We start from the raw sequence: 43708 nt of genomic DNA on the forward strand, positions 1-43708 counted from the left end.
CCTCGCCGTCCTGTTCGACGACGCCCTCGGCGAGCGGCCTGCGCTCGGCCGGGGCCTGCGCGGAGCCGGAGCCGCCGCGTCCGCGACCGCCGAGCAGTCCGCGCAGCCGCGGCCGGCTCGCCGAGCGGGCGCGCAGCACCCGGTCGACCTCGCGCCAGGTGACATCGCTCGCGTACGAGATGGTCCGGGCCGACTCGTAGACCTGGCGCAGCAGGGCGTCGGCGTCCAGCAGGTCGAGCGCGCCCGCGATCTGGTCCTGTTCCTGGAGGGAGAGCCGGTCGGTGGCCCGGCCGGTGGCCAGGTGGAGCGCGTCGCGGGTGTCCAGCAGCCGGCGCCGGGCCTCGGCCAGGCCCTCGCGGGGGGCGTCGGCGAGCCAGGAGGCGGCGATGGCGCGCAGCGCGGTGGCGTCGCGCAGTCCGCCGCGGGCCTCCTTCAGGTCGGGTTCGAGCAGGAACTGGAGCTCGCCGTGGCGCTCGCCGCGCTCCTGGCACAGCTCGCGCAGCTCGGGCAGGCGCTTCGGGGCCTGGGCGCGCCAGTCGGCGAGGACGGTGGTGCGCAGGCCCGCGGTGAGGTCGGCATCGCCCGCGAGATGGCGGGCGTCCAGCAGGCCGAGCTGGACCTTCAGGTCTTCGGCGGCGGTCTTGCGGGCCTCGTCGGGGGTGCGTACGGAGTGGTCGAGGGCCAGCCCCATGTCCCAGACGGGGTACCAGACGTGGTCGGCGAGCTTGGCGAGGGCGGAGGAGTCGGCGGAGCCGTCGTGCAGCAGGACGACGTCGAGGTCGCTGCGCGGGGACAGCTCGCCGCGGCCATAGCCGCCGACCGCCACCAGCGCCACGCCGCCGCCGATCCCGGAGGTCTCGGCGCCGCCGCCGAGCAGGGCGGCCAGCCACTGGTCGGTGAGTCCGGCCAGCGCGCTACGGCGCGGCGGCCCGGACCGCGACTCCTCCTGGAGGAGTCGCAGCCGGGCCGCCGCGTAGCCGCCGGGGCCCGAGTCGGTGGTCTCTGTCGTTGCCTCGACGTGTTCCGTCAACTCGGCTGCTCCCTGTCAGCTGGGGGTACGGGCTCTGGATGCCGTCACAAGGCGTCCGGGCCCCGTTCGCCGGTCCGGACCCGGACCGCGGTGTCGACGGGGACGCTCCACACCTTGCCGTCCCCGATCTTTCCGGTGCGGGCGGCCTTGACGACGACGTCGACGAGGTCGTCGGCGTCCTCGTCCTCGGCCAGCACCTCGATGCGGACCTTGGGCACCAGGTCGACGGTGTACTCCGCGCCCCGGTAGACCTCGGTGTGGCCGCGCTGGCGCCCGTAGCCGCTGGCCTCGGTGACGGTCAGGCCCTGCACGCCGAACGCCTGGAGGGCTTCCTTGATCTCGTCGAGCCGGTGCGGCTTCACAACTGCCGTGATGAGCTTCACGCGTCCACCTTCTTCGGGTCCTTCTTGGCGTCCTTCTTCTTCGCCTCGCCGCCCGGGTGGGCCGACTGGAGGCTGCCGAGGGAGGTGCCGCCGCCCGCGCCCGCGAAGTCGTACGCCGTCTCGGCGTGCTCGACCTGGTCGATCCCGGCGACCTCGTCGTCCTCGTCCACCCGGAAGCCCATCACCAGGTCGACGACCTTGGCCAGGATCGCGGAGACGATCAGGGAGTAGGCGAGGACCGCGAAGGCACCGGCGGCCTGCTTGCCGAGCTGTTCGAGGCCGCCGCCGTAGAAGAGGCCCTTGGCGTCGCTCTGCACCTTGCCGGTGGCGAAGAGGCCGATGAGCAGCGAGCCGATGAGGCCGCCGACCATGTGGACGCCGACGACGTCGAGCGAGTCGTCGTAGCCGAACCTGTACTTCAGGCCGACCGCCATGGCGCACAGGACACCGGAGATGATGCCGATCGCGATCGCGCCGAGCGGGCTGACCGCACCACAGGCGGGGGTGATCGCGACGAGTCCGGAGACGGCACCGGAGGCGGCGCCCAGGGTGGTGAAGGAGCCGTGCCGGATCTTCTCGTACGCGAGCCAGCCGAGCATCGCGGCGGCGGTGGCGACCTGGGTGTTGGTGAAAGCGGCCGCGGTGACGCCGTCGGCGCCGAGCCAGGAGCCGCCGTTGAAGCCGAACCAGCCGAACCACAGCAGACCGGCGCCGAGCATGACCAGCGGCAGGCTGTGCGGCCGCATCGGGTCCTTCTTGAAGCCGACCCGCTTGCCGATGACGAGGATCACGCCGAGCGCTGCGGCGCCGGCATTGATGTGGACGGCGGTACCACCGGCGAAGTCGATCACGCCGAGCTTGAACGCCCAGCCGTCGGCGGCCCACACCCAGTGCGCGACCGGGAAGTAGACGACCGTCGCCCACAGGGCGATGAACAGCGCCCAGGCGGTGAACTTGACGCGGTCCGCGAGGGCACCGCTGATCAGCGCCGGGGTGATGATCGCGAACATCATCTGAAACAGGGCGAAGACATAGATGGGGATGGTGTAGCCGGGCCACAGCTCGGTCAGCCCGATGTTGTGCATGCCCATCCAGTCGAAGCCGCCGAACAGGTCATTGCCCTTGTCGAAGGCGACGCTGAAGCCGTAAAGGACCCACAGAACGGTGACGATGCCGATGCTGATGAAGCTCATCATCAGCATGTTCAGCACGCTTTTGACGCGGACCATGCCGCCGTAGAAGAAGGCAAGGCCGGGCGTCATGATCAGGACCAGCGCGGCGCACAGCAACATGAACCCGGTGTTGGCCGCGCTGAGTGCGTCATCGGGCGTGATCTTGTCCGCGGCAAGCATCGTGATGCCCACTGGCATCGGCGTCTCCTCGCTGTCGAAACGGCCCGGGCTGGCAATAAACAAAAGGGCCGGTATTCGCCACGAGATTGGCGCAGTGCCGTTTCAGTCGATGCCGCTCGATGTTTCGCGGCAGTGACGAAGGGCGCGGGCGTGTTACGTGCGGATGAATTGCCGGTACGGGGTCCTTCCCTCCGTTACCGTGCCGCAACCCGCTCCGGGCCGCCTCAGACGGCCCGCGGGGCGCCCCCCTCGTCCGGGGAGTCGGGCAGCATGGCGACGAGCTTGTCGCTGAGCTCGGCGACCTCGGGCACGTCCCCGAAGTGCCGCACCGCGGTGTCCACGGTCTTGCGGAGGCGGTTGTTCACCCGCTCCGAGCGGATCCGCTGGGCGAGCGGCAGCGCCTTCCCGGCGACCTCCGCGCACTGCTCGGGCTCCTTCTGGAGGAGGTGGACGGTGGCCATGCCGATCAGGTTGAGCGCATACGAACGCTGGTGCCCGCCCTCACCCCCGGCGGTCTCCTCGCCGAAGAGGCGCACGGCGTTGCGCATCACCGGGTCGGCGAGCTGGGCGTAGGTGGGGCTGCGGCCCGCGACATAGGCGAGGTCTCGGTAGGAGTGGGCGTTCTCCCGTTCAGCTCGGCCTCGGAGAAGAAGCCGATCCAGTTCGGTTCGCCGTCGCCCGCGGCGCAGTCGGCGAAGGTGTCCTCGGCCATCTTGACGGCGCGGTGGCACTTACCGGGCTGGCCCATATTGGCGTACGCCCGGCCCTCCATCGCATACAGCATGGCCTGGGTGCGCGGGGTGGCGCTCTCCCGGCTGCCGTACTGCGCGAGGTGGATCAGCTCCAGCGCGTCGTCGGGCCGCCCGACGTGGATCATCTGGCGGCTCATGCTGGAGAGGATGTACGAGCCGAGGGGCCGGTCGCCGGACTCCTTGGCTGCGTGCAGCGCGAGGACGAAGTACTTCTGGGCGGTGGGCTGGAGCCCGATGTCGTAGCTCATCCACCCGGCCAGCTCGGCCAGCTCCCCCGCGACCTTGAACAGCCGCTTGGACACGGCCTCGGTGTGCGACTCCTGGAGCAGGTCGGTGACCTCGTGGAGCTGGCCGACCACCGCCTTGCGGCGCAGCCCGCCACCGCACTGGGCGTCCCAGGCGCGGAACATCGTGATGGTGGACTCCAGCAGCTCCAGCTCCGGCTCGGAGAGCCGGGAGATGCGCCGTGAGCGGCCGCTGTCCGCCGCGCGCACGCCGCCGGGCGCCCCGCTGGGCGAGGGCACCAGCCAGCGCTGCATGGGCTCGATGAGGGCGGGGCCCGCGGAGAGGGCGAGCGAGGTGCCGAGGAAGCCGCGCCGGGCGAGCATGAGATCGCTGCGCGAGAACTCGCCGATCAGCGCGACGGTCTCGGGTCCGGCCCAGGGAAGATCCACTCCAGATACGGACGGTGACCGGTGGGCGGGGCGCAGTCCCAGGTCCTCGATGCCGACCACACAGCCGAAGCGCTCGGAGAACAGCTCGGAGAGGATCTGCGGGATCGGCTCGCGCGGCTGCTCCCCGTCCAGCCAGCGGCGCACCCGCGAGGTGTCCGTACTGATGTGATGGGCGCCTAACTGGCGCGCCCTGCGGTTGACTTGGCGGGCCAGCTCCCCCTTCGACCAGCCGCTGCGCACAAACCACGATCCCAGCTGTGCGTTGGGTCGCTTGTCAGCACCGCCGCCGCTGTCGCCCACCGGAATGCCCCCATCCCACGATTCTTCCCGGACCGCCACCAGAATGCCTTCTGTCACGGTCAGTTGTCCCCGCGATACGGCGCATCAACCGTCTGCCGCGGGAACCGGCCCTTGCCAGTGGCAAGTACCGGGCCGCGATCGGGCGAGTGCTCGCAACCGGGGATCGTGCACCGAAAGTAATCCTACGATCACGCTCCTTGCGAGGTGGATCGGGAAAACGCCACCATTCGCCACCCCTTCGAATGAACCCCATCGCCGATTCACACGATTCACTTGACACGGAGCGACCGGAAGAACGCGAAGAGGTGCGCAGCGGGGCGCATGCGCCGTTCCGCGCCACCCGTTACACCGCGACACACCACCTGCCGCACCACATCGGCGACGGAGCGTCATCGGCGCGCTCCGGCTCGTAACCATCGAGAGCGCGACCCGTTGGAGGGGGCATGGGCTTCACGATCGGCGGCATCCGGGAGATGCGGTCCGGCTCACGGCGCCGCGGCCGCACGTCCGAGTCCACCACGGTGGCGGAGTACACCGGGCTGTGGGGCTGGGACGTGGTGCCGGGCGCCCGGGCCACGCGCGGCACGAGCGGTAGCAGAAACGAATGCTCCTGCGGCGCAGCCGACTGCCCCGCCCCCGGCGCGCATCCGCTCGGCTTCTCCCCCGGCGTGCCAGCGGGCGCCACGCTCGTGGCCGCCGCGGCGGCGTGGGAGGAGGTCCCGGGCGCGGCCGTGCTGCTGCCCGTGGGCCGGTCGTTCGACGTCCTGGAGGTGGCCGAGTACGCGGGGCGGCACGCCCTGGTGCGGCTGGAGCGGATGGGCCTGCCGCTCGGCCCGGTGGCCGTCACCCCGCACGGGCGCGCCCAGTTCTTCGTCGCGCCGGGGGCCTGCGCCGAACTCCCCGAACTGCTCTACCGCATGGGCTGGGACGACGCGGACCTCGATCTGCGCTGCCTCGGCAAGGGCGACCACATCACCGCGCCGCCCTCCGACCTCGGGGGCTTGGGGCCGGTGCGCTGGCTGCGCCCGCCGACCCTCGACACCGCGGGCCAGCCGCCGCACGCCCGGCTGGTGCTGGGCACCCTCGCCTACGCGAGCCACCGGGCCGGGGCCTGACGCTCCGCGACGGGTTCACCGAAACGCCGGACGGGCTTGAATCGTCCATCGATTCAAGCCCGTCCGGCGATGAATCCAAAGACTGACCGGATCAGTCGCCGATCAGCGCGTCGACGAACGCCTCCGGCTCGAACGGCGCCAGATCGTCCGCGCCCTCGCCCAGCCCGATCAGCTTGACCGGTACGCCCAGTTCGCGCTGGACCGCGACCACGATGCCGCCCTTGGCGGTGCCGTCCAGCTTGGTGAGCACGATGCCGGTGATGTCCACCACCTCGCGGAAGACCCGCGCCTGCACCAGGCCGTTCTGCCCGGTGGTGGCGTCGAGCACGAGCAGCACCTCGTCCACCGTGCCGTGCTTCTCCACGACCCGCTTGACCTTGCCCAGCTCGTCCATCAGACCGGTCTTGGTGTGCAGCCGCCCGGCGGTGTCGATGAGCACGACGTCCGCGGACTCGGCGATGCCCTCCTTCACCGCGTCGAAGCCGACCGACGCCGGGTCGCCGCCCTCGGGGCCGCGGACTGTACGGGCGCCGACCCGCTCGCCCCAGGTCTGGAGCTGATCGGCGGCGGCCGCCCGGAAGGTGTCCGCCGCGCCCAGCACGACCGACTTGCCGTCGGCCACCAGGACCCGGGCGAGCTTGCCGGTGGTGGTGGTCTTGCCGGTGCCGTTGACCCCGACGACCATGACGACGCCCGGCTTCTCCTCGCCGTTCGTCCCCACCCCGCCCTCGGTGTGCACGGTGCGGTCGGCCTCGGTGCCGACGAGGTGCAGCAGCTCCTCGCGCAGCAGCCCCCGCAGCTCGTCGGGGGTGCGGGTGCCGAGCACCTTGACCCGCTCGCGCAGCCGCTCGACCAGCTCCTGGGTCGGCGCGACGCCGACGTCGGCGGTCAGCAGCGTATCCTCGATCTCCTCCCAGGTGTCGTCGTCGAGGTGCTCACGGGACAGCAGCGTCAGCAGCCCCTTGCCCAGAGTGGTCTGGGACCGGGACAGCCGGGCGCGCAGCCGGACCAGCCGGCCGGCGGTCGGCTCGGGGACCTCGACCGGCGGGGCCTCCGGCGCGGCGGCCTCCGCGGGCGCGGCCGGTGCCTCGGTGCCGGGCAGGTCCACCTCTTCGATGGTTCTGCGCGGCTCCTCGCGCGGGGTTTCGGCCTCCTCGCCGACATGCGGTTCGGCGGGCGGCGCGGTGACGGACGGGCTGCTCGGCGGTGTCGGGGGCAGCTGCTTCTTCTTGCGGCTGCTGATCACAAGCCCGCTGATCGCGCCGAGCGCGACCACAGCGATGACTACAGCAAGGATGACGAATTCCATAACCCACCCAGTATCAGACACATGGCGGAGGGAGTCATTCGCCTCGTCATTCGCCTCCGAGCCCGGCCTCGCGGGCCCGGACGATCGCCTGGGCCCGGTCGTGCACCTGGAGCTTGGCGAAGATCGAGCCGACGTGGTTGCGCACGGTCTTGTCGGTGACCACCAGCCGCTGGGCGATCTGCCGGTAACCGAGCCCGCCCGCGAGCAGGTCCAGCACCTCCCGTTCGCGCGCGGTGAGGGTCGGGAACGCCTCCTTGGCCGACGCCGCGCCGGAGGCGCCCAGCAGCACCCCGAGCCGCTCCGCCATGCGCGGACTGAAGACGGCGCCGCCGCGCGCCACGGTGTGCAGGGCGCGCAGGATCTCGTCCCGGCCCGCGCCCTTGAGGAGATAGCCGCGGGCCCCGGCGCGCACGGCGGCCAGCAGGCTGTCGTCGTCCTCGGACATCGTCATGACCATCACCCGCGCCCCGGGGCGGGCGCACAGGATCCGCCGGGTGGCCTCCAGACCGGACCGGCCGGGCAGCCCGAGGTCCATGACCACCAGATCGGGTGCGGCGCGCCCGGCCTCGGCGACCGCCTCGTCCGCGCAGGCCGCCTGGCCGACGACGGTGAAGGCGTCGTCCAGGTTGAGGGCGGCGGCCAGACCTTCGCGGAAGAGGGGATGGTCGTCGACGAGCAGCACGCGCCACTGCGCGGCGCCCGCCGGCGCCGTCACGGGGAGGGCGTCCTCTCCCTGGGCGCGTCCCTGGATCTGTCCCTGGATCGGTCCTTGGATCTGTCCCTGGGCTTGGCTTCGGTGATGAGTGTCGTACAGGACCGGCATCCGGTGTGCTCCAGGTGTTCTTCGGGGTCCTCGTTCTCCCCGGGTCCGGTGAGCGGCAGCACCGCGTGCACCACGGTGCCGGTCGCGGAGCCGGTGACCGAGCAGGAGCCGCCGATCTCCTCGGCCCGCTCCCGGACCGAGGCCAGCCCGATGCCGCGCACCGCGGTCTCCGGCAGTCCGCTGCCGTCGTCGGTGATCGTTATGTCGAGGGTGCCGAGGGTGTCGGGGTCGGTGGCCAGTTCGACCCGGACCTGGCGGGCCCGGGCGTGTCGTACGGCGTTGGTGAGCGACTCGGCCGCGATCCGGTACGCCGCGGTCTCCACGCCCGGCGACAGCGGGGGGAGGACGGCGGGGCGGCTGGCCACGCTCACCCGCAGCCCGTCCACGCCCAGCCGCCGCGCCAGGTCCCGCACCGCACCGGCGAGACCGCGCTCGGCGAGGGCGGCCGGGGCGAGCCCGGCGGTGATGCGGCGCACCTCGACAGGGCCCTCAGCGAGCGTTCGGCTGCCTCGGAGAGCTGGGGCGCAGGCCGGGTGGCCGGGCGGACAGGAGGTCTGGGCGATGTCCAGGCGCAGCCGCACGGCGGCGAGTTGGGGCCCGAGGCCGTCGTGGATCTCCCGGCGCAGCCTGCGCCGTTCCTGTTCGCGGGCGAGCACCAGCCGCTCGCGGGCGGCCTGCGCCTCCTCGGCCAGCCGCAGCGCGGCGAGCGCGGGGGCGGCCTGGTCGGCGAGGAGGGACAGCAGCCCGCTGTCGCGCTCGGCGGGGGTGCCGGAGCCGTCGCGGGAGACTTCGAGGCGGCCGACGGTGCGGCCGTGGTGGCGCAGCGGGTAGGTCTGGACGCGGCCGGTGAGCGGTGCCCCGGCGTCGGCCAGCCGCCGGGGCCCGGCGCGGGTGTCGACGCTGACGGCGGCGCCGGACACGCCGAGGTCCTCCACGGCGCTGCGGCAGATCTGCTGGGGCACCTCGCCCGGGTGCGGGGCCTGCTGGAGGCGTACGGCCAGGGCGCTGACGGCTTCGTGCGGCCGGGCCCTGGGCCCGTAGAAGGCGCGCTCGACGCGGAGGGTGAGCCAGCGGGCGGACGGCCGCAGGGCCCAGCCCAGCAGCAGGGCGCCGCCGACGGCGGTGACGGTGGTCCCGTTGCGTACGGAGGGGAGCCCGGCCTGCACGGCGACGGCGGCGCAGACGACGACGGCCGCGAGCGAGGTGAGGACGAAGGCGCGGGCGAGCCGGTGGCTGGTGGAGCGGTCGAGCCGCCAGATCCCGGTGCGGGCGACGCCCAGGCAGATGGCGGCCGCCCAGACCGCGCTGCCGAGGGTGCGGGCCGCGATGGTGGGCATGCCCTCGCCCCACTCCGACAGCAGGAGGGAGACGCAGGCCGGGTAGGCCCCGGCCAGCAGGGCCCAGTCGCGCCGCTCGGCGCCGCCGGAGACGGCGGCGCGGCAGCACAGGGAGGCCGTGACGGCGAGCGCCACGGTGCGCAGCACCCAGGGCTCCGCCTCGCCGTAGGTGGCGAGGTGGTCGAAGGCCCATTGGCCGCCGGTGGTGTGGAAGGCGGGGTTGGTGACGGCGCCGACGCGCGGCTCGCTGATCAGCCACAGCGCGGCGTAGCCGAGCCAGTAGGCGGAGGCGGCGGCGCTCATGGCCCACCAGTGCCAGCGCCGTTTGGCGCCGCGGGGGAAGAGCCACAGCGGCAGCAGCAGGACGGTCAGGGGGCGGCAGACCATGCCGGCCACCGACAGCAGCAGGGACACGGCAGCGCCCGCCGGTCCGAGCCCGGCGGGCCCCAGCAGGTCGGCGACGGCGGAGGGCAGCAGCCACAGGGCGCCCGCCACCAGCAGCACTCCGCCGTAGCGCCGGGCGGACCGCTCGGCGAGCAGCAGGACGCCGACGCCGAGCACCGGGACGCCCACGGCCACCGAGGTGAGGGCCGCGGTGCCGCGCAGGCGGGTGGAGGACAGGGCGAGCCACTCGTCGTCGACCCGCAGCAGACCGGCGAGCCAGCCGGCCAGCACCACGACGAACAGCGCCGACACCCCGCCCGCGGCCTGCACGGCACGGTCTTTCGGAAGGGCGTGCCGCATATCAGCCGGCGGTCGGCCCGGCGAGCCGGGCGCCGCCCCGGACCCACAGCGTGACGTAGTTGGCGCTGCGGCCGGGGCGGCACTTGTACTCGTCCCACTTGCTCTTCTCCACCCCGGCCTCCCCTGCCTTCCGGCAGGCGCCTTGGGTGTCGAAGTGTCCTTCCTCGCGCCAGCCGCCTCCGGAGGCGGTGGCGGGCGAGGCTCCGGCGGTCCACATGACGGTTCCCGCGAGCAGGCCGAGCGCCGTGGTGGCGCGGATTCGGGAAAGTCGCATCTTCAACCTCCTGGTACTCGCCCGTGCCTTACCCCGCCTCACGGCTCTGAAGTGCGCGGACGCCATGCCCCACCCGAACCGGTGACCCGCCCGCACCCGCGTTCCGGTGGGGCATTCACCCTTTCCGGTTCACCACACCTGAAAGAGGATCGCGACGGCGATCGACTCGGCCTCGTCGTAGGGGATTCCGAACCGCATCAGGGTGAGCATGACGGGCTGCGCGGCCCAGATGTCCAGCGTGTCCAGGTAGTTGGCGAGCCGGTGGGCGTAGCGGCGCACCATGGCGGTCTCGCGCGGGGTGAGCCGCCCGAGCACCTTGGCGAGGAGGTCGCCGCCGTGGCGCAGCGCGGTGACCATCAGCCGCTGACGGATGCGCTGCGCCTCGGCGGGGGTGAGCCGGCCCGTGAAGAGCGCGTCCTTCGCGGCCTCCAGTTCCCGGGTGTCGCCCGCGCTGAGCCGGACCCGGCCGACCAGGTCGTCGATGTCGGATGTGGTGATGAGCGTTTCCCCCGTGCTGATCATCATGCGCCCCTCCTCGGGTGATGGTGCGTTTCCCGGGCCCTTGCCGGACGGATCGCCTCCGGGCCCAGGATGACGATCCCCCGCCCCGCGTCCCAGGCGCATGAGTCATCCGTCCCGGCTCCGCCCGGTACCGCACGGTGGCGATTTGACGCACCGTCAGCTACGGTCCGGTGGCCCGCTCACGCCCGCCCGCGACGAAGGGGGACCCTCCGCCATGGCCGTCACGGTCGTACGCCTCAACCTCGTCGATCCCGCCGCCACTCCGAGTTCGCTGGCCGAGCGGTACCGCGCCGCCGTCGAGATGGCCGCCTACGCCGACGAACGGGGCATCTCCACCGTCCAGACCGAGGAGCACCACAGTGCCGCGAACAACTGGCTGCCCGCGCCGCTGGTCTTCGCGGGCACGGTGCTCGGCGCCACCCGCCGGATCACGGTGACCGTCTCCGCGCTGATCACGCCGCTGTACGACCCGCTGCGGCTGGCCGAGGACATCGCGGTGCTCGACCTGGCCAGTGGCGGGCGGCTGGTCACGGTGGCCGGGATCGGCTACCGGCCGGAGGAGTACGCGGCGCTCGGCAAGGACTGGCAGGGGCGCGGCGCGCTCCAGGACGAGGCGCTGGAGACGCTGCTCGCGGCGTGGACGGGCGAGCCGTTCGCGTACCGGGGCCGTACGGTGCGGGTCACCCCGCGCCCGTACACCCAGCCGCATCCGCTGCTGCTGGTCGGCGGCAGCTCGAAGGCCGCGGCCCGCCGCGCGGCCCGGCTGGGCCTGCCGTTCTTCCCCAGCGCTCATCTGCCGGAGCTGGAGGGCTACTACCACGCGCGGCGGCTGGAGTACGGCACCGAGGGCTGGTGCCTGATGCCCCCCGCGGTCACCCCGCTGCTGCACATCGCCGAGGACCCGGACCGGGCCTGGGCGCTGTACGGGACGCATCTGCTGCACGAGGCGCGCACCTACGCGTCCTGGCAGTCGGGCGCGATGCGCTCGGCGGTCCGCTCGCACGCAGCGGACGCCGGGGCGCTGCGCCGCGAGGGCGTCTACCGGATCGTCACGCCCGAGGAGTGCGTGGCGTACGCGCACCAGGGCGGCGAGCAGGCGAGCCTGGTGCTGCATCCGCTGTGCGGCGGGATGCCGGTCGAGGAGGGCTGGAGCAGTCTGCGGCTGTTCGCGGAACGAGTGCTGCCCCGCCTCAAGGAATGAGGCGGGGCAGTTCTCTTGGAGTGAGGAGTGGGCGGCGGGGGGTTTAGCCCATCTCCTCCAACGCCTTGCCCTTGGTCTCCGGCACCCACTTGAGGATGAACGGGATCGAGAGCAGGGCGAAGGCCGTGTACAGGATGTAGGTCCCGGACAGGTTCCAGTCCGACAGGCTCGGGAAGCTGGCGGTGATGGCCCAGTTGGCGATCCACTGGGCGGAGGCGGCGACGCCCAGACCGGCGGCGCGGATCTTGTTCGGGAACATCTCGCCGAGCAACACCCAGACCACCACGCCCCAGGAGAGCGCGAAGAAGAGCACGAAGGCGTGGGCCGCGACCAGCGCCACGACGCCCTCGGTGTGCGGCAGCTTGCCGTCCACCAGGTTCGCGGAGAACGCCCAGGCCACCAGCGCGAGCGAGACCGCCATGCCGATGGAGCCGATGAGCGCGAGCGGCTTACGGCCGATCTTGTCGACGAAGACCATCGCGATCACGGTGCCGAGGATGTTGATGATCGACGTGGTGAAGGAGTAGAAGAACGAGCTGCTCGGGTCGACGCCGACGGACTGCCACAGCGTCGAGGAGTAGTAGAAGGCCACGTTGATGCCGACCAGCTGCTGGAAGACCGAGAGCCCGACACCGATCCAGACGACCGGCAGCAGCCCGAACCGGCCGCCGAGCAGGTCCTTGAAGGTGGACTTGTGCTCGCTGCGCATCGCCTGCTCGATCTCGTCCGCCCGGACGTCCAGGTCGACGGTCTTGCCCTCGACCTCCCTCAGGACCTCCTTGGCGCGGTCGATCCGGCCGACCGAGATCAGGAAGCGGGGCGACTCGGGGATGGCGAAGGACAGCAGCCCGTACACGACGGCCGGGATGACCATGACCCCGAGCATCCACTGCCAGGCCTCGAGACCGGCGATCTTGCCGCGCTGGTCACCGTCGGCGAGGTTGAGGATGGCGTAGTTGACGAGCTGGGAGACGGCGATGCCGATGACGATCGCGGCCTGCTGGAAGGACGCGAGCCGGCCGCGGTACGCGGGCGGGGCGACCTCGGCGATGTAGGCCGGGCCGATCACGGACGCCATGCCGATGCCGATGCCGCCGAGCACCCGCCACATGGCCAGGTCCCACAGGGCGAAGGGCAGGGCCGAGCCGACCGCGGAGACGGTGAACAGCACGGCGGCGATCTGCATGACGCGGATCCGGCCGATCCGGTCGGCCATCCGGCCCGCGGTGGCCGCGCCGATCGCCGAACCGATCAGCGCGATGGCGACGACCTGGGCGAGGGCCGCGGACCCGATGTCGTACCGGCCGCGAATGGCTTCGACCGCTCCGTTGATCACCGAGCTGTCGTAGCCGAAGAGAAAGCCGCCCATCGCGGCGGCCGCGGTGATGAAGATGACATGGCCGAGATGGTCCGGCTTGGCCTTACGGCCTTCGGACCCCTGTGCCTGCACGGTGGTGGTCAACGTGAACTCCTGTGGCCCGCCCGGCAACGCTGCCGGACGTGGTGGGGCAGACCCTTCCGGTGGAGGCGGAGCCGCATGAGGTCGGCCACCACTTAAAGGTAAAAGCGACGTTGCAGAGACTATTCCTTCAAGTTTCGAAGTCAATAGGTGGTGGCCAAGAAGTTACGTGCCACTACATCGCACGCTTTCCACCATTGACTTCAAGTATTGAAGCGGTCACCGCAGGCGCTGGCTAATGACCTTCGACACCCCGTCGCCCTGCATCGACACGCCGTACAGCGCGTCCGCGACCTCCATCGTCCGCTTCTGGTGAGTGATCACGATCAGCTGGGACGACTCCTGGAGCTCCTCCATGATCCGGATCAGCCGCTGGAGGTTGGTGTCGTCGAGCGCCGCCTCGACCTCGTCCATCACATAGAACGGACTCGGCCGCGCCTTGAAGATCGACACCAGCAGCGCCACGGCCGTCAGCGAGCGCTCCCCGCCGGACAGCAGGGACAGCCGCTTGACCTTCTTGCCCGGCGGCCGCGCCTCCACGTCCACTCCCGTGGTCAGCATGTTGTCCGGGTCGGTGAGCACCAGCCGCCCCTCGCCGCCCGGGAAGAGCCGCGAGAAGACCCCCTCGAACTCGCGCGCGGTGTCCCGGTACGCCTCCGTGAACACCTGCTCGACCCGCTCGTCGACCTCCTTGACCACTTGGAGGAGGTCCGCGCGCGTCTTCTTCAGGTCCTCCAGCTGCTCGCTCAGGAACTGATGCCGCTCCTCCAGCGCCGCGAACTCCTCCAGCGCCAGCGGATTGACCTTGCCCAGCTGCTGGTACGCCCGCTCGGCGGCCTTCAGCCGCTTCTCCTGCTGCGCCCGGACATAGGGCACCGGGCGGTTGCGCGGATGCTCCGGATCCTCCGGGAGCTCCTCGCCCTCGGCGGGCGGCGACGGCGGTACGAGCTGGTCGGGGCCGTACTCGGCGATCAGCCCGGCCGGTTCCACGCCCAGCTCCTCCAGCGCCTTCGACTCCAGCTGCTCGATCCGCATCCGCTTCTCGGCACCCAGCACCTCGCCCCGGTGCACCGAATCGGTCAGCTTGTCCAGCTCGCCCTTGAGGTCACGGCCCCGGTTGCGCGCGGTCTCCAGCTCCCGTTCGCGCTCGGCCTTGGCGCGCTCGGCCGCGTCCCGCTCCTCGGCCGCCCGTACGAGCGACACCTCCACATGCGCGAGCAGCTGCCGGGACCCGGCCGCCACCGCCGACGCCACCTGCGCCTCGTGGCGCATTCGGGCGCGGCGCTGTTCGGCGCGCGCCCGCGCCTCGCGCTCGGCGCGCGCGCCCCGGTCGAGCGCGTCGGCCCGCCCCGCGAGCCCCTTCACACGCTCCTCATGCGTACGGGCCTGGAGCCGCGCCTCCATCTCGGTCTGCCGCGCGTTGGCGCCGTCCGCGGCGAGCCGGTCCCGTACGGAGGTGTCCGGCTCCTCCTCGCCCGGCTGCTCCTCGGCCACCGCCAGCCGCTCGGCCAGCTCCTCGGCCTCCTCGGTCGCCTTCTCCAGCGCCTCCTCGGCCCGAGCGGCGGCCGCGGCCGACCGCTCCGCCTCCCCCGCCGCGCCCCTGGCCTGCCCGGACAGCCGCCCGAGGGACTGCGCGACCTGCGACTTCTCCCGGTCGGCCGCGCTGCGCCGGGCCGCCAGCTCCTCCACCAGCGCCGCGCACTCGGTACGCCGCTCCTTCGCCGCGCGCTGCGCCCCGGCCAGCTCCTCGCACCGTACGGCCAGCTCCTCCAGCTCCGCCGCCGCCTCGTCGACCGACGCCTGCACCTCCAGCAGGGTGGGCGCCCCGGCGGACCCGCCCTGTGCGAAGTGCGCCCCGAGCAGATCGCCGTCGGCGGTGACCGCGATCAACCCGGGGTGGTCCCGGACGAGTTCCTCGGCCTCCTCCAGCGTCCCGACCGCCACGATGCCGTCGAGCAGCCGCCGCACGGCCCCCACCAGCCCGGCGGGCCCGTCCACCAACTCCCCCACGGGCGGCGGCCCATCAACGGCCCTGGCTGTGGTCTTCCGCGACGCGGACGAGGGGGCCGGGTCCGCGCCGGGCGCCTGAGCGTCCCCCGGCGTTCCCCCCGCGGCCGTGGAGGAGGCGGCGGCCCGACCCGACCGCTCACCGGTATCGCCGTCCTCCGCCGGGACGGCCTCGGCGGGCGGGGGGCCGTCCGTGTCGGGGGGCGTCCGGGTGCCCGGGACCGCGGGGGCGCCCAGGAGCAGGGCGGCGCGGCCCGCATCTTCGGTGCGGAGGAGGCGGATCGCCTCGGCGGCGGCCGTGGGGTCGGTGACGGCGATGGCGTCGGCGGCGGCGCCCAGGGCCGCGGCGACCGGCACCTCGAAGCCGGGGCTGACGGTCAGCATTTCTTTTTGCCGGGCCGAGCAGTCCGGTGAGCCGGTCGGACGCGGCCATCAGCGCGCCGGTGCCGTCCTTGCGGTTTAGGCCGAGCTTTCAGGGCATCGTGCCGGGCGGTGTTCGCGGCGCGGTCCCGTTCGGCGGCGGTGGCGGCCTCGCGGGCCGCGCTCAGCGCCGTCTCCGCCTCCGACAGCTCCCGTTTGGCGGTCTCATGGCGCTCCGCCAGTTCCGCGTCGTCCGCATCCAGTCCGTCGACCTCGGCCTTGAGCTGTTCGTACTCCTCCTGCGCGGCGGTGGCGCGGGCCTGGGCCTCGTCGCGGGCGGCGGCCAGGCGTTCGATCTCGGCGCGGGCCGAAGCGGCGCGGCCGCGGGCGGCGTTGACCTGGCCCTGGAGCCGGGCGAGTCCCTCGCGGCGGTCGGCGATGGCGCGGGCCACGTCCTTCAGGCGGCGCTCCTCCTGCGCCAGGCTCCGTTCGAGTTCGGCGCGGTGCGCGACGGTGTCGTCCAGGGCACGGCTGGCCGCCTCCAGGGCGGCTTCCAGCTCGGCTTCCTGTTCCCGGACGCGGGCCGCCTCGCGTTCCATGTCCTCGGGGTCACGGCCGCGCCGCTCCTCGGCGGGGGCGGTGGTCGCGCTCTTGACCCGGGCGTCGGCCAGGCTGACCGTGCCGCGCACCCGCTCGGCGAGCTGGGACAGCTCGTACCAGGTCTCCTGGGCGTCGCGCAGCCGCGGTGCGAGCTGCCGTACGTGTTCCTCGAGGGCGGTCTCGCGCCGCTGGGCGGTGCGCAGCTCGGCCTCGGTGGCCTCCTTGCGCTTCTTCAGCTCGGCCTCGTCGGCGACCTCGGCGCGCAGCGCCTCGCGCAGGGTGACCAGGTCGTCGGCGAGCAGCCGCAGCCGGGCGTCGCGCAGATCGGCCTGGATGACGGCGGCCCGGCGGGCGACCGCGGCCTGTCGGCCGAGGGGTTTGAGCTGCCGCCGCAGCTCGTCGGTGAGGTCCTGGACCCTGGCGAGGTTGGCCTGCATCGCGTCCAGCTTCCGCAGCGCCTTCTCCTTGCGCCTGCGGTGCTTCAGGACGCCCGCGGCCTCCTCGATGAAGGCCCGGCGGCCGGTCGGATCGGCGTGCAGGACGCCGTCGAGCTGGCCCTGCCCGACGATGACGTGCATCTCGCGGCCGATGCCGGAGTCGGACAGCAGCTCCTGGATGTCCAGCAGACGGCAGGTGTCGCCGTTGAGCTGGTACTCGCTGCCGCCGTTGCGGAACATGATCCGCGTGATGGTGACTTCGGCGTAGTCGATGGGCAGCGCACCATCGGCGTTGTCGATGGTGAGGGAGACCTCGGCGCGGCCGAGCGGGGGGCGGCCGGTGGTCCCGGCGAAGATGACGTCCTCCATCTTGCCGCCGCGCAGCGACTTGGCGCCCTGCTCCCCCATGACCCAGGAGAGTGCGTCCACGACATTGGACTTGCCCGACCCGTTGGGGCCGACGACGCAGGTGATACCCGGCTCGAAGCGGAGCGTCGTGGCGGAGGCGAAGGACTTGAAACCTCGGAGGGTCAGGCTCTTCAGGTGCACGCCGTTGGACTCTACCTTCCGGGCCTCGTCCGGCAGTGTCCCGAACGCGTGGCGCCGCGGACCCGCCCCGGCTTTTTCCCGCTTTCCTCAATGATCGGTTTCACCGGTGAGGGGGTGGGGCACATCAGTCGGTAAGAGAAAGCCAAAGGTACGCGGGGGGAACGACGAAGGGACGCCGAGGCGTCCCTTGAAGATTCTCAAGCGGCTGACGGTGCAGCCCGACCGGCCCGAGGGCTGGGTCAGGCGAGCGCAGGCTCCGCCTGGGATACGTCGATGCTGTCGAGCAGCGAGTCGCCGTGACGAGCGGCGGCGGACAGCGCATCGTTTTCGGCCTGAATCCGGACAAGCTCGGATTCAAGATCCTGAACGCGCTGCTGAAGCCGTCGCATCTCGGAGAGGACTCGGGGGTCGGAGCCGCCGACGTAGCCGAGAAGCGCCTTTGCCATGATGGATGGTCCTCCACAATGAGTGACCGACCGAAGCGGTGTGGGTCGTGAGGGATTCGCACCCGCGATGTTCGCCGATATTGCCGTGCTGAGGTGGCGGACAAGTTAAGGTGCGCGGGGACTTCCAGAGTCTCACCAATTGGTTTGAGGGTCAACACGATCACATGCCGCCGACACCGCGAGGGCCGAGAGCACAAAGGGGCACGAGCTGCGCCGCCCGCTCTCCAGAGGACCCGTAGCGGTTGGGGATCTTCCTACGCTCCGCAGCCTTCCACGGAGCGGCTCCGTTCGCAACCATCAGCCGATTTCTGCTCACAGCGCGCACGGAAGGCGTGGTCAGAGCGGTGCCGGATGAGGGCCGAACGGGGGTCCCGCGGGCGCTGGCTCAGCGGATCTCGAAGCTGTCGTAAGCGCCCCGCGGTGTGTCCCAGATCTCCGTGACACCGTCGACCCGCCCGGGCGTGTCGCCCTCCCTCAACCAGTCGAGCAGCTGTTCGCACTCCGCACGCGGGCCCTCCGCGACGACCTGTACGCGGCCGTCGGAGAGGTTGGAGGCGAACCCGGCGAGGCCGCCGATGCGCAGCGCGTTGGCCCGGGTGAACCAGCGGAAGCCGACGCCCTGGACACGGCCGCGGACCCACGCGGTGAGGCGCACGTTGTCGTTCATGTGTGCACGCTAACCGGCGAATTGGCGCCTCGGCACATCTACCTCCTGCCGCATGGCGTACAGTCCCGGCTCAACAAGACTCACTCACACGAGTGACACATGAGTTGCCCACACAAGCCACACATTTGACTCCCTCATACACAAGGAAGGCAGGAGATGGGCCGCCATCGACGATCTGCCCCCGGATCCGCGACGCCGCCCGTGGTGGGCGCCGGCCGCCACCGGGGACCGCGCCGTAGCCCTCTCGCACCGGTGAGGACCGGGCTGTTGAGTGTGTCCGCCGCGGTCGCGGTGGGCGCTGTGGCCATGGCCTCCGGCTTAGTCCCGGGCCCCGCGGGCCTCGGCGGCAGTGAGCCCGCCGGACAGCAAGTGCAGGCCGGCGGGTCGCCCTCCACCGGCCCGGACACCCAGGACCCTGGCGCCGGCATCCCGCCGGCCGGCGCGGGGACGTCGACGAGCCCCGCCGAGACCACCCCTCAGGCACCGTCCACGACCCCCTCCAAGACCCCCTCGAAGCCCGCCGGAACGCCGTCCAAGACCCCGGACGAGCGCCCGAGCTCCCCGTCCGGCAGCAAGCCCGGCGGCTCCTCGGGCGGCGGCGGCTCGGACTCGACCCCTCCGTCCCGTACGCCCACGACCGACCCGGTGCCCAGCCTTCCGCCGGAGAAGCCCGACCGGGCGGCGGCGGCCGAGAAGGCGGTCATCGCCCTGGTGAACCAGGAGCGGGCCGATGTCGGCTGCCAGCCGGTGACCGAGGAGCCGAAACTCGCCCAGCTGGCGCAGGACTTCGCCGACGACATGGCGATACGCGACTTCTTCGACCACCTCGACCCGGACGGGCAGGACCCCTGGGAGCGCGCCAAGCTCGCGGGCATCCTGGACCTGGGCGGGGAGAACATCGGCCGCGGGCAGACCACCGCGCAGGACGTCATGGACTCCTGGATGGACAGCCCCGACCACCGCGCCAACATCCTCAACTGCCAGTACAAGACACTCGGCGTCGGCGCGCACTTCGGCGACGACGGCCCCTGGTGGGCCCAGGACTTCGGCTACTAGAACGCCCATCCGGAGAGCGCTCCCCGAACGAGCGCTCTCCAGATGACAGCGCGACCCAGGAGGGAGCGCTGCGCGTATGGTGTGTGCATGGAATGTGAACGCACCGCCGAGGCCCGTCCGGCGGAGGACGCCGCCGGGGACCTGGCCTTCGACGTGTTCGCGCGCGCCTGTCCGTCCCGCGCCACGCTGGAGCACGTCACCGGCAAATGGGGCAGCCTCACCCTGACCGCCCTCGCCGAGAGCGGCTGCCGCTTCAACGAGCTGCGGCGGCGGGTCGACGGGGTCAGCGAGAAAATGCTGTCCCAGACGCTGCACGCGCTGGAGCGGGACGGTCTGGTGCACCGCGAGGCCCAGCCGGTCAATCCGCCGCGCGTGGACTACCGCCTCACCCCGCTGGGGCATGCGGTCGCCGAGCGGCTGCTGGCGCTGATCGGGCTGGTCGAGGAGCGGATGCCGGAGGTGCTGACGGCCCGGGAGGCTTACGACGGGCGGCGCGGCACCAGCGCCGAGGCCCCGGCCGGGCGCGGCGGGCGCTGACAGCGCGGGCAGAAGTAGCTGGAGCGGTTCATCCAGGGGCGGCGGCGCATGGCGGTGCCGCAGCGGCGGCACGGCTCGTCCTCCCGGCCGTACGCGTCGAGGGAGCGCTCGAAGTACCCCGACTCGCCGTTCACATTGACGTAGAGGCTGTCGAAGCTGGTGCCGCCCACCGCCAGTGCCGCGCTCATGACATCCCGCACATGGCCGAGGAGTTCGGCGGAGCGCGGCCGGGTGAGGGTGGCGGTCGGCCGGTCGTAGTGCAGCCGGGCGCGCCACAGCGCCTCGTCGGCGTAGATGTTGCCGACGCCGCTGATCAGCGACTGGTCGAGCAGCGCGCGCTTGACGGTGGTACGGCGGCGGCGCAGCGCGAGGTGGAAGGCCGCCTCGTCGAAGGCGGGGTCCAGCGGATCGCGGGCGATGTGCGCGATAGCGTCCGGCAGCCCCTCCAGATCGCCGGGGACGGAACCGTGCAGCGACAGCCCGCCGAAGGTGCGCTGGTCGACGAAGCGCAGCTCGGTGCCCACGTCGTCGGCGAAGCGGACCCGGATGCGCAGATGCTTCTCGTCCGGGGCGTGGCCGGGCTGGACGAGCAGCTGGCCGCTCATGCCCAGGTGGGCCAGCACCGCTTCGGCGGTGTCCTCGAACGGCAGCCACAGATACTTGCCGCGGCGGCGGACCGCCCCGGTGCGGCGGCCCGTCAAGCGGGCCGCGAAGTCCTCAGCGCCGCCCAGGTGGCGGCGTACCGCGCGGGGGTGCAGCACCTGGACCTCGGCGACCGTACGGCCGCTGATCCAGCGCTCCAGACCGCGCCGGACCACCTCGACCTCGGGCAGCTCGGGCAACGTGACTCCTGAAGGAGGGATCACCGGCACTCCGGCCCCGGTCGGTGACCGGGGCCGGGGCGGTGCCTAACGGGTGGTGGTGGCCGAGTCCGCGGCCGGGGCACTGGCGGCCTCGGCGCCTTCGGCGGCGGCCTCGGCCTCCGCCTCCGCCTCCGCTTCTGCCGTGGCCTCAGCCTTGGCCTCGGCTTCCGCCGCTGCTTCGGCCTCCGCCTCGGCCTTCGTCCGGGCCTCGTCGGCGGCCGCGCGGATCGCGCGCCAGGCGGCCTCGGCCGCCTGCTGCTCGGCTTCCTTCTTGCTGCGGCCGGTGCCGGTGCCGTACGCGACACCACCGACGCGGGCGGCAGCCGTGAAGGTCTTCTCGTGGTCGGGCCCGGTCTCGGAGACCAGGTACTCCGGAACCCCGAGACCCTCGGTGGCGGTCAGCTCCTGGAGGCTGGTCTTCCAGTCCAGGCCGGCGCCGAGGTTCGAGGACTTCTCGATCAGTGGGTCGAAGAGCCGGTGCACCAGTTCGGCAGCGGCGTCGAGCCCCCGGTCGAGATAGACAGCGCCGATCACCGCTTCCAGGGTGTCGGCGAGGATGGATGCCTTGTCCCTGCCCCCGGTGCCCTCCTCGCCCCGGCCGAGCCGGATGAAGGCGCCGAGGTCCAGACCCCGGCCCACCTCGGCGAGCGCGCGCGAGTTGACCACCGCGGCCCGCAGCTTGGCCAGCTGGCCCTCGGGCAGATCCGGGTGGATGCGGTACAGCGTGTCGGTGACCACCAGGCCGAGCACGGAATCCCCGAGGAATTCCAGCCGCTCGTTGGTGGGCAGACCGCCGTTCTCGTACGCGAAGGAGCGATGGGTCAGCGCACGCACCAGAAGGGCGGACTCGAGCTGATACCCGAGCCGCCCTTCCAGGATCGTGTGGGACGAGGCCTTGTCCGCCTGGACCGTATCGCCGCCGCGCTGATGACCTCCGCGAGGTTCACCCGCGCGCTTGCGGGACGGCGTGCTGGCGTCCGACATAGAGCCTGTCACCCGCCGATCAGACCTCGAGGACCTGGCGGCGGTTGTAGGTGCCGCAGCTCGGGCACGCGATGTGCTGCTGCTTCGGCTCGTGGCAGCGCTCGCACGCCACCAGGGTGGGGACCGCAGCCTTCCACTGCGACCGGCGGTGGCGCGTGTTGCTGCGCGACATCTTCCGCTTCGGAACAGCCACGGCTACTTCTCCTGTGGGTCATCCCCGCGCTGGCGGGGGGCGTTGTCCTTCTCGCCGTCCTGAATGGACTCGGCGAGTCCCTGCAATGCCGCCCAACGGATGTCGACGGCTTCGTGGTGGTGGTCCGGGTCGTCCGCGAGCCGCGCACCACAATCGGCACACAGCCCGGGGCAGTCCTCCCGGCACACCGGCTGCAACGGCAGTGAGAGCACCACCGCGTCGCGCAGCACGGGCTCGAGGTCGAACAGGTCGGCCTCGAGGAAGAGCGTGTCCTCCTCCTCGGCGTCGTCGCCGGTGTCCGCTTCGCGGCTCCGGTCGTCGGCGTCGGGGTAGGAGTACATCTCCTGGAAGTCCGCTTCGAGCTCTCGCTCCAGCGGCTCCAGACACCTTACGCACTCCCCCGTGAGCGGTGCACGGGCGGTGCCTGTGACAAGCACCCCTTCCATGACCGACTCCAGGCGGAGTTCAAGCTCCACGGTCGCGCCTTCCCGCACCCCGATGACCTCGATACCGAGATCCTTGGGGGCCGCCACGGAGCGGGAGACCCGCTTCAGCGCACCAGGACGCCGCCCCAGCTCACGTGTGTCGAACACGAGCGGGGCGCGATGGTCGAGGCGGGCGTTCAGGGCTTCCTGCTTTCTACGCTGCGGCGGGCCACCCGGCACGGACTTGAAGCGGGCAGCCGAGATCGCGGACGTACGCGCGACCGAAGAGCCAGGATACTGGACGGGCCGCCCCAGGCCCAATCGGGTCCAGAGCGCCTCTAGCGCCCCTGTCTAGCGCCCCTGCTCGTACTGACGCAGCTGGTCGAGATCGATCATGCTCGTATCGAACAGGCTGGTCTCGTCGAGCGCCGCCCCCGGCTGCTGCGGGGGGTACGGGGGCTGCTGCGGCTGCTGGGGGTAGCCGTTCGGGTCGTAACCCTGGGGCTGCTGCTGCCAGCCGTACGCGTCCTGCTGCGGATAGCCCGGCTGCTGGGCGTACGGGTCCGGCTGCTGGACGTAACCCTGCTGCTGGTAGCCGTACGCGTCCTGCTGCGGGTAGCCCGCCTGCTGGGCGTAGTACCCGGCGTCGGCCACCGCGGGGTCCATCGCGGCGGGGTTCATCACCCCGGGGTCCATCGCTGCCGGGTCCATCGCCGCCGGATCCATCGCGGCGGGCTGCACGGCGGCGGGCTGGACGACGGCGGGCTGGACGACGGGCGGGGGCGGCACGGCCGCGGGCTGCGCGGCGATGCCCTGGGCCTGGGCCAGCTCCGCGTAGTAGTCGTCGTCGCTGGTCCGCAGGGCCTGGGCGGTCGCGTCCTGGGCGTCCATATGGGCACCCAGCTCATCGGCCGGGCGGGAGCCGAGCAGCTTCTGCCGGCCCCGGCCGACCGCCTCCAGGGTCTTGGAGAGGACCGCGGAGACGGCCCCCAGCTTGGTGTCCACGTACTCGTCGGCGCGCTGCCGCAGGGTGTGCGGATCGGCGCTGCGCTCCGGCTCGTCGTCCATGCCGTCGCCGCCGGGCGCACGGCCGAGCAGCTTGTCGCGGCCGCGGTCCACCGAACCGATGGTCTTGGTGAGCACGACCTCGAAGTTGGCGAGCTTGCTGTCGACGTAGTCGTCGGCCTCGGCGCGGATCTCCTCGGCCTCCCGGCGGGCCTCCCCGAGGATCCGGTCGGCCTCCTCCTGGGACGTCCGCACCAGCTCGGTCTCCGAGATCAGCCCGGCGCGCTCGGCGTGCGCGGACTCGATGATCCGCGTGGCCTCCTGGCGGGCGTCGTCCACCATCCGGTCCCGCCCGCCGATCAGCTCCTCGGCGTGGGCGAGGGAGTCGGGGAGGGCGGCGCGCACCTCTTCGAGCATGGCGAGCAGCTCGGCGCGGTTGACCACGCACGAGGCCGACATGGGCATTCCCCGGGCGCTGTCGACGGCGCTCACGATCTCGTCGAGCTTCTTCTGCACGTCCACCTTGGGTGCTCGCAGTCTGAGTCGGGAGGGATGAGACGGGACCGACTGTACGGCCAGCGGGCGCCTGCCCGACACCCGCTGACGCGCCGTCAGCCCTCAGTCCGCGGTCACTTCCGGCGGAGCCGTTCGTCCAGCGCCTCCAGGACGAGCGGCGGCACCAGGTGGGAGATGTCGCCGCCCCAGGCCGCGACCTCCTTGACCAGGCTGGAGGAGAGGAAGCTGTAGGTGGGGTTGGTGGGCGCGAAGAGGGTCTCCACCCCCGACAGCCCGTTGTTCATCTGGGCCATCTGGAGCTCGTAGTCGAAGTCGCTGACGGCCCGCAGCCCCTTGACGATGGCGGGGATGTCGCGCTGCTTGCAGAAGTCCACGAGCAGCCCGTGGAAGCACTCGACCTCCACGTTTCCGTACTCGGCGGTGGTCTGGCGGAGCAGATCCATCCGCTCCTCCACCGTGAACAGCCCCTGCTTGGACTTGTTGATCATCACGGCGACGTGGACGACGTCATACAGCTTGGACGCTCGGGCGATGATGTCCAGGTGCCCATTGGTGACGGGGTCGAAGGACCCCGGACAGACTGCGCGGCGCAACGGAAGTTCCTCGCTCTCGGGTCCGGTCATGACGCGTTGTCGCACGTCGAGGCGGCGCGACCGTACCAAAGCGTGCCCTCGCCGTAGCGACGGGACCGCAGTCCCTCGAAACCGGCCGGCCACCCGAACTCCCCGCCTCTGGTGCTGCGCTCCACGGTGGCCAGCGCATCGGGTGCGAGCCAGCCTTTGCCACGGAGTGTGAGCAGGATCTCTCGGAGATCGTCGTCGCTGACCACATAGGGCGGATCCAGGAAAACGACGTCGTACGGGCCGGTGGCCGGAGGCTGTCCGCCGATGGTCGCCTCGGCCTTGCCGGTGCGCAGCTCGGCGCCGGGCAACCCCAGCGCCCGTACGTTCTCCCGGATGGTGCGGGCGGCGCGCGGGTCCGACTCGACCAGCAGCACATGGGCCGCGCCCCGGGACAGCGCCTCCAGGCCGACCGCGCCGGAGCCGCCGTACAGATCGAGGACCCGGGCCCCGCTCAGCGAGCCGAGCAGCGACTCCCAGGTGGAGAACAGGCCCTCGCGCGCCCGGTCCGAGGTGGGTCGGGTGCCGTTTCCCGGCGGCACGGCCAGGCGGCGTCCGCCGGCCGCTCCGGCGATCACGCGGGTCATGGGTGTGGCAGTCCTTCGCGGTGGTCGTCGCGGTGCTCGGGGCAGCGACGGGCGGTACGCCGGGCCGCTGCCCCTCCACGATATGGCGTCCGGCGCCGCGCGGGAGCCCCGCGGCGGCGCTTAGGGGGTGTCATCCCTTGTCGAGGAATTCCTCCCGCTCCTTGTCCAGCAGGGCGTCCAGCGCGGTGCGCAGCTCCGGGTAGCCGGTCAGCTCGGGGTCGGCAGTGACGATCGCGGTGGCCTCCTCCCGGGCGGCGGCGATGACCTCCTCGTCGTCGATGACGGCGAGCACCCGCAGCGAGGAGCGGACGCCGGACTGGGCCTGGCCGAGGACGTCGCCCTCGCGGCGCTGCTCCAGGTCGATCCGGGACAGCTCGAAGCCGTCGAGGGTGGCCGCGACCGCGCCGAGCCGCCCCCGGGCGGGGCTCGCCTCGGGCATCTCGGTCACCAGCAGGCACAGCCCCGGGGCCGAGCCCCGGCCGACCCGGCCGCGCAGCTGGTGCAGCTGGGAGACGCCGAACCGGTCGGCGTCCATGATCACCATGGCGGTGGCGTTGGGGACGTTGACGCCCACCTCGATGACGGTCGTGGCGACCAGCACGTCCACCCCGCCCGCGGCGAAGCGGCGCATCACCTCGTCCTTGGCCTCCGGCGCCATCCGGCCGTGCAGCACCTCCACCCGCAGATCGCGCAGCGGGCCCGCGGCGAGCTTGTCGGCGACGTCGAGGACCGCGAGCGGCGGGCGCTTCTCCGCCTCGTCCTCGGCGGACTTCTCCTTCGCCGCCTTCGCCTCGTCCTCGTCGTCCCCGATACGCGGGCACACCACATACGCCTGGTGGCCGCCCGCCACCTCCTCCCGCACCCGCTCCCAGGTGCGGGCCAGGAAGTGCGGCTTGTCCTTGGCGGGCACCACATGGGAGGCGATCGGGGAGCGGCCGGCCGGCAGCTGGTCCAGGACCGAGGTCTCCAGGTCGCCGAAGACGGTCATCGCGACGGTCCGCGGGATGGGGGTGGCCGTCATCACCAGCAGATGCGGCGGCTGCTTGCCCTTGGAGCGCAGGGCGTCGCGCTGCTCGACACCGAAGCGGTGCTGCTCGTCGACCACCACCAGCCCGAGGTCATGGAACTGGACCTTGTCCTCGATCAGGGCATGGGTGCCGATCACGATCCCGGCCTCGCCGGTGACCAGGTCCAGCAGCGCCTGACGGCGGGCCGCGGCCCCCATGGAGCCGGTGAGCAGCACGACCTTGGTGCCCTGCTCGGCGCCCCCGAGCATGCCTCCCTCGGCCAGCTCGCCCATCATCTCGGTGATCGAACGGTGGTGCTGCTGGGCGAGCACCTCGGTCGGCGCGAGCATGGCCGCCTGTCCCCCGGCGTCCACGACGCCGAGCATCGCGCGCAGCGCGACCATCGTCTTGCCCGATCCGACCTCGCCCTGGAGCAGCCGGTGCATGGGGTGGTCGGTGGCCAGGTCGGCGAAGATCTCGGCGCTGACCCGCTTCTGGCCGTCGGTGAGGGTGAACGGCAGCCGGGCGTCGAAGGCGTCCAGCAGACCGCCGTCCACCGGCCGGCGGGGCGCGGCGGGCGCCGTCGCGTCGGCCTGGCGGCGGCGGGCCAGCGCGACCTGGAGGACGAACGCCTCGTCCCACTTGAGCCGGTCGCGCGCGTCGGCGATATCGGCCTTGGTGCGCGGGCGGTGGATGCGGCGCAGCGCCCCGGGCAGTGTGGCCAGCCCGCGGCCCTCCCGGAGGGACTCGGGCAGCGGGTCGATCAGCCCGGCCAGCACGGTGTCCTCCTGGCCCGCCGGTCCCAGGACGGTGTCGACGGCCTGCTGGATCTGCCAGGACTCCATCTGCTTGCAGGCCGGGTACAGCGGCAGCAGCTGGTTGGCGAACGCCTCCACGGCGTCCGAGCCGCTGTCCGCGCGCAGCAGCTTGAACTCGGGGTGCGCCAGCTGCCGCTTGTGGTTGAAGACCGAGACCTTCCCGGCGAACATGGCGCGGCTGCCGGGCAGCAGCTCCGCGCGCGGCTTGTGCACGCCCTTGCCGAAGAAGACGAGCTGGAGGCGGCCGCTGCCGTCGGTGATGGTGACCTCCAGCCGCTGGCCCCGGCCGCTGTTGAACTTGTGCACCCGGGCGTCCGCGACCTGCGCGACGACGGTCACATGCTCGTCCAGGGGCAGATCGGCCAGCCGCGTCAGCTCGCCGCGCTCCGCGTACCGCCGCGGGTAGTGGTGCAGCAGGTCGCCGACCGTGTGCAGGCCGAGGTGCTCGGCCATCACCTTCGCGGTGTTGCCGCCGAGGACCTTCTTCAGGGGTTCATCCAGCACGGGCACGCAGTCCATTGCACACCACACCACCGACAAGCGGGGCCATTCACCGGGTCATGCCGGGGATCGGGCGTGGATCATGTCCAGGATCGAGCGCTCATCATTCCCGGATCATTCGACGCCTATGATCAGCGGCGAGGAGGGCTGGCCGCCCCGGTAGACGACCGTGTCGACGGCGAAGTGGCCCTCCCGTACGTGGCGCTCCAGCCGCTCGGCCATCGCGTCCGGGAGGTCCGCGCCGAGCACCAGCGTGACCATCTCCCCGCCCGCGGCCAGCATCCGGTCCAGGACCGTCTCGGCGGTCGGAGCCAGCTCGGTGCCGATCACCGCCACGTCGCCGTCGATCAGGCCCAGGACGTCCCCGGCCTGGCAGACCCCGGCCATGGTCCAGGACCGGTGCTCGGCGACGGCCAGTTCGGCGCAGCGGGTGGCGCCCGCTGCGGAGGTCATCGCGACGACGTCCTCGTCGAAGCTGCGGGCGGGCTCGTGCACGGCGAGCGCGGCGATGCCCTGGACCGGGGAACGGGTGGGGATCACGGCGACCCGTACGCCCTCGGCACGGGCCTGCGCTGCGGCGGCCGCGGCCGGGTGGCGCAGCTCGGCGTCGTTGGGCAGCAGCACCACCTCGCGGGCGTGGGCGCGCCGGATCGCCTCGGCCAGCTCGCTGCCGCCGGGGGGCTTCCCGGGTTCGGTGGCGACCACGGTGGCACCGGCCTCGGCGCACAGCGCGGCGAGGCCGTCGCCGGGCACGACGGCGACCACGGCACGCGTCGCGCGCTCGCCCGACGGGCCGTCAGGACGCCGTTCGGGGCGGCCCGGCTCCGGGGCGGCGGGCCCGCGCTCGGCGGGGGCACCGAAGTGGGTGATGCGGATGCGGTACGGGCGTCCGGCCTGGATGCCCGCCTCCACGGCGGCGCCCGCGTCGTCCACATGGACGTGGACGTTCCACAGTCCGTCGCCGCCGACGATCACGAGCGAGTCACCGAGCGCGTCCAGCCGCTCGCGCAGTCCGGCGACGGCGCCGTCGCCGGCTTCCAGGAGGTAGATCACCTCGAACGCGGGCCCGTCCGCGGAACAGTCCACCGGACCGGCCCCGGTGTCCGCCGTAAGGGGCGACGCCGAGGCGGGGGCCGGGATGGCGGGGGCGGCGGGCGGTGCCGCCGGGGCTTCGCCGGACAGGGCCTCGGCGAGCCCGCCCAACACCGTGACCAGGCCGTAGCCGCCCGCGTCGACGACGCCCGCGCGGGCCAGGACGTCCAGCTGCCCGGGGGTCGCCTGGAGTGCGGCGCGCGCCCCTTCGTACGCCGCGCGCGCCACCGTGCCGACGTCCCCGGTGGCCCGCTCCGCGCCCTCGGCAGCGGCCACGGCCACCGTCAGCACGGTCCCCTCGACGGGATGCGCGACGGCGAGGTACGCCAGCTCGACAGCGCGCCGCAGGGCCCGCCGCAACCCGTCCGCCTCGTCCCCGCCCCCGGTGCCGCCGCCGTCACCGTCTTCGGCCAGGACGTCGGCCATGCCGCGCAGCAGCTGGGCCAGGATGGTGCCGGAGTTGCCGCGCGCGCCGATCAGCGCACCGTGGGCCATGGCGCGCACCACGTCGGCGAGGCTGGGGCGGGCGGCGCCCGGCGAGACGGGGTGGCTGTCGAAGGCGGCGTCGACGGCCTGTGCGGCGGACTCGACGGTCAGATACAGATTGGTGCCGGTGTCACCGTCCGCGACCGGATAGACATTGATCGCGTCGATGTCCTCGCGGGCCCGGCCCAGCGCGTCCAGCGCGAGCCCGCACCAGATCCGTACCGCATCGGCGTCGAGCGTGTGCGGCACGTACGTTCTCCTCGGGGTCGGGCTTCGCGTCATCGCAGGCTAGTCGCCGCCCTCCGCGGGTGCTGGGGCAGCCATGATAGTTTCGTTGTACGGGAGTGGCCGTTGTATGCTGCTCCGGTTGCCCGATGAGAGTCGGGCTATTCCCCCTGGCGCCGCCGGTCTTCCACGATCCTGGCTACGCCGGGGTTCCCGTTAAGTTTCTGTCTCCTCGCGGGAAGCGAGGCTGACCCGTCTTTGGAGTAACCCGTGGCTGCCAACTGCGACGTCTGCGGCAAGGGGCCGGGCTTCGGCAACAACATCTCGCACTCGCACCGCCGCACCCGCCGTCGTTGGAACCCCAACATCCAGACGGTGCGCGCTGTGGTCGGTCGGACCCCGAAGCGGCTCAACGTCTGCACCTCGTGCATCAAGGCCGGCAAGGTCTCGCGCTAGGCGCATGCCTTACCCCCCGCGCGAGCGGGATTCCGGTTGCCGAGGCCGGTCCACACATGACAGTGGACCGGCCTTTACGCATGCCCTGAACCCCCTTTTTGGCTCGGTTCGCCTCCGGGGCGCAAAAGCCCCTGTCGACGGTCGACCGTGCTCGGCCCTTCGTTCCTCAGGGCCTGCGCGCGCTCTCCCTTTCGACAGCGGCGCGCCCCTTCGGCTCACCGGGCAGCTCAGGCGAGTCCCCAGCCGTGGTCGACCGGGCCGATGCCCGCGCCCAGGGGGAAGCCCGCCGCGATCGCGCCCGTGACGTACGCCTTGGCCGCCCCTACGGCCTCCGGGACCGTCATCCCGCCCGCGAGGTAGGTGGCGATCGCCGAGGCGAGGGTGCAGCCGGTGCCGTGGGTGTGGCGGTTGTCGTAGCGGGGCGCCCGCAGCCAGTGCTCCTCGGTGCCGTCGGTGAGCAGATCCACCGCGTCACCCCGCAGATGGCCGCCCTTGATCAGCGCCCAGCGCGGCCCGAAGTCCAGCACCGCGCGCGCCGACCGCCGCAGATCGCCCTCCGAACCGGCCCGGATGCCGGTCAGCTGGGCGACCTCGTCCAGGTTGGGGGTGGCGACGGTGGCGGTGGGCAGCAGCTTGGTGCGGACCGCGTCCAGCGCCTCGGCGGCCAGCAGCGAATCGCCGTGCTTGGAGACCCCGACCGGGTCGACGACCACCGGGGCGGGCAGCCCCGCGAGCAGCCCGGCGACGGTCTCGACCAGCTCGGGGGTGGCCAGCATGCCCGTCTTGACCGCCTGGACGCCGATGTCGTCCACCACGCTGCGGAACTGGGCGCGGACCGCCTCAGCGGGCAGCTCCCAGGCGCCCTGGACGCCCTGGGAGTTCTGCGCCGTCACCGCGGTGAGCACGCTCATCCCGTGCGCGCCCAGGGCCAGCATCGTCTTCAGGTCGGCCTGGATGCCCGCACCGCCGCCGGAGTCCGAGCCGGCGACGGTGAGGACACGGACGGGCGCCCGGCCGTCACGGGGGACACGGGGAACGCGGGGAGCATCGCTGGACATGGCCATACGGCCGAATCTACTCGGCGCCCTGGTCATCCCCGAAATGGTCCCAGCCCGCGTGCACCCAGGGCGCCCCGTCCACCGTCACCTGGGGCAGCGCCGACGGGTTGAGCACCTCGCCGATGACCTTCCAGCGGGCGGGCAGCTTCACGTCGGAAGGGAAGGTGGCCACGATCGCGTGGTCCTCTCCCCCGCTGAGCACCCACTGGATCGGGTCGACGCCCACCGCCTGCCCGATGTCCGACATCTGCGAGGGGATGTCGATGTCCCCCGAGCGCAGATCGATACGGACCTGGCTGGCGTCGGCGATGTGCCCGAGGTCGGCCACCAGACCGTCGCTGACGTCGGTCATCGCGGTCGCGCCGAGTCCGGCGGCGGCCGGTCCCGCGTGGTACGGCGGCTCCGGGCGGCGGTGTGCCTCGACGAAGGCGCGCGGCGAACGGAATCCGCGCGAGAGCACCGCGTGTCCGGCGGCCGACCAGCCCAGCCAGCCGGTGACGGCGACAACGTCGCCCGGCCGGGCACCGGATCGGGTGACCGGCTCATGGTTGCGCAGATCGCCCAGGGCGGTGATGGCGATGGTGATCGCGTCTCCGCGCACCACGTCGCCGCCGACCACCGCGGCGCCCGCCACCTGGCATTCGTCGCGGATGCCGTCCATCATCTCGGCCGGCCAGGTCACCGGCAGATCCGCGGGCACCACCAGGCCCAGCAGCAGCGCGGTCGGCACCGCGCCCATGGCCGCGATGTCCGCGAGGTTCTGCGCGGCGGCCTTGCGGCCGACGTCATAGGCGGTGGACCAGTCCCGGCGGAAGTGCCTGCCTTCCAGCAGGACGTCCGTACTGGCCACCACCCTGCGGTCCGGTGCGGCCACGACCGCGGCGTCGTCCCCGGGCCCCAGCCTCACCGCCGAGGTGGTGGTGAGCCGGGAGGTGAGCTCCCTGATGAGCCCGAACTCCCCCAACTCGCCCACGGTGCCCTTCATCGCATTGCCCCTTCGTGCTCGTGGCCCTGTGCCCACCGCGCCGCGCAAGCCGCGCGGGTCTCCCCGCGCCGCGTGGCGACGCGGTACCGTGGCGTCCCTTCTCCCCACATGATCCTCGTAGCCGCCCTGGAGGTTCCGTGGTACAGGCGTACATCCTGATCCAGACCGAGGTCGGCAAGGCGTCGACCGTCGCCGACGTCATCGCCAAGCTCCCGGGGGTGATACAGGCCGAGGACGTCACGGGTCCGTACGACGTGATCGTGCGCGCCCAGGCCGAGACGGTCGACGAGCTCGGTCGCATGGTGGTCGCGAAAGTCCAGCAAGTGGAAGGGATCACGCGCACACTGACCTGCCCGGTGGTCCATATCTAGATCCAGCTCCCCCGCTAACCTCGGCCGGTGAGTTCCGCACACCGTACTGTCACCCGCCGCGGCGAGCGGCTGCGCCGACGGTTGCGACGCCACAAGCGCGTCCGTCGGTTCCCACTTCCCCGGCGCAGGCTGCCGCGCCTGCGCCGGGTGTTGCCCGAGGACCTGCCGAGGACCGTGGACGAGCCGCGGCGGCGACAGTAGCTAGCGCAGCCCCGTGGAGCGGCGCAGCGCGGCCTGGATGAGCCGGTCCACCAGCTCCGGGTAGCTCACGCCGCTCTCCTGCCACATGCGCGGGTACATGGAGATCGGGGTGAAGCCGGGCATCGTGTTGATCTCGTTGATCACGAACTCGCCGCTGTCCAGCAGGAAGAAGTCCGCGCGCACCAGGCCCTCGCAGGACACCGCGTCGAACGCGCGCACCGCCAGCTCCTGGACCCGCTCGGTCTCCTCCGCGGTGAGCGGCGCGGGCACGACGCCGGGGGCCGCGTCGATGTACTTGGCCTCGAAGTCGTAGAAGTCGTGGGTGGAGACCGGGGGGATCTCGGCCGGCACGCTGGCCCGCGGGCCGTCCTCGAATTCCAGCACGCCGCACTCGATCTCGCGGCCGCGCAGCAGCGCCTCCACGATGACCTTCGGGTCGTGGCGCCGGGCCTCCTCGATGGCCTCGTCCAGCTGCTCCGGGCCGTCGACCTTGGTGATGCCGATGGAGGAACCGGCCCGCGAGGGCTTCACGAACACCGGCCAGCCGTGCTCGGCGGCGAAGTCGGTGATCCGGGCGCGGGCGGCGGCGGGGTCCCGCTCCCAGTCGCGGGGGCGGAGCACCTCGTACGGGCCGACGGGCAGCCCGAACGAGACGAACACCCGCTTCATGTACTCCTTGTCCATGCCGACCGCGGAGGCCAGCACCCCGGCGCCCACATAGGGCACCCCGGACAGCTCCAGCAGCCCCTGAAGGGTGCCGTCCTCGCCGTAGGGGCCGTGCAGCATGGGGAAGACGACGTCGACGTCGCCGAGCGCCTTGGGCACCGCGCCCGGCTCGCTGTAGACGACCTCGCGGCTGCTCGGGTCGACCGGCAGCACGACCGACCCCTCCTCGGACTCGGCGAGCCGTTCGACGCTCGGGAGCTGCCGGTCCGCGATGGCCATCCGCTCGGGCGCGTCGGCGGTGAGCGCCCAACGGCCGTCCGCCGTGATGCCGATCGGCAGCACGTCGTACTTCTCGCGGTCGATGGCGCGCAGCACGGCCCCCGCGGTGACCACGGAAATGGCGTGCTCGGAGCTGCGCCCGCCGAAGACCACGGCGACGCGCGGCTTCCGCGGCTCACCGGCGGAGGAAGCCGGGACAGGGCTTGAGGAAGGAGTCTGGCTGCTCATATCGCGTTGAGGTTACCTTGCGGTTCGGACGGCGTCAGTGCCGCTCGGCCTTCGCGCTGCGCGACATCAGTTCTTTGAGCGCGACGAGCGGCTGTTTGCCGTCGTGGACGATGCCCACCACGGTCTCGGTGATCGGCATGTCGACGTCGTGGCGCCGGGCGAGATCCGCTACGGACTCGCACGACTTGACACCCTCGGCCGTCTGCCGGGTGACCGCGATCGTCTCCTCCAGTGTCATGCCGCGGCCCAGGTTGGTGCCGAAGGTGTGGTTGCGGGACAGCGGCGAGGAGCAGGTGGCGACCAGGTCGCCCATGCCCGCCAGGCCCGCGAAGGTGTGCGCGTCGGCGCCCATCGCGAGGCCCAGCCGGGTCGTTTCGGCGAGCCCGCGGGTGATGAGGGACGCCTTGGCGTTGTCACCGAGGCCCATGCCGTCCGCGATGCCGACGGCCAGCGCGATGACGTTCTTCACCGCGCCGCCGAGTTCGCAGCCGACCACGTCGGTGTTGGTGTACGGGCGGAAGTAGGGGGTGTGGCACGCGGTCTGGAGGCGGCGTGCCACGTCCTCGTCCGCGCAGGCCACCACGGAGGCCGCGGGCTGCCGGGCGGCGATCTCCTTGGCGAGGTTGGGTCCGGTGAGCACCGCGACGCGCTCCGCGGGCGCCTCGGCGACCTCCGCGATGACCTCGCTCATCCGCTTGGCCGTGCCGAGTTCGACGCCCTTCATCAGGGAGACCAGGACGGTGTCGGAGGGCAGCAGCGGGGCCCAGGCGGCGAGGTTGCCGCGCAGCGTCTGGGAGGGCACGGAGAAGACGGTGAACTCCGCGTCGCGCGCGGCCTCGGCAGGGTCGGTGGTGGCCCGTACCCCGTCGGGGAGGCGGATGCCGGGGAAGTAGTCGGGATTGGTGCGGCCGGTGTTGATGGCCTCGACGACATCGGGCCTGCGGCCCCACAGCGTCACCTCGCAGCCGGCGTCGGCGAGCACCATCGCGAAGGCGGTGCCCCAGGACCCGGTGCCGTAGACGGCGCAGCGCGTCACTTGCTCTCCTCTTCGGCCACGGGGCGTTCGGCCACGGGGCGCGGCTGGTCGGCGGCGTGCGGCCGTTCGGGGTCGAGGTCGCGCGCCCGGGCGGGCACCTGCTCGCCGCGGACCTCGGCGAGGAGTTCGGTGACCGCGGCCATGATGGTGTCGGTGGCCGCCCGCAGCACATCGGCGGTGGGCTCCTGGCCGTAGTACTCGGAGAGGTCCACCGGCGGGCCCGCGTGCACCTTGAGGGTCTTGCGCGGGAACAGCCGGACCTTCTTCTCCTTGGCGTACGGCGGCACGGCCTCGTTGGCGCCCCACTGGGCGACCGGGATGACGGGGGCCTTGGTGAGCAGGGCGACCCGGGCGGCGCCGGTCTTGCCGCGCATCGGCCACAGGTCGGGATCGCGGGTCAGGGTGCCCTCGGGGTAGAAGGCCACGCACTCGCCCTTGTTGATGGCGTCGACGGCGGCCCGGAAGGCGTTGGCCGCGTCGGTCGACTCGCGGAAGACGGGGATCTGTCCGGTGCCGCGCAGCATCGTGCCCATGAAGCCGCCCTTGAAGAGGGCAGCCTTGGCGAGGAACCGGGGCACGCGTCCGCTGTTGTACTGGAAGTGCGCGTAGGAGAGCGGGTCGAGATACGAGTTGTGGTTGATCACGGTGATAAAGCCACCGTCGGCGGGAATGTGCTCCATTCCGTGCCAGTCCCGCTTGAACAGAACCACGAGCGGCGGTTTCACCATGACCGCCGCCATGCGGTACCAGAAGCCGATTCTGCGGCCGGACACTCGGAACATCCTCCTCTTGGACCCTGCTGACCTGCTGGCTTGCTGCCGTCCGGGCAGCCGCACAAGTGTCGCTCCAGGTACTCGGTCTGTCGAGGACACCGTAACCCCGCCCGTCCGGGACGAGTCGGGCAGCAGGCGAGAATGGGGCCCGTGGGAAGAGACGCGAGGTCTGTGATGTGGACGCTGGTGGTGCCGCTCAAGCCCCTGTCACGGGCGAAGAGCAGGCTCTCCGACGCCGCCGGTGACGCCCTGCGACCGGGTCTCGCGCTGGCGTTCGCCAAGGACACGGTGGTCGCGGCGCTGGCCGGCCGGCGCGTCGCCGGGGTCACCGTGGTCACCGACGATCCGCTCGCCGGGCGCGAGCTGGCGGCCCTCGGCGCCCGCGTCCTGCCCGATACGCCGGGGCGCGGGCTGAACGCGGCGCTCGCGCACGGCGCCCGGACGGTGCGAGAGAGCCGCCCCAGGGCCTCCGTAGCGGCGCTGAACGCCGATCTCCCGGCCCTGCGGACGGCCGACCTCGACCAGGTGCTCGAAGCCGCCGCGGGCTTCCCACGCGCCTTTCTGGCGGATGCGGCGGGGGTCGGCACGACACTCCTCGCTGCGGCGCCCGGCACCGATCTCGCCCCCGCCTTCGGGGGCGCCTCCCGGGCCCGGCACCGGGCGTCCGGCGCGTACGAGATCGAGCTACCCGGGGTCGACTCGGTACGGCGCGACGTGGACACCGGGGAGGATCTGCGCGCGGCGCTGGCGCTGGGCGTGGGCACCCACACGGCCCGGCTGTGCGGCACCGCCTGCCCGCCGGGACCACGGGCCGCGCTGCCCGGTACGTAGGCGGTGCCCGGCGGGAGGACCGTCGGTGGCGCGCACTAGGGTGGCGGTATGCAGGGAACGGCCTACACCTACGACTCCGATGCCCGTACGGGCAGTGTGCTGCTCGACGACGGCACGCCCCTGCCCTTCGACGCGGCGGCCTTCGACGCCGGGGGGCTGCGGATGCTGCGGCCGGGGCAGCGGGTGCGGATCGAGGTGGCGGGCGAGGGTGACGACCGGCGCGTCGTCTTCATCACCCTTCAGACGTTCTGAAAGGCCCCGGGCGGTGGCTCCGGGCCCATGACGCACCGCGGGCCGGGCTCCCTCTGGGAGCCCGGCCCGGCGCGTGAACGGTGCCGCTGAGCGGCGACGACTAGCGCTTCCTGGCGGTGGTCTTCTTGGCGGGGGCCTTGCGCGCGGTGGTCTTGCGCGCCGGGGCCTTCTTGGCGGCGGCCTTCTTGGCGGTCGTCTTCTTCGCCGGAGCAGCCTTCTTGGCCGTGGCCTTCTTCGCGGGCGCCTTCTTCGCGGCCGCCTTCTTCGCGGTGGTCTTCTTGGCGGCCGCCTTCTTCGCCGGAGCAGCCTTCTTGGCGGTGGCCTTCTTGGCCGCGGCCTTCTTCGCGGCGACCTGGAGGCTGCCCTTGGGGGCCTTCTTCACGGCCACCTCGCCGCCTCGCGGCAGCTTCTTCGAACCGCTCACCAGGTCCTTGAAGCCCTGACCCGCGCGGAAACGGGGCACCGAGGTCTTCTTGACCCGGACCCGCTCCCCGGTCTGCGGGTTACGGGCGTACCGGGCAGGCCGTTCCACCTTCTCGAACGAGCCGAAACCGGTGACCGAAACTCGATCCCCGCCGACCACTGCACGGACGATGGCATCCAGTACCGCGTCGACCGCCTCGGCGGCCTGCTGTCGTCCGCCGACCTTGTCGGCAATCGCTTCTACGAGCTGCGCCTTGTTCACGTCTTCCCCTTCGGAGACATTGCCGGAACGAATGTGTTCAAGCTTTTTCGCACGTTAGGCAGATATATACCGCAAATCAAACACGAAACGGGCTAATCACCCTTGTGCCGCAACGCACTCGGTCGTCACGGACTTCGGTCGGAGTCGGGATCTTCGGGGAAACGCCCCTCGTCGAGGTCGTTCATCAACCGCTCCAGACGCCTTGCCGCGTCTGCGAGATCGTGTTTTGACGCTGCCGTGATCACCAGCAGCTTCCGGGACAGCGCCATCCGTACGCCCTCCGGGACTTGCAGTGTGCGCACCCTTGTGTGCGCTTCCTTGAGCCGGGCGGCGACAAGACCGTAGAGCTCGAGTTGGCCGTCGCGTTCCATGCACTGATTGTGCCATCTGAGGCGAGTTGTCGCTTCACGGGGCCTCAACATGACGATGCGCCGCCAGTCCGAGGACTGGCGGCGCATCATGTCAAACCTGCTCTGTGCAGGGGAAACCGGGGGTTCAGACCACCGTCGTGCTGGGCTTGAAGGAGGGGCGACGACCCTCGTACGCGACGATGTCGGCCTCCTCCCTGAGGGTGAGACTGATGTCGTCCAGCCCCTCCAGGAGTCGCCACCGGGCGTTCTCGTCAAGCTCAAAATCAGCCGTGATTCCCTCGGCTCGAACCTGACGGTCGACGAGGTCCACGGTGACCTCCGCGGCGGGGTCCGCCTCGACCAGCTTCCACAGCCGGTCCACGGTCTCCTGCGGCAGGACGACGGTCAGCAACCCGTTCTTGAGGGAGTTGCCGCGGAAGATGTCGGCGAAGCGCGAGGAGATCACGGCCTTGAAGCCGTAGTTCTGGAGTGCCCATACCGCGTGCTCGCGCGAGGAGCCGGTGCCGAAGTCGGGGCCGGCCACCAGAACCGTCCCGCCCTTGTGCTCGGACCGGTTGAGCACGAACTCCGGGTCCTTGCGCCAGGCCTCGAACAGCCCGTCCTCGAAACCGTCGCGGGTGACCTTCTTGAGCCAGTGCGCCGGGATGATCTGGTCCGTGTCGACGTTGCTGCGGCGCAGCGGAACGGCCCGGCCGGTGTGCGTGGTGAATGCTTCCATGGCTGCTCAGACCCCCACGGGAACGGTGACGTCGGCGTCGGACAGGTCGGCGGGCGAGGCCAGGTGGCCGAGCACCGCGGTGGCGGCGGCCACCTGCGGCGAGACCAGGTGGGTACGGCCGCCCTTGCCCTGCCTGCCCTCGAAGTTGCGGTTGGAGGTGGACGCCGAGCGCTCACCGGGCGCGAGCTGGTCGGGGTTCATGCCCAGACACATCGAGCAGCCCGCGTGCCGCCACTCGGCGCCGGCCTGGGTGAACACCTTGTCCAGCCCCTCCTCCACGGCCTGGAGCGCGACCCGCACCGAACCGGGGACCACCAGCATCCGCACCCCGTCGGCCACCGAACGGCCGTACAGGATCGAGGCGGCGGAGCGCAGGTCCTCGATGCGGCCGTTGGTGCAGGAACCGACGAAGACGGTGTCCACCTTGATTTCGCGCAGCGGCTGACCCGGCCGTCAGACCCATGTACTCCAGGGCCTTCTCGGCGGGCGTACTTCTCGCTGGCGTCCTCGAACGTGGACGGGTCCGGCACCGACTCCGACAGCGGCGCGCCCTGACCGGGGTTGGTGCCCCAGGTGACGAACGGGGCCAGCTCGGAGGCGTCGATGACGACCTCGCGGTCGAACACCGCGTCGTCGTCGCTGCGCAGCGTGCGCCAGTACTCGACGGCCGCGTCCCAGTCCTCGCCCTGCGGGGCGTGCGGGCGGCCCTGGAGGTACGCGAAGGTGGTCTCGTCCGGGGCGATCATGCCTGCCCGGGCGCCCGCCTCGATGGACATGTTGCACACGGTCATCCGGGCCTCCATCGAGAGCTTCTCGATGGCCTCGCCACGGTACTCGATCACGAAGCCCTGGCCGCCGCCGGTGCCGATGCGGGCGATGATCGCCAGGATCAGGTCCTTGGCGGTGACGGTCTCGGGCAGCTCGCCCTCGACGGTGACGGCCATGGTCTTGAACGGCGCGAGCGGCAGCGTCTGGGTGGCCAGCACGTGCTCGACCTGGCTGGTGCCGATGCCGAACGCGAGCGCGCCGAAGGCGCCGTGGGTGGAGGTGTGGCTGTCACCGCAGACGACGGTGGTGCCGGGCTGGGTCAGTCCCAGCTGCGGTCCCACTACGTGGACAACGCCCTGCTCGACGTCACCGAGCGGGTGCAGACGCACCCCGAACTCCGCGCAGTTCTTGCGCAGCGTCTCCAACTGGGTGCGGGAGACGGGGTCCGCGATCGGCTTGTCGATGTCGAGGGTCGGGGTGTTGTGATCCTCGGTCGCGATGGTGAGATCGGTACGACGCACCTGGCGTCCGGCCTTGCGGAGGCCGTCGAACGCCTGCGGGCTGGTCACCTCGTGCAGCAGGTGCAGATCGATGAAGAGGAGGTCCGGCTCGCCATCGGCGTGCCGGACGACATGGTCGTCCCAGACCTTCTCCGCGAGTGTCCGTCCCATCGCTTTCCCTCCGGCCGGCCACTTCGCCGGCCCAACTCGTGTCGAGTGCGTGCCCTGGCCTGCGGGCCCGCCACTTACCAGAGTGGCGGGTATCCCGAAAAATTGAACTTGCGTTTCACACTGTGAGACGCGAGTATCGTTTCATGGACAACTCTAGCGGCGTCGGCGTTCTCGACAAGGCGGCTCTGGTATTGAGCGCTCTGGAGTCCGGTCCGGCCACCCTCGCGGGGCTGGTCGGGGCCACCGGTCTCGCGCGCCCCACGGCGCACCGACTCGCGGTAGCACTCGAGCACCACCGGATGGTGGCGCGCGATATGCAAGGCCGCTTCATTCTGGGCCCGCGCCTGGCCGAGCTGGCCGCGGCGGCGGGCGAGGACCGGCTGCTCGCGACGGCCGGGCCGGTCCTCACCCACCTCAGGGACGTGACCGGGGAGAGCGCACAGCTCTACCGGCGCCAGGGCGATATGCGCATCTGTGTCGCGGCGGCCGAGCGGCTGTCCGGACTGCGGGACACCGTGCCGGTCGGCTCCACCCTCCCCATGAAGGCGGGCTCGGCGGCCCAGATCCTGATGGCCTGGGAGGAGCCGGAGCGGCTGCACCGGGGCCTCCAGGGCGCCCGCTTCACCGCGACGGCGCTCTCCGGCGTACGGCGGCGGGGCTGGGCCCAGTCGATCGGCGAGCGGGAGCCGGGCGTCGCGTCCGTGTCCGCCCCGGTGCGCGGCCCGTCCAACCGTGTGGTCGCCTCCGTCTCGGTCTCCGGACCGATCGAGCGGCTGACCCGCCACCCGGGCCGTATGCACGCCCAGGCCGTCATCGACGCGGCCGCACGCCTCTCCGACGCCCTGCGCCGGGGAAATTGATCACGGCGTTACGGCGCCCGGCTCCCCCGGCGCCGCTCCCCTACGCACCCTTCAGCGACAGCCGGTCGGCCGCGCGATCACCGCGGCGGCCGACCGGAACGACCCCGGTGGCCTTGCCAAGGCCGAACGCCGGCATGTCGCAGTAGATCGCCTCGTGCGCACCGGCCGGTACGGCGTACGTCTCGTGCCAGATGCCGACCCTCCCCCGCCCCTCCCGGGCCCGCCGGTTGAACGCGGCCCACGCCGGGCGGTGCTCCTTGTCCTGCGCCGAGGCGTACGCCAGGAGCTTCTCGTGCGAGTCCCAGTACTGGACGACGTACAGCACCCGCGGCGGGCCGACCAGCAGCTGGTAGCCCAGCAGCCCGCTCTCCTTGTCCCGCGACAGCTCGCGCAGCATCCGCGGCATGGCCTTGAACACCGGCAGCCAGCTGCGCAGCGCGCGGAAGCGGTTGACGCGCATCCCGATGAGGAAGACGGTCACCTCCCCCGTCCCCTCGGCGGTCATACGGCCTTCGATCACATCGGCACCCATGGTGATCCCCTCGTTCCGACGTCACGGCATACTGGATAGTGAAGCTATCCAATGATTGGATAGTGGCACTCTCCACACGGAAACGCAAGGGAAGGCACGGCATGCGACTGGCGGAGCTGAGCGAGCGCAGCGGGGTGTCCACCGCGACGATCAAGTACTACCTGCGCGAAGGGCTGCTGCCGCCCGGCGAGCGCCTCACCGCCACCAAGGCCGAGTACGGGGAGGAGCATCTGCGCAGGCTGCGGCTGGTGCGGGCACTGATCCAGGTCGGCCGGATGCCGGTGGCCACCGCGCGCGAGGTACTGAAGGCCGCCGAGGACGAGTCGCTGAGCCAGCATCTGCGGCTGGGGGCCGCGGTCTGGGCGCTGCCGCACGGCCCCGAACCCCATGAAGACGCCGAGGAGACGGCCCGGGCCCGGGAGGAGGCGAACGCACTGCTGGACCAGCTCGGCTGGGCCCACGGCCGGGACGCCCGCGAGGACTCCCCCGCCTATCGGATGCTGGTGGAGGCCATCGCTTCGCTGGCCCGCCTCGGATACCCGCATGACACCGGCCACTTGCTGCCGTACGCCCGGCTGGCGTCCGAACTGGCCGTCCACGAACTGGATGTGGTGGAGACGTACGACACGCCCGGCGAGCAGATCGAGGCGTCCGTCGCGCTGACCGTGCTGTACGAGCCGGTGCTGCTGAGCCTGCGGCGGCTCGCCCAGGCCCAGGAGTCCGGCCGCCGCTTCGACCAGGCGTAATACGAAAAGGCCCTCCGCGTCACCGCGGAGGGCCTTTCCTGTTTGTACCCCCGACCGGATTCGAACCGGCGCTACCGCCTTGAGAGGGCGGCGTGCTAGGCCGCTACACAACGGGGGCCTGAATCAGCACATATCCTGTACTGCGCTGGGCTACCAGGACTCGAACCTAGACTAAATGAACCAGAATCACTCGTGCTGCCAATTACACCATAGCCCATGGTATAGACCAGTACCCCCGACCGGATTCGAACCGGCGCTACCGCCTTGAGAGGGCGGCGTGCTAGGCCGCTACACAACGGGGGCCCTAGCAATCTCCGTAGCTGCTGGAGATCCGTACCCCCGACCGGATTCGAACCGGCGCTACCGCCTTGAGAGGGCGGCGTGCTAGGCCGCTACACAACGGGGGCTTGGTCTTGCTTGATCAAGAGATTCACGAAGAAATCGAGAAGATCTCTTGCTGGGGTACCAGGACTCGAACCTAGACTAAGTGAACCAGAATCACTCGTGCTGCCAATTACACCATACCCCACCAAAACGCCACCCCTGTCGGGGTTTTGTCTGGGTGTGCGCCCCGGTCCGGCCTTTCGGCCCGCCCGGGCGGCGCAGGAAGAACATTACCCGATGGTGGACGGGCCACCAAAACGGATTGCCGGGCGGTGGCGCCGCGTACCGGGCACGCGGCGCCCCTCCGGTGCGTCAGGCCGACGGCGCCGACAGCTTGGCGAGTGCCGCGTCGATGCGGGCCAGGGTGCGCTCGCGCCCCAGGACCTCCAGGGACTCGAACAGCGGCAGGCCGACCGTGCGGCCGGTCACGGCGACGCGGACCGGGGCCTGCGCCTTGCCCAGCTTGAGACCGTGCTCCTCACCGGCGGCGAGGACGGCCTCCTTGAGGGGCTCGGCCTTCCATTCCGCCTCAGCGATCTTCGTACGGGCGGTGGCCAGCAGGGCGTCCGCGCCGGGCTTCATGGCCTTCGTCCACGACGCCTCGTCCTCCACCGGCTCCGCCAGGAAGAGGAAGTCGACGTTGGCGGTGATGTCGGACAGCACCGTCAGCCGGGTCTGGGCCAGCGGGGCCAGCTCCTCGAAGGCGGCCGCGTCGAAGCGGCCCGGGGACCAGGGTGCGTGCGGGGCCTGGAGCCAGGGGCCACACGCCTCGATGAAGGTCTTGACGTCCAGCTGCCGGATGTGGTCCGCGTTGATCGCCTCGGCCTTCTTGAGGTCGAAGCGCGCCGGATTGGCGTTGACACCCGAGATGTCGAACGCGGCGACCATCTCATCCCGCGAGAAGACGTCCCGGTCGGCCGAGAGCGACCAGCCCAGCAGGGACAGGTAGTTGAGCAGCCCCTCCGGGAGGAAACCGCGCTCCCGGTAGAGGTTCAGCGACGCCTGGGGGTCGCGCTTGGACAGCTTCTTGTTGCCCTCGCCCATGACGTACGGGAGATGACCGAAGGCGGGCACCTGGCCGCCGCCCACGCCGATCTCGGCGAGCGCGCGGTAGAGCGCGATCTGGCGCGGGGTGGAGGACAGCAGATCCTCACCGCGGAGCACGTGCGTGATCTCCATCAGCGCGTCGTCGACGGGGTTGACGAGCGTGTAGAGGGGAGCGCCGTTGGCGCGCACGATGCCGTAGTCCGGAACGTTGTCCGGGGTGAAGGTCAGCTCGCCACGCACCAGGTCGGTGAAGGTGATCGGCTCGTCGGGCATCCGGAAGCGGACGATCGACGCGCGGCCCTCGGCCTCATACGCCGCGATCTGCTCGGGGCTGAGCGCCCGGCAGGTGCCGTCGTAACCGGAGGGGCGGCCGGCCTTGCGGGCGGCCTCGCGGCGCTCCTCCAGCTCCTCGGCCGTGCAGTAGCAGCGGTAGGCATGACCGGCGTCCAGCAGCTTGGCCGCGACGTCGGCGTAGAGGTCCATACGCTCCGACTGGCGGTAGGGCGCGTGCGGGCCGCCGACCTCGGGGCCCTC

At 71.8% G+C, this 43708-nt stretch carries 39 protein-coding genes, 5 tRNA genes and 4 pseudogenes; 10 read left to right on the forward strand and 38 right to left on the reverse strand.

Annotated elements, in window-relative coordinates; translation table 11 throughout:
• The 4 genes and pseudogenes from SSOG_RS13310 to nsdA all read right to left on the reverse strand — a co-directional run.
• A partial coding sequence (locus SSOG_RS13310; protein ID WP_039937451.1) for a [protein-PII] uridylyltransferase family protein occupies nt 1-1030 on the reverse strand: 1030 nt, incomplete at its 3' end.
• Between the two features lie 44 nt (nt 1031-1074).
• A complete protein-coding gene (locus SSOG_RS13315) occupies nt 1075-1413 on the reverse strand; it encodes a P-II family nitrogen regulator (protein ID WP_009714745.1) in 339 nt (112 codons plus the stop codon).
• Nucleotides 1410-2783 (reverse strand): ammonium transporter, encoded by a 1374-nt coding sequence (locus SSOG_RS13320; protein ID WP_039937452.1) that lies wholly within the window; start codon nt 2781-2783, stop codon nt 1410-1412. Before SSOG_RS13320 ends, SSOG_RS13315 begins: the two co-directional genes overlap by 4 nt.
• A 206-nt stretch (nt 2784-2989) precedes the next feature.
• Nucleotides 2990-4491 (reverse strand): annotated as a pseudogene (nsdA, locus tag SSOG_RS13325) (transcriptional repressor NsdA).
• A 443-nt stretch (nt 4492-4934) separates the two neighbouring features.
• Here nsdA and SSOG_RS13330 point away from each other — a divergent pair.
• Nucleotides 4935-5606, forward strand: a complete 672-nt coding sequence (locus SSOG_RS13330) for a bifunctional DNA primase/polymerase (RefSeq protein WP_039937453.1) — start codon at nt 4935-4937, stop codon at nt 5604-5606.
• Between the two features lie 91 nt (nt 5607-5697).
• On the opposite strand, the gene ftsY is transcribed toward SSOG_RS13330, so the two are convergent.
• The 5 genes from ftsY to SSOG_RS13355 form a co-directional block, all read right to left on the reverse strand.
• Complete coding sequence (gene ftsY / locus SSOG_RS13335; RefSeq protein WP_009714749.1) at nt 5698-6915, reverse strand: signal recognition particle-docking protein FtsY; 1218 nt, start codon at nt 6913-6915, stop codon at nt 5698-5700.
• Between the two features lie 46 nt (nt 6916-6961).
• On the reverse strand, nt 6962-7630 hold the full coding sequence (locus SSOG_RS13340; RefSeq protein ID WP_039937455.1) for a response regulator: 669 nt from the start codon (nt 7628-7630) through the stop codon (nt 6962-6964).
• Nucleotides 7627-9789: a sensor histidine kinase gene (locus tag SSOG_RS13345; RefSeq protein WP_106516624.1), complete on the reverse strand. Its 2163-nt coding sequence runs from the start codon at nt 9787-9789 to the stop codon at nt 7627-7629. The genes SSOG_RS13340 and SSOG_RS13345 overlap by 4 nt, the downstream gene beginning before the upstream one ends.
• A 31-nt stretch (nt 9790-9820) precedes the next feature.
• Nucleotides 9821-10093: a hypothetical protein gene (locus SSOG_RS13350; protein ID WP_050799850.1), complete on the reverse strand. Its 273-nt coding sequence runs from the start codon at nt 10091-10093 to the stop codon at nt 9821-9823.
• Between the two features lie 129 nt (nt 10094-10222).
• Nucleotides 10223-10618 carry a hypothetical protein gene (locus tag SSOG_RS13355; protein ID WP_039937456.1) on the reverse strand — a complete coding sequence of 132 codons (396 nt, stop codon included), beginning with the start codon at nt 10616-10618 and terminating at the stop codon, nt 10223-10225.
• Between the two features lie 211 nt (nt 10619-10829).
• Between SSOG_RS13355 and SSOG_RS13360 the strand changes: the two genes are divergently transcribed.
• Complete coding sequence (locus SSOG_RS13360; RefSeq protein WP_009714754.1) at nt 10830-11816, forward strand: LLM class flavin-dependent oxidoreductase; 987 nt, start codon at nt 10830-10832, stop codon at nt 11814-11816.
• A 43-nt stretch (nt 11817-11859) separates the two neighbouring features.
• Here the strand turns inward: SSOG_RS13360 and SSOG_RS13365 are convergent, their stop codons facing one another.
• The 4 genes and pseudogenes from SSOG_RS13365 to SSOG_RS13380 all read right to left on the reverse strand — a co-directional run bounded on the left by SSOG_RS13365 (nt 11860) and on the right by SSOG_RS13380 (nt 18341).
• Entirely contained in the window at nt 11860-13278 is a 1419-nt protein-coding gene (locus tag SSOG_RS13365; RefSeq protein WP_009714755.1) for a sugar porter family MFS transporter, read from the reverse strand.
• A 216-nt stretch (nt 13279-13494) separates the two neighbouring features.
• Nucleotides 13495-17228, reverse strand: a pseudogene (locus SSOG_RS13370) (AAA family ATPase).
• Nucleotides 17229-17467: 239 nt separating this feature from the next.
• Nucleotides 17468-17674, reverse strand: coding sequence for a hypothetical protein (locus SSOG_RS13375; RefSeq protein ID WP_009714758.1), 207 nt, complete (start codon nt 17672-17674; stop codon nt 17468-17470).
• A gap of 385 nt (nt 17675-18059) precedes the next feature.
• Complete coding sequence (locus SSOG_RS13380; RefSeq protein WP_009714759.1) at nt 18060-18341, reverse strand: acylphosphatase; 282 nt, start codon at nt 18339-18341, stop codon at nt 18060-18062.
• A 156-nt stretch (nt 18342-18497) separates the two neighbouring features.
• Here SSOG_RS13380 and SSOG_RS13385 point away from each other — a divergent pair, with 156 nt between their 5' ends.
• Together SSOG_RS13385 and SSOG_RS13390 are read left to right on the forward strand one after the other, a co-directional pair.
• Nucleotides 18498-19397 (forward strand): CAP domain-containing protein, encoded by a 900-nt coding sequence (locus tag SSOG_RS13385; protein ID WP_009714760.1) that lies wholly within the window; start codon nt 18498-18500, stop codon nt 19395-19397.
• Between the two features lie 87 nt (nt 19398-19484).
• Nucleotides 19485-19934, forward strand: a complete 450-nt coding sequence (locus tag SSOG_RS13390) for a winged helix-turn-helix transcriptional regulator (RefSeq protein WP_009714761.1) — start codon at nt 19485-19487, stop codon at nt 19932-19934.
• Here the strand turns inward: SSOG_RS13390 and mutM are convergent.
• The 9 genes from mutM to SSOG_RS13435 form a co-directional block, all read right to left on the reverse strand.
• Nucleotides 19877-20776, reverse strand: a complete 900-nt coding sequence (mutM, locus tag SSOG_RS13395; protein ID WP_039937462.1) for a bifunctional DNA-formamidopyrimidine glycosylase/DNA-(apurinic or apyrimidinic site) lyase — start codon at nt 20774-20776, stop codon at nt 19877-19879. The genes SSOG_RS13390 and mutM overlap by 58 nt on opposite strands.
• A 66-nt stretch (nt 20777-20842) precedes the next feature.
• Nucleotides 20843-21781 (reverse strand): ribonuclease III, encoded by a 939-nt coding sequence (rnc, locus tag SSOG_RS13400; RefSeq protein ID WP_009714763.1) that lies wholly within the window; start codon nt 21779-21781, stop codon nt 20843-20845.
• Between the two features lie 19 nt (nt 21782-21800).
• Nucleotides 21801-21974 carry a 50S ribosomal protein L32 gene (gene rpmF, locus SSOG_RS13405; protein WP_009714764.1) on the reverse strand — a complete coding sequence of 58 codons (174 nt, stop codon included), beginning with the start codon at nt 21972-21974 and terminating at the stop codon, nt 21801-21803.
• Between the two features lie 2 nt (nt 21975-21976).
• The gene (locus SSOG_RS13410) at nt 21977-22567 is read right to left on the reverse strand and encodes a YceD family protein (protein WP_039937465.1); all 591 of its coding nucleotides are present in this window, start codon (nt 22565-22567) and stop codon (nt 21977-21979) included.
• Between the two features lie 183 nt (nt 22568-22750).
• The gene (locus SSOG_RS13415; RefSeq protein WP_039937466.1) at nt 22751-23926 is read right to left on the reverse strand and encodes a F0F1 ATP synthase subunit B; all 1176 of its coding nucleotides are present in this window, start codon (nt 23924-23926) and stop codon (nt 22751-22753) included.
• A 107-nt stretch (nt 23927-24033) separates the two neighbouring features.
• A complete protein-coding gene (coaD, locus tag SSOG_RS13420) occupies nt 24034-24543 on the reverse strand; it encodes a pantetheine-phosphate adenylyltransferase (protein ID WP_009714767.1) in 510 nt (169 codons plus the stop codon).
• Nucleotides 24540-25127, reverse strand: coding sequence for a 16S rRNA (guanine(966)-N(2))-methyltransferase RsmD (gene rsmD, locus SSOG_RS13425; protein WP_009714768.1), 588 nt, complete (start codon nt 25125-25127; stop codon nt 24540-24542). Before rsmD ends, coaD begins: the two co-directional genes overlap by 4 nt.
• 130 nt (nt 25128-25257) lie before the next feature.
• On the reverse strand, nt 25258-27471 hold the full coding sequence (gene recG / locus SSOG_RS13430) for an ATP-dependent DNA helicase RecG (protein ID WP_009714769.1): 2214 nt from the start codon (nt 27469-27471) through the stop codon (nt 25258-25260).
• Between the two features lie 96 nt (nt 27472-27567).
• The gene (locus tag SSOG_RS13435; RefSeq protein WP_009714770.1) at nt 27568-29313 is read right to left on the reverse strand and encodes a DAK2 domain-containing protein; all 1746 of its coding nucleotides are present in this window, start codon (nt 29311-29313) and stop codon (nt 27568-27570) included.
• Between the two features lie 213 nt (nt 29314-29526).
• Between SSOG_RS13435 and rpmB the strand changes: the two are divergent.
• A pseudogene (gene rpmB, locus SSOG_RS58430) lies at nt 29527-29637 on the forward strand (50S ribosomal protein L28); the annotation flags it as partial.
• Nucleotides 29638-29939: 302 nt separating this feature from the next.
• Here the strand turns inward: rpmB and thiD are convergent.
• Together thiD and SSOG_RS13450 are read right to left on the reverse strand one after the other, a co-directional pair.
• The gene (thiD, locus tag SSOG_RS13445) at nt 29940-30770 is read right to left on the reverse strand and encodes a bifunctional hydroxymethylpyrimidine kinase/phosphomethylpyrimidine kinase (RefSeq protein WP_009714772.1); all 831 of its coding nucleotides are present in this window, start codon (nt 30768-30770) and stop codon (nt 29940-29942) included.
• 16 nt (nt 30771-30786) lie between these two features.
• The gene (locus tag SSOG_RS13450; RefSeq protein WP_009714773.1) at nt 30787-31755 is read right to left on the reverse strand and encodes a thiamine-phosphate kinase; all 969 of its coding nucleotides are present in this window, start codon (nt 31753-31755) and stop codon (nt 30787-30789) included.
• A 137-nt stretch (nt 31756-31892) separates the two neighbouring features.
• Between SSOG_RS13450 and SSOG_RS13455 the strand changes: the two genes are divergently transcribed.
• Nucleotides 31893-32126 carry an Lrp/AsnC family transcriptional regulator gene (locus tag SSOG_RS13455; RefSeq protein ID WP_009714774.1) on the forward strand — a complete coding sequence of 78 codons (234 nt, stop codon included), beginning with the start codon at nt 31893-31895 and terminating at the stop codon, nt 32124-32126.
• Between the two features lie 201 nt (nt 32127-32327).
• Here the strand turns inward: SSOG_RS13455 and SSOG_RS13460 are convergent, their stop codons facing one another.
• Genes SSOG_RS13460 through SSOG_RS13470 form a run of 3 tightly spaced genes read right to left on the reverse strand, consistent with a single transcriptional unit; the run spans nt 32328 to nt 35309 of the window.
• The gene (locus tag SSOG_RS13460; protein ID WP_009714775.1) at nt 32328-33500 is read right to left on the reverse strand and encodes a D-alanine--D-alanine ligase family protein; all 1173 of its coding nucleotides are present in this window, start codon (nt 33498-33500) and stop codon (nt 32328-32330) included.
• 34 nt (nt 33501-33534) lie between these two features.
• Nucleotides 33535-34536: an NAD(P)H-dependent glycerol-3-phosphate dehydrogenase gene (locus SSOG_RS13465; RefSeq protein ID WP_009714776.1), complete on the reverse strand. Its 1002-nt coding sequence runs from the start codon at nt 34534-34536 to the stop codon at nt 33535-33537.
• Complete coding sequence (locus tag SSOG_RS13470) at nt 34533-35309, reverse strand: lysophospholipid acyltransferase family protein (protein WP_009714777.1); 777 nt, start codon at nt 35307-35309, stop codon at nt 34533-34535. Before SSOG_RS13470 ends, SSOG_RS13465 begins: the two co-directional genes overlap by 4 nt.
• A 141-nt stretch (nt 35310-35450) precedes the next feature.
• Here SSOG_RS13470 and cofC point away from each other — a divergent pair, with 141 nt between their 5' ends.
• On the forward strand, nt 35451-36140 hold the full coding sequence (cofC, locus tag SSOG_RS13475; protein ID WP_425385415.1) for a 2-phospho-L-lactate guanylyltransferase: 690 nt from the start codon (nt 35451-35453) through the stop codon (nt 36138-36140).
• 48 nt (nt 36141-36188) lie between these two features.
• Complete coding sequence (locus tag SSOG_RS13480; RefSeq protein ID WP_009714779.1) at nt 36189-36392, forward strand: hypothetical protein; 204 nt, start codon at nt 36189-36191, stop codon at nt 36390-36392.
• Nucleotides 36393-36492: 100 nt separating this feature from the next.
• On the opposite strand, the gene SSOG_RS13485 is transcribed toward SSOG_RS13480, so the two are convergent.
• The 4 genes and pseudogenes from SSOG_RS13485 to leuC all read right to left on the reverse strand — a co-directional run bounded on the left by SSOG_RS13485 (nt 36493) and on the right by leuC (nt 39605).
• A complete protein-coding gene (locus tag SSOG_RS13485; protein ID WP_009714780.1) occupies nt 36493-37077 on the reverse strand; it encodes an HU family DNA-binding protein in 585 nt (194 codons plus the stop codon).
• Between the two features lie 125 nt (nt 37078-37202).
• A complete protein-coding gene (locus SSOG_RS13490; protein ID WP_009714781.1) occupies nt 37203-37448 on the reverse strand; it encodes an SCO5555 family protein in 246 nt (81 codons plus the stop codon).
• Between the two features lie 124 nt (nt 37449-37572).
• Nucleotides 37573-38166: a 3-isopropylmalate dehydratase small subunit gene (leuD, locus tag SSOG_RS13495; protein WP_009714782.1), complete on the reverse strand. Its 594-nt coding sequence runs from the start codon at nt 38164-38166 to the stop codon at nt 37573-37575.
• Between the two features lie 6 nt (nt 38167-38172).
• Nucleotides 38173-39605: pseudogene (gene leuC, locus SSOG_RS13500) on the reverse strand (3-isopropylmalate dehydratase large subunit).
• Nucleotides 39606-39748: 143 nt separating this feature from the next.
• Between leuC and ndgR the strand changes: the two are divergent.
• A complete protein-coding gene (gene ndgR, locus SSOG_RS13505) occupies nt 39749-40465 on the forward strand; it encodes an IclR family transcriptional regulator NdgR (protein ID WP_009714784.1) in 717 nt (238 codons plus the stop codon).
• A gap of 40 nt (nt 40466-40505) precedes the next feature.
• Here ndgR and SSOG_RS13510 read toward each other — a convergent pair whose 3' ends face one another.
• A complete protein-coding gene (locus tag SSOG_RS13510) occupies nt 40506-40997 on the reverse strand; it encodes a DUF4188 domain-containing protein (RefSeq protein ID WP_009714785.1) in 492 nt (163 codons plus the stop codon).
• A gap of 101 nt (nt 40998-41098) precedes the next feature.
• Here SSOG_RS13510 and SSOG_RS13515 point away from each other — a divergent pair, with 101 nt between their 5' ends.
• On the forward strand, nt 41099-41743 hold the full coding sequence (locus SSOG_RS13515) for a MerR family transcriptional regulator (protein WP_009714786.1): 645 nt from the start codon (nt 41099-41101) through the stop codon (nt 41741-41743).
• A gap of 45 nt (nt 41744-41788) precedes the next feature.
• Here SSOG_RS13515 and SSOG_RS13520 read toward each other — a convergent pair.
• The 6 genes from SSOG_RS13520 to gltX form a co-directional block, all read right to left on the reverse strand.
• Nucleotides 41789-41861: transfer RNA gene (locus SSOG_RS13520), tRNA-Glu, on the reverse strand.
• A gap of 27 nt (nt 41862-41888) precedes the next feature.
• Nucleotides 41889-41960: transfer RNA gene (locus tag SSOG_RS13525), tRNA-Gln, on the reverse strand.
• 13 nt (nt 41961-41973) lie between these two features.
• A tRNA-Glu gene (locus SSOG_RS13530) sits at nt 41974-42046 on the reverse strand.
• Nucleotides 42047-42077: 31 nt separating this feature from the next.
• Nucleotides 42078-42150 (reverse strand) — tRNA-Glu (locus SSOG_RS13535).
• A gap of 50 nt (nt 42151-42200) precedes the next feature.
• Nucleotides 42201-42272 (reverse strand) — tRNA-Gln (locus SSOG_RS13540).
• A 167-nt stretch (nt 42273-42439) separates the two neighbouring features.
• Nucleotides 42440-43708 (reverse strand): glutamate--tRNA ligase (gene gltX, locus SSOG_RS13545; RefSeq protein WP_039937483.1); only part of this gene is annotated, 1269 nt, incomplete at its 5' end.

Source organism: Streptomyces himastatinicus ATCC 53653 (genome assembly GCF_000158915.1).
Lineage (GTDB): Bacteria > Actinomycetota > Actinomycetes > Streptomycetales > Streptomycetaceae > Streptomyces > Streptomyces himastatinicus.

Excerpts from the sequence above, each read along its gene's own strand:
- SSOG_RS13320 (WP_039937452.1), bottom strand. The coding sequence starts at position 2,783 with ATGCCAGTGGGCATCACGATGCTTGCCGCGGACAAGATCACGCCCGAT.
- SSOG_RS13330 (WP_039937453.1), top strand. The coding sequence starts at position 4,935 with ATGGGCTTCACGATCGGCGGCATCCGGGAGATGCGGTCCGGCTCACGG.
- ftsY (WP_009714749.1), bottom strand. The coding sequence starts at position 6,915 with ATGGAATTCGTCATCCTTGCTGTAGTCATCGCTGTGGTCGCGCTCGGC.
- SSOG_RS13350 (WP_050799850.1), bottom strand. The coding sequence starts at position 10,093 with ATGCGACTTTCCCGAATCCGCGCCACCACGGCGCTCGGCCTGCTCGCG.
- SSOG_RS13355 (WP_039937456.1), bottom strand. The coding sequence starts at position 10,618 with ATGATGATCAGCACGGGGGAAACGCTCATCACCACATCCGACATCGAC.
- SSOG_RS13360 (WP_009714754.1), top strand. The coding sequence starts at position 10,830 with ATGGCCGTCACGGTCGTACGCCTCAACCTCGTCGATCCCGCCGCCACT.
- SSOG_RS13375 (WP_009714758.1), bottom strand. The coding sequence starts at position 17,674 with ATGGCAAAGGCGCTTCTCGGCTACGTCGGCGGCTCCGACCCCCGAGTC.
- SSOG_RS13380 (WP_009714759.1), bottom strand. The coding sequence starts at position 18,341 with ATGAACGACAACGTGCGCCTCACCGCGTGGGTCCGCGGCCGTGTCCAG.
- SSOG_RS13385 (WP_009714760.1), top strand. The coding sequence starts at position 18,498 with ATGGGCCGCCATCGACGATCTGCCCCCGGATCCGCGACGCCGCCCGTG.
- SSOG_RS13390 (WP_009714761.1), top strand. The coding sequence starts at position 19,485 with ATGGAATGTGAACGCACCGCCGAGGCCCGTCCGGCGGAGGACGCCGCC.
- rnc (WP_009714763.1), bottom strand. The coding sequence starts at position 21,781 with ATGTCGGACGCCAGCACGCCGTCCCGCAAGCGCGCGGGTGAACCTCGC.
- coaD (WP_009714767.1), bottom strand. The coding sequence starts at position 24,543 with ATGACCGGACCCGAGAGCGAGGAACTTCCGTTGCGCCGCGCAGTCTGT.
- rsmD (WP_009714768.1), bottom strand. The coding sequence starts at position 25,127 with ATGACCCGCGTGATCGCCGGAGCGGCCGGCGGACGCCGCCTGGCCGTG.
- recG (WP_009714769.1), bottom strand. The coding sequence starts at position 27,471 with ATGGACTGCGTGCCCGTGCTGGATGAACCCCTGAAGAAGGTCCTCGGC.
- SSOG_RS13435 (WP_009714770.1), bottom strand. The coding sequence starts at position 29,313 with ATGACGCGAAGCCCGACCCCGAGGAGAACGTACGTGCCGCACACGCTC.
- thiD (WP_009714772.1), bottom strand. The coding sequence starts at position 30,770 with ATGTCCAGCGATGCTCCCCGCGTTCCCCGTGTCCCCCGTGACGGCCGG.
- SSOG_RS13450 (WP_009714773.1), bottom strand. The coding sequence starts at position 31,755 with ATGAAGGGCACCGTGGGCGAGTTGGGGGAGTTCGGGCTCATCAGGGAG.
- SSOG_RS13460 (WP_009714775.1), bottom strand. The coding sequence starts at position 33,500 with ATGAGCAGCCAGACTCCTTCCTCAAGCCCTGTCCCGGCTTCCTCCGCC.
- cofC (WP_425385415.1), top strand. The coding sequence starts at position 35,451 with ATGGGGCCCGTGGGAAGAGACGCGAGGTCTGTGATGTGGACGCTGGTG.
- SSOG_RS13480 (WP_009714779.1), top strand. The coding sequence starts at position 36,189 with ATGCAGGGAACGGCCTACACCTACGACTCCGATGCCCGTACGGGCAGT.
- SSOG_RS13490 (WP_009714781.1), bottom strand. The coding sequence starts at position 37,448 with ATGGAACGCGACGGCCAACTCGAGCTCTACGGTCTTGTCGCCGCCCGG.
- leuD (WP_009714782.1), bottom strand. The coding sequence starts at position 38,166 with ATGGAAGCATTCACCACGCACACCGGCCGGGCCGTTCCGCTGCGCCGC.
- ndgR (WP_009714784.1), top strand. The coding sequence starts at position 39,749 with ATGGACAACTCTAGCGGCGTCGGCGTTCTCGACAAGGCGGCTCTGGTA.
- SSOG_RS13510 (WP_009714785.1), bottom strand. The coding sequence starts at position 40,997 with ATGGGTGCCGATGTGATCGAAGGCCGTATGACCGCCGAGGGGACGGGG.
- SSOG_RS13515 (WP_009714786.1), top strand. The coding sequence starts at position 41,099 with ATGCGACTGGCGGAGCTGAGCGAGCGCAGCGGGGTGTCCACCGCGACG.